At 62.8% G+C, this 57,671-nt stretch carries 48 protein-coding genes and 2 tRNA genes (2 of these 50 running past the window's edge); 15 read left to right on the top strand and 35 right to left on the bottom strand.

Annotation, left to right across the window (positions count from 1 at the left end; translation table 11 throughout):
- Both amaA and amaB read right to left on the bottom strand, forming a co-directional pair.
- Positions 1-727 carry the 5' portion of an L-pipecolate oxidase gene (gene amaA, locus IF690_RS03925; RefSeq protein ID WP_202698914.1) on the bottom strand. 557 nt of this gene lie to the left of the window's left edge, so the window shows 727 of its 1,284 coding nt (coding positions 1-727); its start codon is at positions 725-727; the stop codon falls past the left edge of the window.
- A 222-nt stretch (positions 728-949) separates the two neighbouring features.
- Entirely contained in the window at positions 950-2,440 is a 1,491-nt protein-coding gene (gene amaB / locus IF690_RS03920; protein ID WP_007925211.1) for an L-piperidine-6-carboxylate dehydrogenase, read from the bottom strand.
- A 164-nt stretch (positions 2,441-2,604) separates the two neighbouring features.
- On the opposite strand from amaB, the gene IF690_RS03915 reads away from it, so the two are divergent.
- The 3 genes from IF690_RS03915 (at position 2,605) to nadE (ending at position 5,784) form a co-directional block, all read left to right on the top strand.
- Positions 2,605-3,510, top strand: coding sequence for a LysR family transcriptional regulator (locus IF690_RS03915; protein WP_202698913.1), 906 nt, complete (start codon positions 2,605-2,607; stop codon positions 3,508-3,510).
- Positions 3,511-3,726: 216 nt separating this feature from the next.
- Entirely contained in the window at positions 3,727-4,953 is a 1,227-nt protein-coding gene (gene pncB / locus IF690_RS03910; RefSeq protein ID WP_202698912.1) for a nicotinate phosphoribosyltransferase, read from the top strand.
- Between the two features lie 3 nt (positions 4,954-4,956).
- On the top strand, positions 4,957-5,784 hold the full coding sequence (gene nadE, locus IF690_RS03905; RefSeq protein ID WP_202698911.1) for an NAD(+) synthase: 828 nt from the start codon (positions 4,957-4,959) through the stop codon (positions 5,782-5,784).
- Positions 5,785-5,952: 168 nt separating this feature from the next.
- Here nadE and IF690_RS03900 read toward each other — a convergent pair whose 3' ends face one another.
- Together IF690_RS03900 and azu are read right to left on the bottom strand one after the other, a co-directional pair.
- Entirely contained in the window at positions 5,953-7,284 is a 1,332-nt protein-coding gene (locus tag IF690_RS03900; protein ID WP_202696895.1) for an IS4 family transposase, read from the bottom strand.
- A 123-nt stretch (positions 7,285-7,407) separates the two neighbouring features.
- Positions 7,408-7,854: an azurin gene (gene azu / locus IF690_RS03895; protein ID WP_202698910.1), complete on the bottom strand. Its 447-nt coding sequence runs from the start codon at positions 7,852-7,854 to the stop codon at positions 7,408-7,410.
- A gap of 349 nt (positions 7,855-8,203) precedes the next feature.
- Here azu and IF690_RS03890 point away from each other — a divergent pair, with 349 nt between their 5' ends.
- Complete coding sequence (locus tag IF690_RS03890; protein WP_202698909.1) at positions 8,204-8,791, top strand: cytokinin riboside 5'-monophosphate phosphoribohydrolase; 588 nt, start codon at positions 8,204-8,206, stop codon at positions 8,789-8,791.
- A gap of 68 nt (positions 8,792-8,859) precedes the next feature.
- Positions 8,860-9,045, top strand: a complete 186-nt coding sequence (locus tag IF690_RS03885; protein ID WP_202698908.1) for a hypothetical protein — start codon at positions 8,860-8,862, stop codon at positions 9,043-9,045.
- Between the two features lie 359 nt (positions 9,046-9,404).
- Here the strand turns inward: IF690_RS03885 and IF690_RS03880 are convergent, their stop codons facing one another.
- From IF690_RS03880 to rnr, 12 genes are all read right to left on the bottom strand, one after another.
- Positions 9,405-10,310, bottom strand: coding sequence for a transglutaminase family protein (locus tag IF690_RS03880; RefSeq protein WP_202698907.1), 906 nt, complete (start codon positions 10,308-10,310; stop codon positions 9,405-9,407).
- The gene (locus IF690_RS03875) at positions 10,310-12,796 is read right to left on the bottom strand and encodes a circularly permuted type 2 ATP-grasp protein (protein ID WP_202698906.1); all 2,487 of its coding nucleotides are present in this window, start codon (positions 12,794-12,796) and stop codon (positions 10,310-10,312) included. Before IF690_RS03875 ends, IF690_RS03880 begins: the two co-directional genes overlap by 1 nt.
- Before the next feature lie 87 nt (positions 12,797-12,883).
- On the bottom strand, positions 12,884-16,159 hold the full coding sequence (locus tag IF690_RS03870) for a transglutaminase family protein (protein ID WP_202698905.1): 3,276 nt from the start codon (positions 16,157-16,159) through the stop codon (positions 12,884-12,886).
- Positions 16,160-16,332: 173 nt separating this feature from the next.
- Positions 16,333-16,851: a hypothetical protein gene (locus tag IF690_RS03865; protein WP_202698904.1), complete on the bottom strand. Its 519-nt coding sequence runs from the start codon at positions 16,849-16,851 to the stop codon at positions 16,333-16,335.
- A gap of 110 nt (positions 16,852-16,961) precedes the next feature.
- Entirely contained in the window at positions 16,962-19,262 is a 2,301-nt protein-coding gene (locus IF690_RS03860; protein ID WP_202698903.1) for a YgiQ family radical SAM protein, read from the bottom strand.
- A 193-nt stretch (positions 19,263-19,455) separates the two neighbouring features.
- Positions 19,456-20,853 carry a replicative DNA helicase gene (gene dnaB, locus IF690_RS03855; RefSeq protein ID WP_023970228.1) on the bottom strand — a complete coding sequence of 466 codons (1,398 nt, stop codon included), beginning with the start codon at positions 20,851-20,853 and terminating at the stop codon, positions 19,456-19,458.
- 133 nt (positions 20,854-20,986) lie between these two features.
- Positions 20,987-21,433: a 50S ribosomal protein L9 gene (gene rplI / locus IF690_RS03850; RefSeq protein ID WP_007921484.1), complete on the bottom strand. Its 447-nt coding sequence runs from the start codon at positions 21,431-21,433 to the stop codon at positions 20,987-20,989.
- Between the two features lie 21 nt (positions 21,434-21,454).
- Entirely contained in the window at positions 21,455-22,354 is a 900-nt protein-coding gene (locus IF690_RS03845) for a hypothetical protein (RefSeq protein WP_202698902.1), read from the bottom strand.
- 36 nt (positions 22,355-22,390) lie between these two features.
- The gene (gene rpsR / locus IF690_RS03840; protein WP_002551829.1) at positions 22,391-22,621 is read right to left on the bottom strand and encodes a 30S ribosomal protein S18; all 231 of its coding nucleotides are present in this window, start codon (positions 22,619-22,621) and stop codon (positions 22,391-22,393) included.
- A gap of 28 nt (positions 22,622-22,649) precedes the next feature.
- Positions 22,650-23,075 (bottom strand): 30S ribosomal protein S6, encoded by a 426-nt coding sequence (gene rpsF, locus IF690_RS03835; RefSeq protein ID WP_007921481.1) that lies wholly within the window; start codon positions 23,073-23,075, stop codon positions 22,650-22,652.
- 280 nt (positions 23,076-23,355) lie between these two features.
- Positions 23,356-24,123, bottom strand: a complete 768-nt coding sequence (gene rlmB, locus IF690_RS03830) for a 23S rRNA (guanosine(2251)-2'-O)-methyltransferase RlmB (protein WP_023970226.1) — start codon at positions 24,121-24,123, stop codon at positions 23,356-23,358.
- Positions 24,120-26,726 carry a ribonuclease R gene (gene rnr, locus IF690_RS03825; RefSeq protein ID WP_202698901.1) on the bottom strand — a complete coding sequence of 869 codons (2,607 nt, stop codon included), beginning with the start codon at positions 26,724-26,726 and terminating at the stop codon, positions 24,120-24,122. The genes rlmB and rnr overlap by 4 nt, the downstream gene beginning before the upstream one ends.
- Positions 26,727-26,950: 224 nt before the next feature.
- Between rnr and IF690_RS03820 the strand changes: the two genes are divergently transcribed.
- From IF690_RS03820 to IF690_RS03805, 4 genes are all read left to right on the top strand, one after another.
- Positions 26,951-27,037: transfer RNA gene (locus tag IF690_RS03820), tRNA-Leu, on the top strand.
- Between the two features lie 170 nt (positions 27,038-27,207).
- Positions 27,208-27,294, top strand: a tRNA-Leu gene (locus IF690_RS03815).
- Positions 27,295-27,496: 202 nt separating this feature from the next.
- Positions 27,497-28,522, top strand: a complete 1,026-nt coding sequence (locus tag IF690_RS03810) for an extracellular solute-binding protein (protein ID WP_202698900.1) — start codon at positions 27,497-27,499, stop codon at positions 28,520-28,522.
- On the top strand, positions 28,522-30,087 hold the full coding sequence (locus IF690_RS03805) for an ABC transporter permease (protein ID WP_202698899.1): 1,566 nt from the start codon (positions 28,522-28,524) through the stop codon (positions 30,085-30,087). The genes IF690_RS03810 and IF690_RS03805 overlap by 1 nt, the downstream gene beginning before the upstream one ends.
- Positions 30,088-30,151: 64 nt before the next feature.
- Here IF690_RS03805 and IF690_RS03800 read toward each other — a convergent pair whose 3' ends face one another.
- From IF690_RS03800 to IF690_RS03745, 12 genes are all read right to left on the bottom strand, one after another.
- Positions 30,152-32,086: a methyl-accepting chemotaxis protein gene (locus tag IF690_RS03800; protein WP_202698898.1), complete on the bottom strand. Its 1,935-nt coding sequence runs from the start codon at positions 32,084-32,086 to the stop codon at positions 30,152-30,154.
- A 138-nt stretch (positions 32,087-32,224) separates the two neighbouring features.
- On the bottom strand, positions 32,225-33,517 hold the full coding sequence (locus tag IF690_RS03795) for an adenylosuccinate synthase (protein ID WP_023970221.1): 1,293 nt from the start codon (positions 33,515-33,517) through the stop codon (positions 32,225-32,227).
- 54 nt (positions 33,518-33,571) lie between these two features.
- Positions 33,572-34,759 (bottom strand): ATP phosphoribosyltransferase regulatory subunit, encoded by a 1,188-nt coding sequence (locus IF690_RS03790; RefSeq protein WP_009046692.1) that lies wholly within the window; start codon positions 34,757-34,759, stop codon positions 33,572-33,574.
- A gap of 315 nt (positions 34,760-35,074) precedes the next feature.
- The gene (hflC, locus tag IF690_RS03785) at positions 35,075-35,944 is read right to left on the bottom strand and encodes a protease modulator HflC (RefSeq protein WP_009046691.1); all 870 of its coding nucleotides are present in this window, start codon (positions 35,942-35,944) and stop codon (positions 35,075-35,077) included.
- A complete protein-coding gene (hflK, locus tag IF690_RS03780; RefSeq protein WP_009046690.1) occupies positions 35,944-37,113 on the bottom strand; it encodes an FtsH protease activity modulator HflK in 1,170 nt (389 codons plus the stop codon). Before hflK ends, hflC begins: the two co-directional genes overlap by 1 nt.
- 96 nt (positions 37,114-37,209) lie before the next feature.
- Entirely contained in the window at positions 37,210-38,511 is a 1,302-nt protein-coding gene (hflX, locus tag IF690_RS03775; protein ID WP_007921372.1) for a ribosome rescue GTPase HflX, read from the bottom strand.
- A 12-nt stretch (positions 38,512-38,523) separates the two neighbouring features.
- Positions 38,524-38,784, bottom strand: a complete 261-nt coding sequence (gene hfq, locus IF690_RS03770; RefSeq protein WP_007921378.1) for an RNA chaperone Hfq — start codon at positions 38,782-38,784, stop codon at positions 38,524-38,526.
- Between the two features lie 93 nt (positions 38,785-38,877).
- Positions 38,878-39,849, bottom strand: a complete 972-nt coding sequence (miaA, locus tag IF690_RS03765; protein WP_202698897.1) for a tRNA (adenosine(37)-N6)-dimethylallyltransferase MiaA — start codon at positions 39,847-39,849, stop codon at positions 38,878-38,880.
- Positions 39,849-41,759: a DNA mismatch repair endonuclease MutL gene (mutL, locus tag IF690_RS03760; protein ID WP_202698896.1), complete on the bottom strand. Its 1,911-nt coding sequence runs from the start codon at positions 41,757-41,759 to the stop codon at positions 39,849-39,851. The genes miaA and mutL overlap by 1 nt, the downstream gene beginning before the upstream one ends.
- Positions 41,756-43,183, bottom strand: a complete 1,428-nt coding sequence (locus IF690_RS03755) for an N-acetylmuramoyl-L-alanine amidase (RefSeq protein WP_196762704.1) — start codon at positions 43,181-43,183, stop codon at positions 41,756-41,758. The genes mutL and IF690_RS03755 overlap by 4 nt, the downstream gene beginning before the upstream one ends.
- A 3-nt stretch (positions 43,184-43,186) precedes the next feature.
- Entirely contained in the window at positions 43,187-43,657 is a 471-nt protein-coding gene (gene tsaE / locus IF690_RS03750; protein WP_009041903.1) for a tRNA (adenosine(37)-N6)-threonylcarbamoyltransferase complex ATPase subunit type 1 TsaE, read from the bottom strand.
- On the bottom strand, positions 43,645-44,505 hold the full coding sequence (locus tag IF690_RS03745) for an NAD(P)H-hydrate dehydratase (RefSeq protein ID WP_202698895.1): 861 nt from the start codon (positions 44,503-44,505) through the stop codon (positions 43,645-43,647). Before IF690_RS03745 ends, tsaE begins: the two co-directional genes overlap by 13 nt.
- Positions 44,506-44,568: 63 nt before the next feature.
- Between IF690_RS03745 and queG the strand changes: the two genes are divergently transcribed.
- Positions 44,569-45,648 (top strand): tRNA epoxyqueuosine(34) reductase QueG, encoded by a 1,080-nt coding sequence (gene queG, locus IF690_RS03740; protein ID WP_038582580.1) that lies wholly within the window; start codon positions 44,569-44,571, stop codon positions 45,646-45,648.
- Here the strand turns inward: queG and IF690_RS03735 are convergent.
- Both IF690_RS03735 and orn read right to left on the bottom strand, forming a co-directional pair.
- On the bottom strand, positions 45,630-46,244 hold the full coding sequence (locus IF690_RS03735; protein ID WP_169915460.1) for a trimeric intracellular cation channel family protein: 615 nt from the start codon (positions 46,242-46,244) through the stop codon (positions 45,630-45,632). The genes queG and IF690_RS03735 overlap by 19 nt on opposite strands.
- Positions 46,245-46,410: 166 nt before the next feature.
- The gene (orn, locus tag IF690_RS03730) at positions 46,411-46,953 is read right to left on the bottom strand and encodes an oligoribonuclease (RefSeq protein WP_068576449.1); all 543 of its coding nucleotides are present in this window, start codon (positions 46,951-46,953) and stop codon (positions 46,411-46,413) included.
- 107 nt (positions 46,954-47,060) lie between these two features.
- Here orn and rsgA point away from each other — a divergent pair, with 107 nt between their 5' ends.
- Entirely contained in the window at positions 47,061-48,092 is a 1,032-nt protein-coding gene (gene rsgA / locus IF690_RS03725) for a small ribosomal subunit biogenesis GTPase RsgA (RefSeq protein WP_009046685.1), read from the top strand.
- An 85-nt stretch (positions 48,093-48,177) separates the two neighbouring features.
- Here rsgA and motB read toward each other — a convergent pair whose 3' ends face one another.
- Complete coding sequence (gene motB, locus IF690_RS03720) at positions 48,178-49,218, bottom strand: flagellar motor protein MotB (protein ID WP_202698894.1); 1,041 nt, start codon at positions 49,216-49,218, stop codon at positions 48,178-48,180.
- Positions 49,219-49,221: 3 nt separating this feature from the next.
- A complete protein-coding gene (gene motA / locus IF690_RS03715; protein WP_023970209.1) occupies positions 49,222-50,073 on the bottom strand; it encodes a flagellar motor stator protein MotA in 852 nt (283 codons plus the stop codon).
- Between the two features lie 166 nt (positions 50,074-50,239).
- On the opposite strand from motA, the gene IF690_RS03710 reads away from it, so the two are divergent.
- From IF690_RS03710 to asd, 3 genes are read left to right on the top strand one after another with little or no spacing between them, the layout of a single operon-like run.
- Complete coding sequence (locus IF690_RS03710) at positions 50,240-51,778, top strand: HDOD domain-containing protein (RefSeq protein ID WP_202698893.1); 1,539 nt, start codon at positions 50,240-50,242, stop codon at positions 51,776-51,778.
- Between the two features lie 43 nt (positions 51,779-51,821).
- Positions 51,822-52,637, top strand: coding sequence for a thiosulfate sulfurtransferase (gene rhdA, locus IF690_RS03705; RefSeq protein WP_202698892.1), 816 nt, complete (start codon positions 51,822-51,824; stop codon positions 52,635-52,637).
- 17 nt (positions 52,638-52,654) lie between these two features.
- Entirely contained in the window at positions 52,655-53,515 is an 861-nt protein-coding gene (gene asd / locus IF690_RS03700) for an archaetidylserine decarboxylase (RefSeq protein WP_202698891.1), read from the top strand.
- 71 nt (positions 53,516-53,586) lie between these two features.
- Here the strand turns inward: asd and serB are convergent, their stop codons facing one another.
- A complete protein-coding gene (gene serB / locus IF690_RS03695; RefSeq protein ID WP_202698890.1) occupies positions 53,587-54,801 on the bottom strand; it encodes a phosphoserine phosphatase SerB in 1,215 nt (404 codons plus the stop codon).
- Between the two features lie 134 nt (positions 54,802-54,935).
- Here serB and IF690_RS03690 point away from each other — a divergent pair, with 134 nt between their 5' ends.
- Complete coding sequence (locus IF690_RS03690) at positions 54,936-56,474, top strand: AhpA/YtjB family protein (RefSeq protein ID WP_202698889.1); 1,539 nt, start codon at positions 54,936-54,938, stop codon at positions 56,472-56,474.
- A gap of 223 nt (positions 56,475-56,697) precedes the next feature.
- Here IF690_RS03690 and IF690_RS03685 read toward each other — a convergent pair whose 3' ends face one another.
- Together IF690_RS03685 and parC are read right to left on the bottom strand one after the other, a co-directional pair.
- Positions 56,698-57,411, bottom strand: coding sequence for a PqiC family protein (locus IF690_RS03685; protein ID WP_202698888.1), 714 nt, complete (start codon positions 57,409-57,411; stop codon positions 56,698-56,700).
- A gap of 179 nt (positions 57,412-57,590) precedes the next feature.
- A protein-coding gene (gene parC, locus IF690_RS03680) for a DNA topoisomerase IV subunit A (RefSeq protein WP_009041892.1) crosses the window boundary here: on the bottom strand, positions 57,591-57,671 show its end. The gene runs 2,178 nt beyond the window's last position; only the last 81 of its 2,259 coding nucleotides appear in the window; the start codon falls outside the window, past its right edge; it ends in the stop codon at positions 57,591-57,593.

Genomic DNA, 57,671 nt, shown 5'->3' with positions numbered 1-57,671 from the left:
AGTCGCCTTCGGTGTAGGCGTTGGAGGCAATCACCACCTGCTCGGCCAGCACCGAGCCCTGCGCGGTCTGTACCGACCAGCGCTGGCCCTGGCGTTCGAGACGGGTCACCGGCGAATGGTCGAACAGCTGGCCCCCCAGGTCGACCGCGGCCTTGGCCAGGCCACAGACATAGGCCATCGGATTGACCGTGCCGGCCCGGCGATCGAGCAAGGCGGCGGCGATCTTCCTGGTGCCGGTGGCGGTTTCACAGGCCGCCCCGGTCAACAGCTCGACCGGAGCACCCCGGCGTTTCCACTGGGCTTCCCGGCTACGCAGGTCGGCCTCGCCCCGGGCGTTGTGCGCCATGTGCAAGGTACCTTCGCGGCGCAACTGGCAATCGATGCGGTATTTGTCGATCAGGCTGAACACCAGGGCCGGCGCCGCCCCCAGCATGCGGTTGAGCTGGCTGCCGACCGCCTCGCCGAAACCGACTTCGATCTCGTCCGGCGGGATCCACATCCCGGCGTTCACCAGACCCACGTTGCGCCCCGAACCACCGTGACCGGTGCGATGGGCTTCCAGTACACAGACCCTCTTGCCCTGCTCCAGCAGGTGCACGGCGGCCGACAGGCCGGTAAAGCCCGCGCCGATCACGCAGACATCCACCGTGACCTCGCCCTGGAGCGGGGCATTGTCGGGCCTTTGCGGCGTCAGTTTTTCCCACAGGCATTCTTCGCGTAACGGCATTGCCAGACTCCGAAATCAACGAACCACAGACCATGAACCACAGACCATGAACCAGCACCTCCCTGTAGCCGCTGCCGCAGGCTGCGATCGACCGGCACGGTCGCGGCGAACTGAAGGCCGCCGCAGGCTCGACAGGAGATTGGGAACCAAGCTCCTTCGGAGCTTGTCGCAGCCTTCGGCAGCGGCTACAGCGCCCGGCAAGCGGGCGCGATCAATGCCGACTCAATCGAAGGTAATACCCTGCGCCAACGGCAACTCCAGCGAGTAGTTCACGGTGTTGGTCTGCCGACGCATATAGGCGCGCCAGGCATCCGAGCCGGACTCGCGGCCGCCGCCGGTTTCTTTCTCGCCACCGAAGGCGCCGCCGATTTCCGCGCCGCTCGGGCCGATGTTGACGTTGGCGATGCCGCAGTCGCTGCCCACCGCCGACATGAACTGCTCGGCCTCGCGCACATCGGTGGTGAAGATGCAGGACGACAAGCCTTGCGGCACGGCGTTATTCAGGCGCAGCGCTTCGGCGAAATCGCTGTAGCCCACCACGTAGAGAATCGGCGCGAAGGTCTCGCTGCACACCACGTCGCTCTGCTCCGGCATCTCGACGATCGCCGGCGACACGTAATAAGCGTTGGGGAACTGGTCTTCCAGCTGGCGCTTGCCGCCGAACACCCGGCCGCCCTCGCTCAGGGCCTGCTCCAGCGCATCCTGCATATTGTCGAAGCTGTGCTTGTCGATCAGCGGGCCGACCAGGTTGCCTTGCAGCGGATGGCCGATGCGCACCTTGGAATAGGCGGCCTTGAGCCGGGTGACGATTTCGTCCTTCACCGATTCATGGGCAATCAGCCGGCGTAACGTCGTGCAGCGCTGGCCGGCGGTGCCGACGGCGCTGAACAGGATGGCGCGCACCGCCATGTCCAGGTCGGCGCTCGGCCCCAGGATCATCGCGTTGTTGCCGCCCAGTTCGAGGATGCTGCGGGCGAAACGCGCGGCGACTTTCGGCGCCACTTCGCGGCCCATGCGGGTGCTGCCGGTTGCGCTGATCAACGCCACGCGCGGGTCGTCCACCAGCGCTTCGCCGGCGTCGCGCCCACCGATGATTACCTGGCTCAGGTATTCGGGGGCATCGCTGAAGTTCTTCAGTACACGTTCGAACAGCGCCTGGCAGGCCAGGGCGGTCAGCGGGGTCTTTTCCGAAGGCTTCCAGATCACCGGGTTGCCGCAGACCAGCGCCAGGGTGGTGTTCCAGGCCCAGACCGCGACCGGGAAGTTGAACGCACTGATCACCCCGACGATGCCCAGCGGGTGCCAGGTTTCGCGCATGTGGTGGCCGGGGCGCTCGGAAGCGATGGTCAGGCCGTACAGCTGGCGCGACAGGCCGACCGCGAAGTCGCAGATGTCGATCATTTCCTGCACTTCGCCCAGGCCTTCCTGGGTGATCTTGCCGGCTTCCCAGGACACCAGCTCGCCGAGGTCGGCCTTGTATTCGCGCAGCACTTCGCCGAACTGGCGCACCAGTTCGCCACGACGCGGCGCCGGCACCTTGCGCCACAGCTCGAATGCATGCTCCGCGCGACTGACCTGTTGCTCCACCTCGGCCGCGCCCTGCCAGTTCACGGAGGCGATGCGGCTGCCGTCGATGGGTGAATGCACGGGCTGCTTGCCCGATTGATACAGGGCCGGGTTCACACCAAGACGATCAAGCAATGCGGCAACCATGGGTCACTCCTTACAGATGGAAAGCAAAAAAATCGTAGCCGCTGACACGGCTATTCAGATCTGTAGTTGTAGCCGGCCCGAGACTTGCCAACAAACGACGATTAGGCGAGATATCATTCCGTTTATTCATGCTGCGCAGTCGAGACAAGAACAAGGAACCCTCGATGCTGAACAAACGCTACCTGCCCTCGATCACCGCCCTGCAGTGTTTCGAGGCCGTCACCCGGCACCTGAGCTTCACCCGCGCCGCCGAGGAACTGAACCTGACCCAGAGCGCAGTCAGCAAGCAGGTCGCCCAGCTGGAAGAACTCCTGCAGCACCTGCTGTTTCGCCGGGTACGCCGGCGCCTGCAACTGACCCCGGCCGGCGACCTGTACCTGGTGGAGGTGCGCAAGATCCTCTCGCAGATCGAGATGTCGACCCATTACCTGCGTTCCTACGGCGGCGAAACCGAAGTCCTGCGAGTGTCCACTCCATCGACCTTCGGTGCGCGCTGGCTGGTGCCGCGCCTCAAGGGCTGGCGCCTGCGCCACCCGCAGATCCACCTGGACCTGTGCAACGAGCAGGAAGCCGACGACTTGCTGCAGGGCCGCAGCGACATGGCGTTCTACTTCGGCCAGGGCTCGCGGCCCGGTACCGAATGCCTGAAGCTATTCGGCGAAGAGCTGGTGGCGGTCTGCGCCCCCGGCAGCCTGCCGGACAAGCCGTTCACCGACCCGACGCAACTGGCCGGACTGGTGCTGCTGCAGCTGGCCTCGCGGCCGCAGGCCTGGCATGACTGGTTCGACAGCCAGGGTTACCACACCGAGCACAGCTATCATGGCCCGCGCTTCGAAACCTTCTATATGTGCATCCGGGCCGCCCAGGTCGGCTGCGGCGTGGCCCTGCTGCCGCGGTTCCTGGTGGAGGAAGAGCTGGCCGAGGGCAAGCTGGTGCTGGCCTGGGACTACGCGATGCCCAGCCACGATGCCTATTACCTGGCCTACCCTGAACATGCGGCAGAAGTGCCCAAGGTGCGGGAATTCGTACGCTGGATGCTGGAACAGATCGACAGCCCGACGCCGGCCTGATCCGGCAGGGGAGCCAGATGGACGCCATCGCGAGCAAGCTCGCTCCTGCAAGAGCAGCGCAGCACCTGTAGGAGCGGGCTTGCTCGCGATAAGGCCGGCAGCCTCCCTATGCAAAAAACGCTGGCAAAACCCACAGTGGATATGCGCCACTACTGCCTTCATTGAACAAGCTGGAAAGCCGCGCCCTTCATCGCGGCCAGCATGGAGATTCCCGTTATGAGCGAGAGTGTGTTTGCCGATCGCATCGTGCAGAACCTGCTCGACACCGACTTCTACAAACTGACCATGATGCAGGCGGTGCTGCACAACTACCCCAATGTGGAAGTCGAATGGGAATTCCGCTGCCGCAACAGCGAGGACCTGCGCCCCTACCTGGCGGAAATCCGCTATCAGTTCGAGCGCCTGGCCGACCTGAGCCTGAGCGCCGACCAGTTGAGTTTTCTGGAGCGCATCAGCTTCCTGAAACCGGACTTCCTGCGCTTTCTCGGGCTGTTCCGCTTCAACCTGCGTTATGTGCATACCGGTATCGAGAACGGCGAGCTGTTCATCCGCCTGCGCGGGCCCTGGCTGCATGTAATCCTGTTCGAAGTGCCGATGCTGGCGATCGTCAGCGAGGTGCGTAACCGCTATCGCTACCGCGAAGTTGTCCTGGAACAGGCCCGCGAACAGCTGTATCGCAAGTTCGACTGGCTGAGCGCCAACGCCAGCGCCGATGAATTGTCGCACCTGCAGGTGGCCGACTTCGGCACCCGCCGACGCTTCTCGTACCGGGTCCAGGAAGAAGTGGTGAACGTGCTCAAACACGACTTCCCCGGGCGTTTCGTCGGTACCAGCAACGTGCACCTGTCCCGCGAGCTGGACATGAAACCCCTGGGCACCATGGCCCATGAGTGGATCATGGCCCACCAGCAACTGGGGCCACGGCTGATCGACAGCCAGATCGCCGCCCTCGACTGCTGGGTCCGCGAGTACCGCGGCCTGCTGGGGATCGCCCTGACCGACTGCATCACCACCGACGCCTTCCTCAACGATTTCGATCTGTACTTCGCCAAGCTGTTCGACGGTTTGCGCCATGATTCGGGCGATCCGATCGTCTGGGCGGAAAAAGCCATCGCCCATTACCTGAAACTGGGCATCGAGCCGATGAGCAAGACCCTGGTGTTCTCCGACAGTCTGACGCTGCCCAAGTCCCTGGAGATTTTTCGGGCGTTGCGTGGTCGGATCAATGTCAGCTTCGGTATCGGCACCAACCTGACGTGCGATATTCCCGGTGTCGAGCCGATGAGCATCGTGCTTAAAATGACCGCCTGCAATGGCCAGCCCGTCGCCAAGATCTCCGACGAAGCGGGCAAGACCCATTGCAAGGATCCCAACTTCGTCGCTTACCTGCGCCACGTTTTCCAAGTACCTGCCGCCCTTTCTGGCACATCAAGCAAGGAGTGAATCATGCAAGCCGTACAGCGTGAGATTGCTGAACAGCTCAAGGTCCAACCCCCCTTCAAGGACCAGGCCGATCTCGAGGCAGAAGTCGCCCGGCGGGTCGCGTTCATCCAGCAATGCCTGCTCAATTCCGGGCTCAAGACCCTGGTGCTGGGCATCAGCGGTGGCGTCGACTCCCTGACCGCGGGCCTGCTGGCCCAGCGGGCGATACGCGAACTGCGCGCCAGCAGTGGCGACCAGGGTTATCGTTTCATCGCCGTGCGCCTGCCGTACGACGTGCAGTTCGACGAACACGAGGCCCAGGCCTCAATGGACTTCATCGAGCCCGACGAGCGCCACACCGTGAACATCGGGCCAGCGGTCAAGTCCCTGGCCAATGAAGTGGCGGCCTTCGAAGGCCATCAGGCGGTAACCCGGGACTTCGTGCTCGGCAACACCAAGGCGCGGATGCGCATGGTCGCGCAGTACACCATCGCCGGCGCCGCCCACGGCCTGGTGATCGGCACCGACCATGCCGCCGAAGCGGTGATGGGCTTCTTCACCAAGTTCGGCGACGGCGCCTGCGACCTGGCCCCGCTGAGCGGGCTGGTGAAGAACCAGGTGCGCGCCATTGCCCGGTATTTCGGCGCGCCGGAGTCGCTGGTGGAGAAGATCCCTACCGCCGACCTCGAAGACCTGTCTCCCGGCAAGCCGGACGAGGCGTCCCACGGCGTGACCTACGCCGAGATCGATGCCTTCCTCCATGGCCAGCCGGTGCGCGAGGAGGCGTTCAAGATCATCTGCAACACCTACAACAAGACCCATCACAAGCGCGTGATGCCGTTCGCGCCTTGAGGTGATGAGATGACGCAAAAACCCGCCGCGGGAAATCCTCGGCGGGCTTTTTGTTGTGCATTGGCCGGGCTGGCGCTATCGCGAGCAAGCTTCGCTACAAAAACTGTGGGAACGAGGCTTGCCCGCAACCGCCCGCCCACAAAAAAGCGCCCCGAAGGGTAATGCCAGTCAGTTAAGCTGACTGGCATTTTTATTTTTGATCGGATACTTCGGCGATTTGAGCCGGATGGCCCGTGGATAAGCACGCTCTTCCCGGCGATGTGGCAAGACATAGTGCGGGGTCGAGGCATGCAATTCGGCGAGATATTTGGGGATGTTCCCTGAGCGATCCGCAGAAACCCCGTTGATAAACCCCAGGATCGCCCAGGTGCAGGCGGTGAAGCTCAGTTCGCACGGATGGATGCCCGGACAATGGCGGCTCATTTCCACCATCTGATAACGCAACAGGTTGTAGCCCAGCAACACACCCCACAACTCTTGTTCGATCATCTCGGGCGTCTTGCTACGCAGCGTGTAGCTGCTGTTGAGCAGTGTCTGTTTCATCTCCCTGAACCCTAATTCGATCTCCCAGCGATGGCTGTACAGGTCGACGATTTCATCGGATGGGAAGCGCAGCGGGTCGGCCATTGACGTCAAAATCTGACAGACCTTGCCCTTGACGGTTTTGCTCAGGAGCCTTGCAGTCAGGCGCTCCGGCAATCCCGGCCATTGCTTGCGGGCCTGCGGCGAAGTGTTTAACGAGACCACCGCATCCTGACGGCCCAACCGCTGAATCACTTCGTACTGCGCCCCTTTGCGTAACGGCATCAGCCAATGCCGCTCGGTGCCGGCCTGTTGCCACTGATGCAGCAACCCCAGGGAGTAAAAACCGCGATCGAACAGCGTCAGCGAGTGATCCGGCGTGGTGTCGATCAGTTGCTCTGCCAGCTTCATTTCGTTGCTGCGATAGCCGTCAAAGGCACTGCCGATCAACAAATGACTGGTCAGCTCCATTTGGCAAACCATGCGTACCTGAGGAAAACCGGTATCGCCATGTTGATTGCTGGCGGAGTCGTAACGCGCACGGTTTTCGGGTGTATCGGGCGTTCGCCAGACGACGCCATCGACCCCCAGCAAACGCAACCCGGCCCAGGTCGGATGGCCGGCCGCTTCATGCCAGCTTTTCTGTGTCAGATCGAAGACTTGTCGTACGGCCTCGCTGCCCAATCGCCGACGGGCCTGGACTACGGCGCTGGGCGCGACCAGCGGACGTTGCCCAGGCAGCATGATGTTCATGCGACTGACCACATCCCACGCCGACATGCGCCGAAAAAACGCCATGGAGATGACGCACCAAAGCATCATCTCCAAGGGCAAACGGCGCTTGCGCAGAGTGGCCACACCAGCCTGTTCCAGGGCCTGCTCGACCAGAGAGGGGTCAAGCAACGAGTCCAATCCCTCAAGCGAATTGGGGGTTGAGACGATGTTGTGGGTCAGTTCCAGTGCCCGAGCCAGACGCATAAAAAAATCCGATGCCTATTCAGGCATCGGATTTTGATTTCTTGCGGCCAAAGGTCAAGCAGAAGGGCTTAACTGATCGGCATTACCCCGAAGGGCGCTTTTTCATCACGTGGGATCAACCGATCACTTCAGCACCACGGCGCCTTTCATCATCGAGTTGTGGCCCGGGAACGAGCAGAAGAACTCGTAGCTTTCGCCCGCGGCCAGCTTCGACACGTCGAAGGTCACCGAGTCTTTTTCACCAGCACCGATGATCTTGGTGTGGGCGATGACACGGCTGTCGTCTGGTTTCAGGTAGTCCTTGTCGATGCCGGCAGCCATGCCGTCGGTCGCGATGCCGGCCATGTCCGCACTTTTGCTCAGTACCCAGTTATGGCCCATGACGTTCTTCGGCAGGCTGCCGGAATGGGTCAGGTTCACGGTGAAGGTCTTGCAGCTCTTGTCGATGGTGATTTCCTTCGTGTTGAAGGACATCTGGTCGGTGGAGTCGACATCGACCTTGCATTCGGCGGCCATCAGCTGGCTGCTGGCCAGTGTCAACAGGGATACCGCAACGAGTTTGGCAAACATGGTGAATCTCCAAGGCAGGGTTAACAAAATCCATCTGAATCCATGAGGGTGAAGACTGCCTGAATTTTTCACAAGTTCCTATGATTCAAATCAAGAAATTGTATACAACTTTGCGCTATCGGCCTGATCGAGAGAATCAAACAGCCAGCCGACTGCCGCGGACCTATGCTCGGCGCACATCACCATCGGAGTGTCTGCCATGCACCTCAACAGCCTGTTCCGCAGCCTGCTCGCCGCTTACGCCTGTGGCGCCAGCGGCACCTATGAAAGCCCCCGCCGCGAGGATTGACCCTTGGAGCGCGGCCGGCCAGCCATTACTCTGTGGCCCTCACCGACCATGGAGTAAAGCATGTCTTTAGCGTCTGTATGCGTGTTCTGCGGTGCCAGCACCGGCACCCACCCGGCCTACCGCGAGGCCGCCGAAGCCCTCGGGCGCCATCTGGCCGAACGCAAGCTGACCCTGGTCTATGGCGGTGGCGCCGTCGGCCTGATGGGCCTAGTCGCCGACGCGGCCCTGGCGGCCGGCGGCGAAGTCATCGGCATCATTCCCCAGAGCCTCAAGGACAAGGAAATCGGCCATCCGGGCCTGACGCGCCTGGAGGTGGTCGACGGCATGCACGCCCGCAAGGCACGCATGGCCGAGCTGAGCGACGCCTTTATCGCGCTGCCGGGTGGCCTGGGCACCCTGGAAGAATTGTTCGAGGTCTGGACCTGGGGCCAACTGGGCTATCACGCCAAGCCCCTGGGGCTGCTGGAGGTGAATGGCTTCTACGAGAAACTCACGGGTTTTCTCGATCATATCGTCGGCGAAGGCTTCGTTCGCGCCCCGCACCGTGACATGCTGCAAGCGAGCGATTCGCCGCGCAAACTGCTGGATGCGCTGGAGGCCTGGCAACCCACGGTAGCCCCCAAATGGGCCGAGCAAAAACCCGATTAACCGCCAGCCCCCGATACAAGGCAGAATACGCGCCGCTCAACCTCACCTTCGACCCCAGAGGATCGCCCATGGCTAAACCCAATTACTCCTTCGCCAAACGTCAGCGAGACCTGGCAAAGGAGCAGAAGAAAGAGGAAAAGCTGCAACGCAAGAAAGCGGCCGCTGAAGAAGCCGGCGCACCGAGCCCGGAGACAGAAGACGAAGTGGCCGTCGATGACGCCAATGCCGTAGACGATCAGGCCCCCAAGGCCTGAGACCCGCCAGGCCCGATACTCCCATCAGGCCCTCGGGATCTGGGGTCGGCCATCCGCTGCCGACCCTCGGATACCCAATGCTTTGACAATCGAATCGCGATAACCCTGTGGCAGGTTGGCCGGTAGCTGGTCCGCTGCGAACAGGCCGACTTCCTTGTGCTCGTGGCTGACGGTCGGCACAAAACCGCCCAGGAGCCGGCAGCGATAGGTCGAGATAAAGACATGCTTGCCGGGGATGACCTCGAACAGGTACCTGTAAAACCTGTAGCCGCTGCCGAAGACTGCGATAAGGTTCGAAGAGCCTCCCTGTGGCTGCAGAGCACGGCCGCCACGCACCCGAGCGCAGCCTGCGGCAGCGGCTACAGAGAGATCCGTTCATTCAGCGGCATCACCGTCACCCGCACTTCCGGGTCGTGGCTGCCGCCGCCGAGAATCACCCCGCGCAACGGCGAGACATCGGAAAAGTCCCGGCCCCAGGCCAGGGTGATGTGCTCCAGCGCCGGCTGCACATTGTTGGTCGGGTCGAAATCGACCCAGCCGAGTACCGGGCAGAACACCGAAACCCAGGCATGGGAAGCATCCGCGCCGATCAAGCGTGGCTGCCCCGGTGGGGGCTGGGTCAGCAGATAGCCGCTGACATAACGCGCCGCCAGGCCGCGGGAACGCAAACACGCCAGCATCAGGTGGGCGAAGTCCTGGCAGACCCCGCGCCGCCGCTCCAGCACCTCCACCAGCGGCGTCGCCACCTGAGTGGCTTCGGCATCGAAGGTGAACTCGCTGAAGATCTTCTCCATCAACGCCTGTACCCCGAGCAACAACGGACGCCCGGCGGGGAAACAGCTTTCGGAAAAATCGACGAAGCTCTTCTTCAGGTGCACATAGGGCGACTCGAAGCGGTAACGACATGCCTCCATCAAGGCCGCGGACAACGGCCGGCTGCTGTAGGTCAGCGCACTGCGGGTGGCGTCCCAGGGCAATGAGCGGGTGAAATCCAGCGCAGGCCGGGCCAGCACCTCCACCGTCAGTTGCGCATTGACCAGCAGCTCGTCATGGGGGCGCTCGAACGCCAGCCGGGTCAGCGGGTTGCCGAACACATCCAGCTCGTCGCGGCGGGTGGTGGGCTCGGGGCTGATCAACAGTTCCTGCTGGCTGCAATGCTGCCAGGCGCAGGCCCGCGGCCACAGGTGCGCCAGCTGCTGGGCCAGGGACACCGGGCTGTCGTAGTGGTAATGGGTATCGTGGAAGATCTGGTAATGAGCGCTCATCAGACGGACACCGTTTGTTGGCTGACATCGTCGACATGGGCGAAATGCCGCAGCGCCAGGCGGTCGGAGACCTGCCCGCTGGCATCGGCGATTTCTTGCAACAGATCGGCCAGGCCTTCGAGCGCCGCGCGCACGCTGGCTTCGCCGAACAGCGGGTTTTCCAGGCAACCCAGGTCGAAGCGCGACAGGCGCCCCACCAGCTTGGGCAAACCGGCCTCGCGCGGCACGCCGAACTCGTCGTTCAAGCGATTGAGGGTCCGGGTCACCAGCTTCAGCTGGAACAGCACCGCGTGGGGGTTCTGCTCGTCGAGCAGCAACAGGTCGAGCACCGGGATCAACTGCGCCACCGCCAGGTAGCGGGAACGGTAGGTGATGCTGCTGTTGCCCAGTTCCAACAGCCACTCCAAGCCGGCCTGATCGAACGCGGTGGCGCTGTGCAGGAAGGCCGAAAGGCTGCTGCTGAGGAACTGCAGGCGCTCGATGCGCCGGCCGATCATCAAAAAGCGCCAACCTTCGTCGCGGGTCATGTCGTCCAGGGCGAAGCCCGACAGCGCCGCCAGGGACATCACCAGGCGGTTGAGGAAGTCCAGCAACTCGCCGAAGTCCGGCTCGCCGGCTTCCAGCGCCAGGGCTTCACGCTGCAACTCCACCAGCGCCTGCCAGTTTTCCCGCGAGAGCTTGCCGCGCACCTGGGACGCTGCCCACTGCAGGCGTTGCAGGTTGGAGCGCAGGCTGAAGGACCAGTCGTCCCCCTGCAAGGCCGCCAACAGGCGCTCGGGCAGTTCCCCCTCGTCCGGCAGCAACATCAGGCTTTCGCCCAGGTCGACCGCCGCCTGCAAGGCCTGCGGGTCATCGCCGTCGACATAACGCGCCAGCATGATCCGCAACAGCCGCGCGCTGCCATCGCAACGCTCGCAGTAACGACCGAACCAGAACAGGTTTTCCACCACCCGCGACGGCAGGTACGGATCGCGCCGCACCAGCTCATGCACGCCGATGGTCCGCTGGCCCTTCCACTGTTCGCCGCTGGGCGCTCGCTCGCCGAGCACCCAGGTGTCCTTGCTGGCGCCGCCGCGCTGCATCGATACCACTTCGGCATCGGCCTCGGCGGCCACCCGGGTCAAGCCGCCCGGCAGTACCCGGTAACCATCGCGGCTGGCCACGGCATACACCCGCATGCCGATGGCCCGCGGTTGCAGCTGGCCGTCCTCGGCCTGCCAGACGGGCGCCTGGGACAGCTGCGCCAGTTCCTGGGCGACATAGGCATAAGGCCGCGCCCGCATGCGTTCAGCCAGGGCCTGGCGTTCTTTCTCGCACAGGTCGCGGCCGAACAGCGGGGCAAAGCTCTGGGATGGAAACGCCGGCTTGATCAGCAGCTCCGGAAGTTTCTCCAGGGCCTGGGCCAGCACCGGCGCCTCGCCGCACCACCAGGTGGCGACGGACGGCAAAATCAGCGCTTCGCCAAACAGGTGCTCACTGATCTTCGGCAGGAAACCCAGCAGGCCTGGCGACTCCAGCACGCCGCTGCCCAGGGCATTGGCCACCAGCACCCGGCCCCGCCGCACCGCCTCCAGCAGCCCCGGCACCCCGAGGGCCGAATCGGTGCGAAGTTCCAGCGGGTCACAGAAGTCGTCGTCAAGCCGGCGCATGATTGCGTGGACCCGCCGCAGGCCGCTCAGGGTCTTGAGGTAGACCGTGGCGTCGCGCACCGTCAGGTCGCCGCCCTCCACCAGCGGATAACCAAGCTGGCGCGCCAGGTACAGGTGCTCGAAATAGCTTTCGTTGAAACGTCCCGGGGTCAGCAGCACGATCAGTGGTGCTTCGTCGTCCCGGGGCGCCTGGCGGGCCAGGGTTTCCTGCAGGGTGCGGAAGAAGCCGGCCAGGTGCTGCACCTGCAGGTCGCGGTACAGGTCCGGAAAGGCCCGGGACACGATCATGCGGTTTTCCAGGGCGTAGCCGGCACCGGACGGTGCCTGGGTACGGTCGGCGGTGACCCACCAGCGCCCGTCCGGGGTGCGCGCCAGGTCGACCGCGTACAGGTGCAGGAAGGCGCCATCCGGTGGCTGGATGCCCTGGCACGGCCAGAGAAAGTTGTTATGGCCGAAGACCAGCTCGGCCGGCAGCAGGCCTTCGCTGATCAGCCGCTGGGGGCCGTACAGGTCGGCCAGGACCGCATTGAGCAAACGCGCCCGCTGGGCGATCCCGGCGGACAGCTGCTGCCACTCATCGGCGGCGATCACATGGGGCAACAGGTCCAGCTCCCACGGCCGGTCGGCACCCTTGGGGTCGGCGTAAACGTTGTAGGTGACGCCGTTTTCCTGGATCTGTCGGGTCAGCAGGGCCTGGCGCTGCATCAACTGCGCCGGCGTGCTGCGCTGCAACTGGTCATACAGCCGGCGCCAGTGCGGACGCACCGCGCCGCTGGCGTCGAGCAGTTCGTGGTAAGTACCCGTCGTCAGCGGGTAGTGGTCAAGCAGGTCAGGCATGGAGAGCTCGGCAGACGGCAAGGTCAGTCAGATTAACGCAGACACGTGACACCCGGATATGCGAAACATCCGGGCGTCGCGTCTGCTTTAGAAACGTCGCAAATCGAGTGTCATCGGCAACTCGTCGTTGATCGTCAGGCTCGGCACCGACAAGGTGCCAGGGCTGTGCCCCAGGCGGAAGAAGCGCGCCATGCGCCGGCTTTCGGCCTCGTTGGCATTCACCGGCAGGCTGTCGTAGTTGCGCCCGCCTGGGTGGGCCACATGGTACTGGCAACCGCCCAGGGAACGCTGCATCCAGGTGTCGAGCAGGTCGAATACCAGGGGCGCATGCACCGGGATAGTCGGTTGCAGGCAGTTGAAGGGCTGCCAGGCCCGATAGCGCACCCCGGCGACGAACTCCCCGACCCGCCCGGTAGGCTGCAGCGGCACCGCGACGCCGTTGCAAGTCAGCAGGTAGCGCTGCGGCGCCAGACCGGTGAGCTTGACCTGCAGGCGCTCCAGCGACGAATCGACATAACGCACCGTGCCGCCACCGGCGCCCTCCTCCCCCAACACATGCCAAGGCTCCAGGGCCTGGCGCAGTTCCAGCTCGATACCAGCGACCGCGTAATCGCCGACCTTGGGGAAACGGAACTCCAGGTGCGCGGCGAACCACTCGGCACGCAGCGGATAGCCGGCGGCGTTAAGCTCGACTATGACGTCGGCGAAGTCCTGCTCGATGAAGTGCGGCAACAGGAAACGGTCGTGCAACTCGGTGCCCCAACGCGCCAGCTTGGCCGGTGCGTAGGGCTCGCGCCAGAAGCGCGCGACCAGGGCCCGCAGCAACAGTTGCTGGGCCAGGCTCATGCGTGCATGGGGCGGCATTTCAAAGGCACGCAGTTCCAGCAGGCCCAGGCGCCCGGTCGCACCGTCCGGCGAGTACAGCTTGTCGATGCAGAACTCGGCGCGGTGGGTGTTGCCGGTGACGTCGATCAACAGGTTGCGCAGCAGCCGATCGACCAGCCACGGCGGGCACTCCTCGCCCGGTTCGGGCATCTGCGCGAAGGCGATTTCCAGCTCGTACAACGCATCGTTGCGCGCCTCGTCGACCCGCGGAGCCTGGGAAGTCGGGCCAATGAACAGACCGGAGAACAGATAGGACAGCGATGGATGGTTGTGCCAGTAACTGATCAGGCTGCGCAACAGGTCCGGCCGGCGCAGGAAGGGTGAGTCCGCCGGCGTCGCGCCGCCCAGCACGAAGTGGTTGCCGCCGCCGGTGCCGGTGTGGCGCCCGTCGATCATGAATTTCTCGGTGGTCAGGCGGGTCTGCCGGGCTTCCTCGTAGAGGAATTCGGTGCGCTCCACCAGCTCGTCCCAACTGGCGGACGGCTGCACGTTGACCTCGATCACGCCCGGGTCCGGGGTGACGCGGAAGTTGCTCAGCCGTGGATCGCTCGGCGGCTCGTAGCCCTCCAGCAGTACCGGGCAATGCAGCTCTTCGGCGGTGGCCTCGATGGCACTGACCAACTCCAGGTAATCCTCCAGGCGCTCCAGGGGCGGCATGAACAGGTACAACCGCCCGCCCCGTGCCTCGGCACAGAACGCGGTGCGGGTCAGCCAGTCGGCGGACTGGTCGATCTGCGGCACCCGCTCATCGGCTACGGCCGCTGCGCCGTGTTCACGCAGTTGGGCGCTGTCCGGCAGCTCGGGCAGCTCCTGGTTCGGATCAGTGGGGTGCACATAAGGGTATTGCGCAACCGTTACCCAAGGCTGGGACGCCAGTGGCAGGCGATAACCCAGGGGCGAATCCCCCGGCACCAGCCGGCAATGGGTATCGCGCAGGTACCAGCGGCCGCTCTGCCACTGGTCGCCCCTGGCGGTACGGGCCAGCGGCAGGACCTGGCCGATGACCTTGTCCAGGCCCTGGCTGAATACCTTGCGCAGGCGCACGCGCTCCAGTTCGTCCGCCAGCCGCGAATCCTCGGCGGTGACGTTCTGCGGCAAAGTGCCCTCGCGCCACAGGTAGTAGAAGTTGTCTTCATAGGCCGGGAACACGAAGCGCGGCGGCAGTTTCAGGCGTTCGGCGACGCTGGCCAGGAAACGCCCGGCCAGCTCGCTGTCGGCGCCGTAGTCTTCGTGCTCGTCGGCGACCAGCGTGGCGTTGTGCCAGATCGGCACACCATCGCGGCGCCAGTAGCAGTTCAGCGACCAGCGCGGCAATTGCTCGCCCGGGTACCACTTGCCCTGGCCGAAATGCACCAGGCCCTTGGGGGCGTAGTGGTTGCGCATGCGCTGGAACAGCTCGGCGGACAGCCGGCGCTTGTTCGGCCCGAGGGCCGCGGTGTTCCATTCGGCGCCATCCGGGTCGTCGATCGAGACGAAGGTCGGCTCGCCGCCCATGGTCAGGCGCACGTCACCCGCCAGCAGGTCGGCATCGATCTGTCGGCCCAGGGCCTGGATCGCCAGCCATTGCTCCTCGGTGTAGGGCTTGGTGACCCGCGGCGCTTCCCAGACCCGCTCCACCGACATCTCATGGCTGAACTCGCATTCGCAAGGCTCCACCAGGCCGCTGATCGGCGCCGCCGAGGACGGATCGGGGCTGCAAGCCAATGGGATATGCCCTTCCCCGGCAAACAGCCCGGAGGTGGCGTCCAGGCCGATCCAGCCGGCGCCGGGCAGGTACACCTCGCACCAGGCATGCAGGTCGGTGAAATCCACCTCGGTGCCGGACGGGCCATCGAGGGATTTGACGTCGGCGGTCAGCTGGATCAGGTAGCCGGAAACAAACCGCGCGGCCAGCCCCAGGTTGCGCAGCAACTGCACCAGCAGCCAGGCGGAGTCGCGGCAGGAGCCGGAAGCCTTGTCCAGGGTCTGCTCGGGCGTCTGCACGCCCGGCTCCATGCGGATCAGGTAGCCGATGTCTTCGCTCAGGCGCTGGTTCAGGCCCACCAGGAAATCCACCGCCGGCATCGGCGTGCGGTCGATACCCTCGAGGTAAGCCTTGAACTTCGGCGTCAGCGGCAGGGTTTCCAGGTAAGGCGCCAGCTCGCGCTGCTCGTCGGCGGCATAGGCGAAGGGGATTTTCTCCGCATAGGGCTCGAGGAAGAAATCGAACGGATTGAACACCGCCATCTCCGCCAGCAGATCGACTTCAATGCGCAGCTCGTCGGTCTTTTCCGGGAAGACCAGGCGCGCCAGGTAGTTGCCCTGGGGGTCCTGCTGCCAGTTGATGAAGTGCTGTTCGGGCTGGACCTTCAGCGCATAGGAGAGAATCCGCGTGCGGCTATGGGCTGCCGGACGCAGGCGAACGATCTGTGGGCCGAGTTCGACCGCGCGGTCGTAGCGGTAATGCGTGACATGGTGCAATGCGACATGGATCGACACGGCGTGCCTCCTGCGGACCTGGACGTACACGAGAGCGCGCAAGACTTATGCCAGGGCACCCGTTCCGGCGCTTCCGCCAACGACTGTGGGCAGTACAGCACCAAAAGCGAGCGGCGTGTGCTTTGGCGTGCGCAGGGTTGCACATAAATGTGGCGACAGGATGTAACCGGCGGTCAGCGCACCCGCTTCAGACCGGCGTCCAGTTGCTGCAAACGCCGGCGTTTGCGCGCGGCCACTTGCAGCACCTTGAGCCCGCGCTGGTAGCGCCGGGTGCTCATCAGGTGCAGGCCGGTCAGGGGGATGCACAGGACCAAGGCCGGAAAGAGGTGCTGGCGGGAATCCAGCAGGACCAACAGCGCGCACGCCAGGCAGAACACCAGCGCGCCGAACAAGGCCCAGGCCCCGCGCGGGTAGCCGCGGATCACCAACAGGAAACACAGGCTCATCAGCAGGCCAACGCCCAGCATCGCCATCGCGGCGTAGTTGGCGACCTGGAAGTCACGGGGGAAATACAGGTGGGGCACCTGCGCGGCGGTCAGCGAAATGCTGAAGACCGTTGTCATCATCACCGCGATATGAATCACCCCGAAGCGTCGTACATAAGGCTGCCAGGCGAACCATTCGGCGGTCTTGAGAAGCAGCAGCTTGTCTTCGATCTGCTGTTGTTGCGGGGTTTTCCTGCGACGTAACACGCTGCTCTTCCTTGAATCGGTGCCAATCCTGGGCGCACCTTAACAAACCCGAACGGCGAAATGCACAACGCCAACCCTGGGGTTGGCGTTGTGCCTGTACCGCAGTTGCCTTAGCGGGGCACGACCGGTTTGCGGGTCGGTTTCTTGCCTTTGCCCTTGGCCGCATCCGTGCGCTCCTTGGCGGCCTGCTTGTTGCGGGCCATCGCGGCGGCCTTGGCCTGTTCGCGCTTGTCCCACGGGTTGCCGCCGTCGCTGCCACGCGGCGGCAGGCCGGTGTGCTGGGTGAGGATCCGGGTGGTTTCCTTGGCCACTTTGTGGCTGCCAGCCGGCGTCGAGTTCTTGCGACGGGCACTCTGGTAGCTGTCGGTAGCCGGCTGGTGCAACGGAATCAGCTGGTGCTTGCCCGGCCCGATCAGGTCGGCGCGGCCCATGCGGGTCAGTGCTTCACGCAGCATCGGCCAGCCTTTCGGGTCGTGGTAACGCAGGAACGCCTTGTGCAGGCGCCGCTGCTCCTCGCTCTTGACGATGGTCACCCCGTCACTCTTGTAGGTGACCTTGCGCAGCGGATTCTTGCCCGAGTGGTACATGGCGGTGGCGGTGGCCATCGGCGACGGGTAGAAGGCCTGCACCTGGTCGGCGCGGAAGCCGTTGCCCTTGAGCCACAGGGCCAGGTTCATCATGTCTTCGTCGGTGGTACCCGGGTGCGCGGCGATGAAGTAAGGAATCAGGTACTGCTCCTTGCCTGCCTCCTTGGAGTACTTCTCGAACATCCGCTTGAACCGGTCGTAGCTGCCGATGCCCGGTTTCATCATCTGGTTGAGAGGACCTTCCTCGGTGTGCTCCGGGGCGATCTTCAAGTAACCACCGACGTGGTGGGTCACCAGTTCCTTGACGTACTCCGGCGACTCGACCGCGAGGTCGTAGCGCAGGCCGGAAGCAATCAGGATCTTCTTCACCCCCGGCAAGGCGCGGGCACTGCGATACAGCTGGATCAGCGACGAGTGGTCGGTGTTCAGGTTCGGGCAGATGCCAGGGAACACGCAGGACGGCTTGCGGCATGCGGATTCGATTTCCGGGCTCTTGCAGGCGATGCGGTACATGTTCGCGGTCGGGCCGCCGAGGTCGGAGATGACGCCGGTAAAACCTGGAACCTTGTCGCGAATCTCTTCGATCTCGCGAATGATCGACTCTTCGGAACGGTTCTGGATGATCCGCCCTTCGTGCTCGGTGATCGAGCAGAAGGTGCAGCCGCCAAAACAGCCCCGCATGATGTTCACCGAGAACCGGATCATCTCGTAGGCCGGGATTTTCTCCTTGCCATACGCCGGGTGCGGGATGCGCTGATACGGCATGCCGAACACGTAGTCCATCTCTTCGGTGGTCATCGGGATGGGTGGCGGGTTGAACCAGACATCGATCTCGCCATGCTTCTGCACCAGCGCACGGGCGTTGCCCGGGTTGGTTTCCAGGTGCAGCACGCGGTTGGCGTGGGCGTAGAGCACCGGATCGTTACGCACCTTCTCCATCGACGGCAGGCGGATCACGGTCTTGTCCCGGGTCATCTTCGGGCTGGCCAGGATCTGCACGACCTTGGCCTCCTGGGGATCCTCGACCGGCCCCTTCTCTTGCTCGATGGCGCAGGCAGCGGTGTCCTGGGTGTTGACGTAGGGGTTGATGATCTTGTCGATCTTGCCCGGGCGATCGATACGCGTGGAGTCCACTTCGTACCAGCCCTGCGGCGTGTCGCGGCGAATGAACGCGGTGCCGCGCACGTCGGTGATGTCTTCGATCTTGTGCCCGTAGGACAAGCGCTGGGCGACTTCGACAATCGCCCGCTCGGCGTTGCCGTAGAGCAGGATGTCGGCGCAGGCGTCGATCAGGATCGAGTTGCGCACCCGGTCCTGCCAGTAGTCGTAGTGGGCGATGCGGCGCAGGGAGGCTTCGATGCCGCCCAGGACGATCGGCACGTGCTTGTAGGCTTCCTTGCAGCGCTGGCTGTAGACCAGGCTGGCGCGGTCCGGACGCTTGCCCGCCAGGCCACCGGGGGTGTAGGCGTCGTCGGAGCGGATTTTCTTGTCCGCGGTGTAGCGGTTGATCATCGAGTCCATGTTGCCGGCCGCGACACCGAAGAACAGGTTCGGCTCGCCGAGCTTCATGAAGTCGTCTTTGGACTGCCAGTTCGGCTGGGCAATGATCCCGACGCGGAAGCCCTGGGATTCCAGCAGCCGGCCGATGATCGCCATGCCGAACGACGGGTGATCGACGTAGGCATCACCGGTAACGATGATGATGTCGCAGGAATCCCAGCCGAGCTGATCCATCTCCGCCCTGCTCATCGGCAGGAACGGTGCTGGACCGAAACATTCGGCCCAGTACTTGGGATAGTCAAATAACGGCTTGGCTGCTTGCATGTCGATGACCGGTATAGGTGTAGATAAGGGCGCGTTTATTTACAGAGAAATTCGCGGGCGCGGAATATAGCACAAAAAATGACCAATTCCGACGACCATGGTCGGAAATCGGTGAGACGCCTATCGCGGGCAAGCCTCGCGCCTACAGGGACACGATGGCCTTGGAGGCGCGCCGCGATCGGGAGGTCGGGCCTTACTCGTCGTCGTCGAAGTTGTAACTGCCCGGCGCGAGGTTCTCGAAGCGGGTGTACTTGCCGATGAACGCCAGGCGGATAAAGCCGATCGGGCCGTTCCGCTGCTTGCCGATGATGATCTCGGCAATGCCCTTGTGCTCGGTCTCGGGGTGATACACCTCGTCCCGGTACACGAACATGATGACGTCGGCGTCCTGCTCGATCGCTCCGGATTCCCGCAAGTCGGAGTTCACCGGGCGCTTGTTCGGGCGCTGTTCGAGGGAGCGGTTGAGCTGGGACAGGGCCACCACCGGGCAGTTGAATTCCTTGGCCAGGGCCTTGAGGGAACGGGAGATCTCGGAAATCTCGTTGGTCCGGTTGTCACCGCTGGAACCCGGGATCTGCATCAGCTGCAGGTAGTCGATCATGATCAGGGCGATGTCGCCGTGCTCACGCACCAGGCGGCGGGTCCGCGCGCGCATTTCCGAGGGGCTGATACCGGCGGTGTCGTCGATGAACAGCTTGCGGTCGTTGAGCAGGTTGACCGCCGAGGTCAGGCGCGGCCAGTCGTCGTCTTCCAGTTGGCCGGAACGCACCTTGGTCTGGTCGATACGGCCGAGGGACGACAGCATACGCATGATCAGCGATTCGCCTGGCATCTCGAGGGAGTACACCAGCACCGCCTTGTCGCTGCGCAGCACGGCGTTTTCCACCAGGTTCATGGCAAAGGTGGTCTTACCCATGGACGGACGGCCGGCGACGATGATCAGGTCGGCTGGCTGCAGGCCGCTGGTCTTCTCGTCGAGGTCGGTGTAGCCGGTGGACAGGCCGGTGATGGAGTTGTCGGTGTTGAACAGGGTGTCGATGCGATCGATGGCCTTGGTCAGCAACTCGTTGACGCCCACCGGGCCGCCGGTCTTCGGACGCGCTTCGGCGATCTGGAAGATCTGCCGTTCGGCTTCGTCGAGGATCTCTTCGGCGGTGCGACCTTCGGGGTTGAAGGCGCTGTCGGCGATCTCGGTGCTGATGCCGATCAGCTGGCGCAGGGTGGCGCGCTGGCGAACGATCTGCGCATAAGCCTTGATGTTGGCCACCGACGGCGTGTTCTTCGCCAGTTCGCCCAGGTAACCCAGGCCGCCGACCTGGGACGTCTGGCCCTCCTTGTCCAGTTGCTCGGACAGGGTCACGACGTCGATCGGCATGTTCTGATCGGCCAGCTTGGCGATCGCGCGGAAGATCAAACGGTGGTCATGCCGATAGAAGTCGCCGTCGGAGACTTGATCGAGCACCCGCTCCCAGGCGTTGTTGTCCAGCATCAGACCACCGAGCACGGCCTGTTCGGCCTCGATGGAATGTGGCGGCACCTTCAGGGCAGCGGTTTGCAGATCGTATTGCTCGGGAGCGGAGATATCGTTCATGGCCACTTGGTTTTTTAGGAAAAGCAGGGGTTGAAAAACTCAGGGTACAGAAAGACAAAGGGCACGACCTGTAAACAGGATCGTGCCCGATGTTACCGGCTAGCTCCCGAGGGTGCCAGCCGACAAGTACTGCTTAAGCTGCTACCACGACAACGCGTACGGTGGCTTCAACTTCGGCGTGCAGGTGCACGGCTACGTCGAATTCACCTACGTTGCGGATGGTGCCGTTCGGCAGACGAACTTCGCTTTTTGCCACTTCAACGCCGGAGGCGGTCAGGGCATCAGCGATGTCGTGGGTGCCGATCGAACCGAACAGCTTGCCTTCGTCACCAGCGGTGGCAGTGATAGTCACTTCCAGCTCAGCCAGTTGGGCAGCGCGAGTTTCGGCAGAAGCCTTTTTCTCTGCAGCCAGTTTTTCCAGCTCGGCACGACGCGCTTCGAACGCAGCCAGGTTGGCAGCGGTAGCAGCGGTGGCTTTGCCGAAAGGCAGCAGGTAGTTACGGCCGTAACCAGCCTTAACGTTTACCTTATCGCCCAGGTTGCCCAGGTTGGCGATTTTTTCCAGCAGGATCAGTTCCATTTGGTAATAACCTCTTAACTTTTAACCTTCACCGTTCGCAGAGCCGTTATCAGCGTCTTTCGGCGCCGAACGACCGCGAAAATCAATCAGGCTGTCGACTATGGCCAACACCACGAGCAACGGATAGATCAGCTGCATAAACAGCAACAGCGTTACGTACAACCCCACCAGCCAGAACCTGGCCAGTCGCCCTTGCGCCACCAGCCCGTGAATCAGGGCCAGCCCGGCGAACACCAGCGGTACGCTGCACAACGGCGTCAGCATCGCCATCTGTGGACCGAGATTCGGTCCCAGCAGCATGCCGGCCAGCAGCAACATCGCCAGTCCCAGCGGGAGCTTGATAGCGCGAAACTCGCGACCAAAACCACCCGGGTTGTACAACAACGCCTGCCAGTAGCGCCCGACAATCAGGCTCAGCACACTGACGACCTGCAACAAAGCCGCTATCAGGCCGGTCAGGACCGGTGCAATCAGTGAGGCAAGACGAGCCTGCTCTTCAACCGACAACTGCTGGTAGAGATCACCGAGGGCCAACGGCAGGATTTTTACCAACTCCTGCGAGAGCATCTCGATCTGGGGGCGGTAAGCCACACCCAGCACTCCAGCAAACACCAGGCCCAGCGCTATGCTGACCAGCAGCACACGGTTCCAGGATTCGCTTGCGCGCAAAACCAACGCAAGGCCCGAAGACCCGAGCAGCACCATGAGTGCGCGTGGATCGTCGGAATACAGCCACCAGAACAGTGCCGGCAGCAATCCCAGGGCGAGGACACCAAGGGCGTCGCTCAAACCGCGCCGCAGGAGCACTAGGCTTCCCGCAGCAGCACCCAACCAATACAACAACGGCAATGCCGCACATCCGGCCACTACCAGAGTGGCCTGCATACGGCCGCGCATGATGAACTCAGCTAAGGCGCGCATGCATTCAATCCCTTACTACTTGTCGACTGCCCGGTCTCAGCGGCCGTGGCTGTCGGTGTAGGCCAGCAGGGCCAGGAAGCGGGCGCGCTTGATAGCGGTGGCCAGCTGACGCTGATAACGAGCTTTGGTACCGGTGATACGGCTTGGAACAATTTTGCCGGTCTCGGATACGTAGGCTTTCAGAGTGTTGAGATCTTTGTAATCGATCTCTTTCACGTCTTCAGCGGTGAAGCGGCAGAATTTACGACGACGGAAGAAACGTGCCATGTAATTGGCTCCTCAAAAGGTCCGTGGATTACTCGTCAGCGTTATCGCTGGCGTCGCTGTTATCGCTGTCATCGCCATCGGCGCTGTCAGAATGCTCAGGACGGTCACGACGCTCACGGCGCTCACTGCGGTTCTCTTCAGCCTTGAGCATCTCGGATTGGCCAGTGATGGCTTCTTCGCGACGGATGACCAGGTTACGGATCACAGCATCGTTGTAACGGAAGTTGTCTTCCAGCTCAGCCAGGGCTTTACCGGTGCACTCAACGTTCAGCATCACGTAGTGAGCCTTGTGAACATTGTTGATTGCGTAGGCCAGTTGACGACGGCCCCAGTCTTCCAGGCGGTGGATTTTGCCGCCGTCTTCTTCGATCAGCTTGGTGTAACGCTCAACCATGCCGCCGACTTGCTCGCTCTGGTCAGGGTGGACCAGAAAGATGATTTCGTAATGACGCATGAATGCTCCTTACGGGTTGTAGCCTGCCACTCAAAAGCGGTCAGACAAGGAGTGAATGACACTTGTGTGTCTTGCCAGAGATAGGCACATATGCGCCTGCCGCAACGGCAAGGGGCGCAATTGTAGAGAAGGGGCAACAGCGGCGCAAGGCAATTGGTGATTATTTGAACAATTGAGCGCCAGGGCACGCCAAACCTGCCGGACGGGCCTGCTCACGATTGCGGCACCTCAGTCGGGCCACCATCGCGAACAAGCTCGCACCTGCATAGCGGGAGGAAACTCAGGCCTTCTTGGCTGCGCTCTTGGCCTTGGCCGCACGCTGGCGCGTGGCTTCGAACAGGCATACGCCAGTAGCCACGGAGACATTGAGACTGCTGACGCTACCGGCCATCGGCAAGCGCACCAGGAAGTCGCAATGCTCACGGGTGAGGCGACGCATCCCCTTGCCTTCGGCGCCCATGATCAGGATGGTCGGCCCGGTCAGGTCCTGGTCATACAGTTCCTGCTCGGCTTCGCCAGCGGTACCGACAACCCACAGACCGCGCTGCTGGAGCTTTTCCAGGGTGCGCGCCAGGTTGGTCACGGCCACCAAGGGGATCACTTCCGCAGCGCCGCACGCCACTTTACGTACGGTCGGGGTCAGGGTCGCCGATTTGTCTTTCGGTACTAGCACCGCCAGCGCACCGGCCGCATCGGCGGTACGCAGGCAGGCGCCGAGGTTATGCGGGTCGGTCACACCGTCCAGCACGAGAAGCAGCGGCGCGCCCTCGGTACGGTCGAGCAACTCATCGAGCATCGCCTCGCCCCAGACCTGGCTTGGACTCACTTCAGCCACGACACCCTGGTGAACGCCTTCGACCCAGGCGTCCATTTCGCGACGTTCGGCCTGACCGACCGCCACGCGATTCTGACCGGCCAGGTCCACCAGCACCTGCACGCGCGGATCGCTGCGGCCTTCGGCCAGCCAGATCTGCTTGACACGCTTGGGGTGGTGACGCAGCAATGCTTCTACAGCGTGCACGCCGTAGATCTTTTCCAACTGACTCATGACTTGGCCTTGGGTTTACGTGCCCCACCGCTTTTCGCCGCAGGACCTGAGCCCGCTTTCGGCGGACCTTTACGATGTTTGCTCGGCTTGCCGGCCCCCGGCTTTCCGGACTTTTCCCCAGACGCCGCTTTACCGCCGCTTTTGGCTTCGGCCAGCAACGCCCGCTTCATTTCACGACTCTTGCGTACCTCGGCGTTTTTCGCCGCGGCATCGCTGGAGCGGTAGGCCTCGACCGGCTTTTCCTTGGCCGGACCACGACGCCCGGCCTTGGCCGGGGCAGGCTCGGCAGCAGTCTTGGCCGGAGGCACATCGACAGCGCCACGTTTTTTGCGACCGATCGGCGCACTGATGGTTTTTTCCGCCATCTCGAAATCGATCTTGCGCTCGTCCAGATCGACGCGCATGACCCGCACTTCTACGCTGTCACCCAAGCGGAAGCTGCGACCGGTACGCTCGCCCGCCAGGCGGTGATGCACAGGATCGAAGTGGTAGTAGTCACCCGGCAATGCCGTGACATGCACCAGACCTTCGACATAGATATCGGTCAGCTCGACGAACAGGCCAAAACCGGTCACCGCGGTGATCACACCCGGGAACGACTCGCCCACGCGGTCTTTCATGTATTCGCACTTGAGCCAGTTCACCACGTCGCGGGTCGCTTCGTCGGCACGCCGCTCGCTCATCGAGCACTGCTCGCCAAGTTGCTCGAGAACCGCCTCGTCGTATGGATAGATGCGCGCCTTCGGAATGGTCATCGCACCGGCACGACGCACATGAAGCGTGTTCTGCTTGGAGTGGATGACACTGCGAATCGCCCGGTGCGTCAGCAGGTCCGGGTAACGGCGAATCGGCGAGGTGAAGTGGGTATAGGCTTCGTAGTTCAGGCCGAAGTGGCCCTGATTGTCAGCGCTGTACACCGCCTGGCTCAACGAACGCAGCATCACGGTCTGGATCAGATGGAAATCCGGACGATCCTTGATGCTTTCCAGCAATGCCTGGTAGTCCTTCGGCGTCGGGCCGTCCTTGCCTTTATGCAGGGACAGGCCAAGCTCGCCGAGGAAGGCGCGCAGTTTTTCCAGGCGCTCTGGCGGCGGGCCGTCGTGAACGCGATAGAGCGCAGGAATTTCGTGCTTCTTGAGGAATTCGGCGGTGGCCACGTTGGCCGCCAGCATGCACTCCTCGATCAGCTTGTGTGCATCGTTACGAGTTGTCGGGCGAATTTCGGCGATCTTGCGCTCGGAACCGAAGATGATCCGGGTTTCCTGGGTCTCGAAATCGATGGCGCCACGGGTATGACGGGCCCCGAGCAGCACCTTGTACAGCGCATAAAGCTGCTTGAGGTGCGGCACGACATCGGCGTACTCGCCACGCAGTTGCTTGGCCTCGCTGGTCTTCGGCTGCTCGAGGATAGTGCTGACCTTGTTGTAGGTCAGGCGCGCCTTGGAGTGGATCACCGCCTCGTAGAACTGGTAGTCAGTCATCTCGCCAGACTTGGAGATGGTCATCTCGCACACCATGGCCAGACGATCGACTTTCGGGTTCAGCGAGCACAGGCCGTTGGACAGTTGCTCCGGCAGCATCGGCACTACGCGCTCGGGGAAGTACACCGAGTTGCCGCGCACCTGAGCCTCGGCATCCAGCGCCGAACCGATCTTCACGTAACTGGAAACGTCGGCAATCGCCACGTACAGCTTCCAGCCACCGCCGAACAGGCGCAGCTTGCCAGGCTTGGCTTCGCAATAGACCGCATCGTCGAAGTCGCGAGCATCTTCGCCGTCGATGGTGACGAACGGCAGGTCGCGCAGGTCGATGCGCTTCTCTTTGTCCTTCTCTTCGACTTCCGGCTTGAGCTTGCCGGCTTCCTTCAGCACTGCCTCAGGCCAGACGTGAGGAATATCGTAGGTGCGCAAGGCAACATCGATTTCCATGCCCGGGGCCATGTAGTTGCCCACGACCTCGATCACGTCGCCTTGCGGCTGGAAACGCGGGGTCGGCCAGTGAGTGATCTTCACCTCGACGAACTGACCGATCTTGGCGCCGGCATTGCGGCCCGGGGTCACCAGCACTTCCTGCTGGATCTTCGGGTTGTCCGCCACCACAAAACCAATGCCGCCTTCTTCGAAGTAACGGCCGACGATGCTCTCGTGAGCACGGGACACCACTTCGACGATCATGCCTTCGCGGCGACCACGGCGATCCAGGCCGGAAACCCGGGCCAGCGCACGGTCGCCATCGAACACCAGACGCATCTGCGCCGGACTCATGAACAGGTCGTCGCTACCGTCATCGGGAACCAGGAAGCCGAAGCCGTCACGGTGACCGCTGATGCGGCCGAGAATCAGGTCGAGCTTGTCCACCGGTGCATAAGTGCCGCGACGGGTGTAGATCAGTTGAGCATCGCGCTCCATGGCGCGCAGGCGACGACGCAGGGCTTCGATCTGGTCTTCTGTGGTCAGACCAAACTCTTCGACCAACTGTTCGCGGTTAGCAGGCGAACCCCGATCAGCAAGATGCTGAAGGATCAGTTCGCGGCTAGGGATAGGGTTTTCATATTTTTCCGCTTCACGAGCGGCCTCGGGATCGAGGGACTGCCAATCGGCCATTAGATAAATTTCACCTTGTCTATATGCGGGTTAGTTTGGCATACGCGTATTGAAACGGGAAATTTCAGGCTAAGACAGGCTCCGAAAAGTCCTTTAGAGGCCTCAGAACCATCCTGTAAAAGCCGTCGGCGAATTTTTTTCAATATTTTCAAGATCAGGGGTTTACAGCTCAAAAGGTGGTCCGTATAGTGCGCGCCATCGACGACGGAGACGTTGCCGATACTGCCCAGATGGTGAAATTGGTAGACACGCCAGCTTCAGGTGCTGGTGGCCGCAAGGCCGTGGAAGTTCGAGTCTTCTTCTGGGCACCACTTCAGAGCTGCAGATTGCTTGAATCTCCAGACTCCTCCAAAAACCCGCGAAAGCGGGTTTTTGCATTCTAAGTGTTTGATTTATTGAATCTAAGTCAAAACAGGGCTTTACAGATCCAAAGGCGCTCCGTATAGTTCGCCCCATCAACAGCGACGACGCTGCTGATACTGCCCAGATGGTGAAATTGGTAGACACGCCAGCTTCAGGTGCTGGTGGCCGCAAGGCCGTGGAAGTTCGAGTCTTCTTCTGGGCACCACATTCAAGCTTCACAGCATAGCTGTGAAGTCTCACAAAAACCCGCGAAAGCGGGTTTTTGCGTTTCTGCCCTATAACAATCATTTCCCCCGCCAAAGCCCCCCCTCCTTCAGGGCTATCCAGCCCGTCAAGCCGCACATGAGAAACAATATCGTTTATGATTGTTACAAGTTTTTGCGGCACCACAGTGAGGAACCCTGCGAATGATGTTTAGAAACACCTCCCTTCCAACATCCCTTCTGCGTGGCTTGACCATCACTTTGCTGGGCCTGGCCCTGGCATCTCCACTCACTCAAGCAGCCGATCCAGTTTCCCTGACTCTCTACAACGGCCAGCACAAGGAAGTCGGCGACGCCATTGCCAAGGCCTTCGAGACCAAGACCGGCATTCACGTCAATGTGCGCAAAGGCAGCAGCAACCAGCTTGCCAGCCAGATCGTGGAAGAAGGTGAGCGTTCCCCTGCCGATGTGATCTACACCGAAGAATCGCCGCCCCTGAACAAACTCGGCGAGCAAGGGTTGCTGGCCAAGACCGATGCCGCGACCCTTGAAGTCCTGCCCAAGGATTACGTCGCCGGCAACGGCACCTGGATCGGCATCACCGCCCGCGTCCGCGTGGTGGCGTTCAACCCGAAGTTGATCGACGAAAAAGACCTGCCTGCATCGGTAATGGCGTTCTCCCAGCCACAATGGCAAGGCAAGGTAGGTTTCGTTCCTGGCAGCGGCGCGTTCCAGGAACAGGCTGTGGCGATCATCAAGCTGCACGGGATGGACGCCGCCGAGGAATGGCTGACTGGCCTGCGCGCCTTCGGCAAGACCTACAGCAATAACATGGTGGCATTGAAAGCCGTGGAAAACGGCGAAGTCGCCACCGTGCTGGTGAACAACTATTACTGGTTCGCCCTGCAACGCGAAAAAGGCCAGCTGGACTCGAAGCTGCACTATTTCACCGGTGGCGATGCCGGCGGACTGATCACCGTATCCAGCGCCGCGGTACTCAAGTCCAGCAAACACCCCAAGGAAGCCCAGCAATTCCTCGCCTATATGGCCAGCGAAGAAGGCCAGCGCGTGATCACCCAGACCACCGCCGAATATCCATTGCGCAAAGGCCTGGAGTCGGATCGCGGCCTCAAGCCGTTCAGCGAGCTGCAAGCGCCGAAAGTCACCCCGGCCGACCTTGGAAACGCCGAAGAAGCCCTGGAGCTGGAACGCGAAGTCGGCCTGAACTGATGAGCGCATCGCTGCCCGCCCCCGCCTCGCGCACAACCTACATACCGAGGCGCAAGGGACCATCGATCTGGCTGCTGCTGCCGGTCCTGCTGCTGGTCGGGCTCAGCCTGCTGCCATTGCTCTATGTCGGACTCAAGGCCTGGCAGGCCGGCTGGGCCGAAGCCCTGCATCTGTTGTGGCGCCCCTATGTATTCGGCCTGCTGCGCAACACCCTGCTACTGCTCATCGGCGTGACAGTCACCTGCGCCATCGTCGGCCTGTCCCTGGCCTGGTTGCTGGAGCGTAGCGACTTGCCGGGGCGGCGCCTCTGGGGCGTGATCCTGTGCCTGCCCTTTGCCGTACCGGCCTTTGTCAGCAGCTTCACCTGGGTCTCCCTCAGCGCCAGCTTCGAAGGCCTGGGCGGAGCCATCCTAGTCATGAGCCTGTCCAAGTACCCGCTGGTGTTCCTGCCTGTCGCGGCGACCCTGCGCAACCTCGACCCCTCCCTGGAGGAGTCGGCCCGCACCCTCGGGCAGCATCGCTGGGGCGTGTTCTTCCGGATCACCCTGCCCCTGCTCTGGCCGTCGCTGCTGGCCGGCTCGCTACTGATCGCCCTGCACATGCTGGTGGAGTTCGGCGCACTGTCGATCATCGGCCTGCAAACCTTCACCACCGCGATCTATCAGCAGTTCGAGCTGGAGTTCAGCAACGCCAATGCGGCGATGCTTTCCGCCGTGTTGCTGGCGCTGTGCCTGGCCCTGCTGTGGCTGGAGTTGCGGGTTCGCGGCAAAGGGCGTCATGTACGGACCGGCCAGGGCGCGGCGCGACATGCCGAGCAGGTACGCCTGGGCCAATGGGCGATTGGCGGACAACTGTACTGCGCGCTGCTGACCCTGATCGGCAGCGGCATTCCGCTGGGCATGCTGGCGTACTGGCTGAGCGTCGGCTCATCGGCCGCCTTCCCGGTAGCCGCCATCGGCGAAGCCTTGCTCTCCTCCCTGGCGCTCTCGCTGGGTGGCGCGGCACTGTGCCTGGCGCTGGCGGTACCAGTCGGGCTGTTGGTGGTGCGCCACAAGGGTCGCCTGGCCCTCTGGGCCGAACGCCTGCCTTACCTGCTGCACGCCCTGCCAGGCCTGGTGATCGCCCTGGCACTGGTGTTCTTTGCCCTGCACTACATGCCGGCGCTGTATCAGACCTCGGCCCTGCTGATGATTGCCTATGCACTGCTGTTCCTGCCCCTGGCACAGGCGCCGATCCGCACGGCCCTGAACAAGGCGGCGCCGCAACTCGAGGAAGCCGCCCGCACTCTCGGCGCCTCCTCATTCACGGCATTCTGTCGTGTGACCCTGCCAATCATTTTCCCCGCGCTGGGAGCCGCCTTCGCCCTGGTATTCCTGGATGCCATGAAGGAACTGACGGCCACCCTGCTGCTCAGCCCGACCGGGTTGAATACGCTGGCGACGGAAGTCTGGGCGCACACGGCGAATATGGAGTTTGCAGCCGCAGCGCCTTATGCGGCGCTGTTGGTTCTGGTGTCGGGATTACCGGTCTACCTACTGACGACACGGATGTATCTGAGCCGCTGAGCTTGCTCCTACAGAAGCCTTCTGTAGAAGCCCCGCCCCAAGCATTCAAGCCTCGCGAAAAAACTCAAGCCCGGAACTGCCCCAGGCTGGCCTTCAATTGTGCCGCCAGGCCATCCAGCACCTTGCCGCTGGCCGTGGTCTCCACCACTGCCTGAGCCGCACGCTCGGCCTGGGCATGGATGGTTTCGACCCGCCCACGCACTGCTTGCGCACCCTGAGCCTGATGGGCGGCCGCCTGGGTCGCCAGGCCAATCGCCGCGTGCACCTGCTCCACCGACGACTGCACCGACTGCTGCAACCGCGCACTGTCGCGCAACACCAGCAAACCTTCACTGGCCTGCCTTCCGGCCTGGCCGATCGCCGCCACCGCCTCGCGCGCGCCCTGCTGCAGAGCTCCGATGTGCGCCTGGATGTCCCCGGTAGAGCTTTGCGTCTTGCTCGCCAGCGCCCTGACCTCGTCGGCCACCACCGCAAAGCCGCGCCCGGTTTCCCCGGCCCGCGCCGCCTCGATGGCCGCATTCAAGGCCAACAGGTTGGTCTGCTCGGCGATGCCATGGATCACCGTCAACACCACCTCGATCTGCTCGCTCTGCTGCGCCAGGCGCTCGATGACCTTGGCCCCCGTGTCGACCTGCCCTGCCAGCGCCTCGATCAGGCTGCCCACCTGGGCCGAGGTCCGGGTGTTTTCGTCGGTTGCCTGGCGGATCTCCACCACCTGCTGCAAGGCTGCCTGCATCGCCTGGCTTTCCGCCTGGGCTTCGTCAGCCATCTGCGACAGCGCCCGCAAGCTCTCTGCCACCTCGTCGCGCTGAGCCTCGGCCGCGGCATCGGCCCCGGCATTACGCAGGCTCATCGCGCCGATTTCAACGCCCGTGCGCTGCGCCACATCGCCCGCCTCGCGCACAATCGGCTGCAACTTATCGACAAAGCGGTTGACCGCCGACGCCATGTCGCCGATCTCGTCATTGCTGTTGAGCTGGACCCGCTTGGTCAAATCGCCCTCGCCGGCCGCCAGATCGTTCAGCGCGGCGATCAGCAGATGCAGCTTGCTGACCACCCGCCGCCCCAGCACCACCGCCAGCAACAGCAAGACCCCGCAACCCACCAGCGCCAGGCCCATGCCGATGCGCCAACGCAGGGTGGCCGCCGCATCCTGCACAGTACCGGCGGTATTGGCCTGCATGTCCGAAGCCGTGGTCTGCGCCGACTGCAGGCGTGCGCGCATGGCCGCCGAACTGTCCGCCGAAGCGCCCTTGAGGCTATCGCCGACCAGCTGGTCGCTGCTGGCAATCAAGGCTGCGAAACGCTTGTCCAGCGCCGCCACGTCCGCCTCGACCGATGCCGTGGAGACCCCCATCAGCACCTTGCCGATTTCCACCCCGTTAGGGCTGATGGAGGCCTCCAGGTAATAGACCGATGGATCGTTCTTGGCCGCGTCCAGGACCTTGTCCAGGGCTCGATCGCCCTTGCCCTTTTCCAGCAGCGCCTTGTTGATCGGGTTTTCCCGGTTCAGGTAACGGGTCAGGTGCTCGCCATTGGCGTCGTCGTACACCACGAACAGCACGTTGGGATTACGCTGGGCGCGCCGAGCGAACTCGGAAAGGGTCGGGACGTCGCTGTCCCACATGGCCCGCGGCGCCACCGAAGCGAGCAACTGGGCCATATTGTTGGCCGAATCCTTGAGATCCTTCTCCAGCGTGGCCCGCAATTGCGCCTGTTCTTCCTCCAGGCGTGAGGACAGCCCGGCGGTCAATCGCTGCCGAGTACTGCTGGAAAGGCTTTCCAGGCTCGAGGTGACTTCGCGAGCCGCCTGCTCCAGTTCACCGGAGAGTTTCTGGCTATCGACGCCCAGACGCGTGGCCAGGTCGGCCTCCAGCGCCGTCACCGTGCTCCGGGTCAGGGCAACGGCAACCAGCACCTGCACCAAAAGGGCGATACCAAGAGTAACGAACACAGGCCGCAGCAAACGGCTTTGTAACAGTGAGAGAACGGCCGACACAGGAAATCCCTCTACTTCAACGCCATCAAATTGATGGCACTCTGGAAGGGGAAATCACAGCAAGGGTCGTGCCGCCTGGCAGGTAGAAACGACAAAGGCCCCTGGAGAGGGGCCTTTGTTTTTTACATCAACGACTTATCAAGCAAACGGGTGACGCAGAACGATGGTCTCGTTGCGGTCCGGGCCTGTCGAAATAATGTCGATCGGCGCGCCGACCAGCTCTTCGATACGCTTGATGTAGGCACGGGCAGCGACCGGAAGCTCTTCCAGGGTCTTGGCCCCCAGGGTCGACTCGCTCCAGCCTGGCATCTGCTCGTACACCGGCTCCAGGCCGATGTAGCTGTCGGCGTCGGTTGGCGCGTCGATGACTGCACCGTCCTGGTTCTTGTAGCCCACGCAGATGTTGATGGTTTCCAGGCCGTCCAGCACGTCCAGCTTGGTCAGGCACAGGCCCGAGATGCTGTTGACGTCGATGGCGCGACGCAGGATGACGGCGTCGAACCAGCCGCAACGGCGGGCACGACCGGTGGTTGCGCCGAACTCATGACCACGCTTGGCCAGGAAAGCGCCGACGTCGTCGAACAGTTCGGTCGGGAACGGACCCGAACCCACGCGAGTGGTGTAAGCCTTGGTGATACCGAGGATGTAGTCCAGGTACATCGGGCCGACACCCGAACCGGTGGCGATACCGCCAGCGGTGGTGTTGGAGCTGGTGACGTACGGATAGGTGCCGTGGTCGATGTCCAGCAGGGAGCCCTGGGCACCTTCGAACATGATGTCCTTGCCCGCGCGACGCAGCTGGTGCAGCTCGGCAGTCACGTCCAGCATCATCGGCTTGAGCAGTTCGGCGTATTCCATGCACTCATCGAGCGTCTTCTGGAAGTCGATGGCCGGCTCTTTGTAGTAATTGACCAGTACGAAGTTGTGGTAGTCCAGCAACTCGCCCAGCTTCGCGGCGAAACGCTCGCGGTGGAACAGGTCGCCGATACGCAGGCCGCGACGAGCGACCTTGTCTTCGTAAGCCGGGCCGATGCCGCGACCGGTGGTACCGATCTTCTGCTCGCCGCGGGCTTTTTCACGCGCCTGGTCCAGCGCTACGTGGTAGGACAGGATCAGCGGGCAGGATGGGCTGATACGCAGGCGCTCACGCACCGGTACGCCTTTCTCTTCCAGCTTGACGATCTCACGCAGCAAGGCGTCCGGTGCAACCACCACGCCGTTGCCGATCAGGCACTGAACGCCTTCGCGCAGCACGCCCGAAGGGATCAGGTGCAAGACGGTTTTTTCGCCATCGATCACCAGGGTGTGGCCAGCGTTGTGGCCACCTTGGTAGCGCACTACGGCGGCAGCATGTTCGGTCAGCAGATCGACGATCTTGCCTTTGCCCTCATCACCCCACTGGGTGCCCAGGACTACGACATTCTTACCCATAACACTTGTCCTCATTCGCGCAAACTTGGTGCCGGCAACGGCCGGCGGGAAAACTCAAGAAGCCAGCGGCAATACTTGCCAAAGCCCGTTCTGCTGAATCAATTGCCGGTCGCAGTCCGCTTCACGGGCGGCGGCCAATGGTTGTCCAGGCAAGGCCTGAACCACGCGCTGACCCTCGCTGCGCAACTGGCAAACCTGTTGCCAGAGGGCTGCATCCGTACTGTCCGGCATCCAGATACCGCCAGACGGCAGCTCGATCTCAGCACGCCCCAGGGTCACCAGGGTTTTCAAATCGGTAGAGAAACCGGTTGCCGGACGGGCGCGACCGAAGTCGGCGCCGATGTCGTCGTAACGACCGCCCTGGGCAATGGACTGGCCAACGCCCGGCACGAATACCGCGAACACCACACCGGTGTGGTAGTGGTAGCCACGCAGTTCGCCCAGGTCGAAGTACAGCGGCAATTCAGGGAACCGCACGGAAAGACGCTCGGCAATCGCCAGCAGGTCGTCCAGGGCCGCCAGTACCGGCGCAGGCGCATTGGCCAGGCGCTCACGGGCCGCAGCCAGCACTTCACGACCACCACACAGGTCGACCAGCGCCCGCAGCATGCCGGACAGATCGGCCGGCAGGCCTTCGGTCAAGGTAATGACCTCGTCGATGGCCTTGCGTTGCAAGGCATCGAACAGTTGCTGTTCCACTTCGCCGGAGAGACCAGCCGCGCGGGCCAGGCCACGGTAGATGCCGACATGCCCCAGGTCCATGTGCACATCCGGCACGTCGGCCAGCTGCAGCATCGCCAGCATCAGGCTGATGACTTCAACGTCGCTGCTCGGGCTCGCATCGCCGTACAACTCGGCGCCCAATTGAATCGGGCTGCGCGAGGACGACAAGGCACGCGGCTGCGCATGCAGCACACTACCGGCATAGCACAGGCGGCTCGGGCCTTCGCGACGCAGGGTATGCGCATCGATACGGGCCACCTGCGGCGTAATGTCGGCGCGGAAACCCATCTGCCGACCCGATTGCGGATCGATGACCTTGAAGGTACGCAGATCGAGGTCCTGGCCCGCGCCGGTCAGCAAGGATTCCAGGTACTCGATATGAGGGGTCACGACGAACTCGTAACCCCAGCTCTGGAACAGATCCAACACCTGACGACGCGCAACTTCAATGCGCGCCGCCTCAGGTGGCAGTACTTCTTCGATGCCATCTGGCAGCAGCCAGCGGTCTACCGTTGCCATTACGCCATTCCCCTGTGATCCAGGCGGCCAGCCTATGGGCGGGCCTTGAGTGAAGCAGAAAATGATCGGCTCATGTGCAAACCACGCGCATGGGCGACGGGGCGAAAAGCCTGAAACCGGCTTCGCCACTCACTTTCCTCGAAAAAACCTGTCGAGTCGTTCAACTCGCCGTCTTGCACCAACAACCACAATCGAACGTGCAGACGCAAAAAAGCCGGGAATTTCCCGGCTGCCGCATCATACACTCGTTTTCCCAAAGGATCACCCCGCCAGACACTTTAGCCGCCGGGCGGGGCGATTCAGGTCAACGTCGCATCAAGGCTTGGCCTTTTCCAGGTAACGGAAAAAGTCACTGCTTGGGTCCAGGACCATGACGTCGGATTTGTTCGCGAAGCTTTCACGATAGGCACGCAGGCTACGATAGAAACCGTAGAACTCCTGGTCCTGACCGTAGGCCTTGGAGTAGATGGCTGCGGCCTTGGCGTCGCCGTCACCGCGAATCTCTTCCGACTCACGATAGGCTTCGGCCAGCAGCACGCGGCGCTGACGATCGGCGTCGGCACGAATACCTTCCGCCAGCTCGTTACCCTTGGCGCGGTGTTCACGCGCTTCACGTTCACGCTCGGTGCTCATACGCTCGAAGACGCTGCGGTTCACTTCCTTCGGCAAGTCGATGGTCTTGACCCGGACATCGACCACTTCGATGCCCAGCTCTTTCTCGGCCATCTTGTTGAGCGACGCCGTGATGTCCGCCATCAGCGCATCACGCTCACCGGACACCACTTCGTGCAGGGTGCGCTTACCGAACTGGTCACGCAGGCCCGACTCCAGACGACGGGAAAGACGCTCGTCGGCGATCTGCTTGAGGCCGGAAGTCGCGGTGTAGAAACGCTCCGCGTCCTTCACGCGCCATTTGGCATAGGCATCGACCATCACCGCTTTCTTTTCCAGCGTCAGGAAACGCTGGGTCGGTGCATCCAGGGTCATCAGGCGAGCGTCGAACTTACGCACCTGGTTCACATAGGGCACTTTCACATGCAGGCCCGGCTGAACGTCAGCCTGGACCACACGACCGAACTGCAGCAACACCGCGCGCTCGGTCTGAGCGACGATGTAGAAACAGTTCCAGGCAGCGATCGCCACGACGACGCCAACGATAAGGGCGATCAGCGATTTATTGCTCATCAGCGACTCTCCCTGGTACGCGCTTGCTGTTGCTGCAGATCAGCTGCCGCACGTGCATTCGCTTCGTTGCTGCTGGCTGCTGCGCCAGTCACCGGAGCACTGGTGCTACGGCCACTCTCGACCATTTTGTCCAGCGGCAGGTACAGCAGATTGCTCTGGCCGTTCTTATTGCCGGTCACGAGAACCTTGCTGGTATTGCTGAAGACTTCCTGCATGGTGTCCAGGTACAGACGCTCACGGGTAACTTCAGGTGCCTTGCGGTACTCGGCCACCAGCTTGGTGAAGCGGTCGGCCTCACCCTTGGCGCGGGAAACCACTTCATCGCGATAACCGTTGGCATCCTCGATGATGCGCTGGGCCTGGCCACGGGCTTCCGGTACGACACCGTTGGCATAGGTTTCAGCCTGGTTGCGCGAACGCTGTTCATCTTCACGAGCACGGATCACGTCATCGAAGGCTTCCTGCACTTCACGCGGTGCCGCTGCGCTCTGTACGTTCACCTGGGTAACGGTGATACCGGTGCGATAGGTGTCGAGGAAACGTTGCAGACGCTCCTTGATCTCGCTGGCCATCAATTCACGGCCTTCGGTCAGCACCTGGTCCATCGCGGTAGAACCCACTACGTGGCGCAGCGCACTGTCGGTAGCGTGCTGCAGACTGATTTCCGGCTGATCGACGTTCAGCACGAAATCCTGCAGGTTGCTGATCTTGTACTGCACGGTCAGCGGCACTTCGACGATGTTCTCGTCCTCAGTCAACATTTGACCCTGCTTGGTATAGGCACGCTCACGCGTGACGTTTTCCATGTACTTGCGATCGATCGGCGGGAAATAGATGTTCAGGCCCGGACCGACGGTCTCGTAGTACTTGCCGAAGCGCAGCACCACCGCCTGCTCCTGCTCGTCCACGACATACACCGCGCTGTACAGCCACACGGCCGCCAGCACGACCAGACCGATACCGAGCAGGCCAAGACCGCCGCCCTTACCGGAACTGCCACCATCGTCACCACGTTTCTTACCACCACCGAACAACCCATTCAGGCTTTCCTGCAGCTTGCGGAAGGCCTCGTCAAGATCCGGTGGCCCCTTGCGGTCGCCATTATTGCGGCGCTTACCACCCCAAGGATCCTGATTATTCGAGTTGCCACCCGGCTCATTCCAAGCCATAGCGCTCTCCATCTGATAAAGCAAAGACGCACCCACGGCGCGCCGACCAATGCTACAGAATGCCTGCTACAGCGGCACAACCGCTTTCTCAGGCTTTTATTGCAAAGTGTGTTGCTCGATGAACTCTAGCGGTTGCATGCCTTCGCGGCTTACCAGTCGATTCAGCTCGACTCGCGGCAAGCGGACAGCCAGCAGGCTGACACCTTCCTCGTCGTGATCTTCTTTCTGCACTGCGCCCAACTCGAAGAACTGCGCTCGCAGTCGAGCAAAACGCTGCGGCAAGCGCAAGGTGCCTACGAACAAATCCTCGCCGAGCAACTCGGCAATGGCCTGCTTGAGCAGGTCCAGCCCTTGCCCCTCACGGGCCGACAGCCAGACGCGCTGCGGCTTGCCATCGGCATCGCGCTGGATCTGCGGGTCTACCCCCTCGAGCAAATCGAGTTTGTTATAGACCTCCAGTATCGGCAAGTCCTGGGCTCCGATCTCGCCGAGCACCACCATGACCTGTTCGATCTGGGCCATGCGCTCCGGCTCATGGGCATCGATCACATGCAACAGCAGGTCGGAGTTGCTCGACTCTTCGAGCGTAGCCCGAAACGCCTCGACCAGTTTGTGCGGCAGATGACGAATGAACCCCACGGTGTCGGCCAACACGACCGGACCAAGATCGTCCAGTTCGAGCCGGCGCAAGGTCGGATCGAGGGTGGCGAACAGCTGGTTGGCCGCGAATACATCGGACTCGGTCACGGAGTTGAACAAGGTGGATTTGCCGGCGTTGGTGTAGCCCACCAACGATACCGAAGGAATATCGGCACGCTTGCGCCCGCGACGGGCCTGCTCGCGCTGACTGCGGACCTTCTCCAGCCGGGCCTTGATCTGCCGCAGGCGAACCCGCAGAAGGCGCCGGTCAGTCTCGAGCTGGGTTTCACCCGGGCCGCGCAGGCCGATACCGCCTTTCTGCCGCTCAAGGTGAGTCCAGCCACGGACCAGACGCGTACTCATATACTCAAGCTGGGCCAGTTCTACCTGGAGCTTGCCTTCGTGAGTGCGGGCGCGTTGGGCGAAAATATCGAGAATCAGACCCGTGCGGTCAATCACGCGACACTCGAAAGCACGTTCGAGGTTACGTTCCTGACTGGGTGTGAGGATGTGATTGAAAATCACCAGGTCGACCTGCTCGGCTTTGACCAGGTCGCGTAATTCTTCGACCTTGCCGCTGCCAACCAGGTATTTGGCGGTTGGCCGATGACGCGGCACGTTAACAAACGCGACGGTCTCGGCGCCGGCCGATATTGCCAACTCCTGAAACTCCTGCGGATCTTCGCGCGCCTCAGGGTCCTGACCATCCAAGTGAACGAGAATTGCACGTTCACCACCACCGTGGCGCTCAAAGAACAAAGGAGACTCCTATCAGGCGTTACCTGGCTCAGCGTCACCCTGTTCGGATTCGGATGCGCTAGGCAGGCGAATTGGACGAACCGGTACCACTGTCGAGATAGCGTGCTTGTAAACCATTTGGCTGACGGTGTTCTTCAGCAGGATGACGAACTGGTCGAAAGACTCGATCGTACCTTGCAGCTTGATCCCATTGACCAGATAGATGGAAACCCCAACTTTCTCTTTACGTAAAGTATTCAAGTAAGGGTCTTGTAGCGAATGCCCTTTTGACATGTGCCGCACTCCTTTAAGGATCAATAATAAAAAATCGGAAAACAGATGGCTAAAACCGCCCCACCCCCAAGGATAGACGGCAATTGCAAGGACTCAGCTCAATATGGAGACCGTTCCCAGGTATTTCAAGGCGCGTGGCAGATTGTCGCAATCCAGGCTGTCCAGCCAGTGTAAATCAGCCCAGCTGCGTAACCAGGTGAACTGGCGCTTCGCCAATTGGCGCGTAGCAATGATGCCGCGCTCCTGCATCTCGGCGAATGTCAGCTTGCCATCCAGATAATCCCAGACCTGTCGGTAGCCTACAGCACGTATAGACGGCAACCCGGCATGCAGGTCACTTCTAGAACGCAGAGCTACGACCTCGTCGACGAATCCCTGTTCCAACATAATTGTGAATCTTTGTGCAATACGCTCATGCAGTACCTGACGGTTTGCCGGGGCAATGGCCAAGTTCGCGACAGTATAGGGCAATTGTCCCCGTCCCGAAGCGGCTGCTTCAGTACTTTGCGCAGATTGTCGCAGTCTGTGGGCGGTCATGCTCAGGCCACTAACCCGATAGACTTCCAGCGCCCGGGTCAGGCGCTGCGGATCATTGGGATGAATCCGCGCCGCCGACTCGGGGTCGATGACCGCCAATTGGTCGTGCAGGGCCTGCCAGCCAAGGCGTGCCGCTTCTTCTTCCAGCTCGGCACGGACCTGTGGATCGGCCGGCGGCATGTCCGCCAGGCCTTCGAGCAAAGCCTTGTAATAAAGCATCGTGCCGCCCACCAGCAGCGGAATCTTGCCGCGCGCGGTGATATCGGCCATGGCCGCCAGTGCATCGGTACGGAAATCCGCTGCCGAATAGCTCTCGGCCGGGTCGAGGATATCGATCAGGCGGTGCGGGAACTCAGCCAGGACTTCCTTGGAAGGCTTGGCCGTGCCTATGTCCATGCCGCGGTAGACCAGCGCCGAATCGACGCTGATCAGCTCGCAAGGCAGAACCTTGGTGAGTTCGATGGCCAGGTCGGTCTTGCCGGCGGCAGTCGGGCCCATCAGGAAGATCGCTGGAGGAAGCTGGCTCATCAACGACCGCGCAAGAAGAGTTTGTCCAGATCGTCCAGCCCCAACTGGGTCCAGGTCGGTCGGCCATGGTTGCATTGACCGCTGCGCTCGGTGTTTTCCATGTCGCGCAACAAGCCGTTCATTTCCGGCAGGGCCAGGCGGCGATTGGCCCGGATCGCACCGTGGCAGGCCATGGTGCCCAGCAACTCGTTGAGGTGCGCCTGGATACGGTCGCTGGTGCCGTACTCCATCAGGTCGGCCAGGACGTCATGCACCAGGCGGTTGGCTTCCGCTTGCTTGAGCAAGGCCGGAATCTGCCGGATCGCCAGCGACTCAGGGCCCAGGCGCTGCAACTCGAACCCCAGGCGCTGGAACCAGCTGACGTGTTCCTCGGCACAGTCGGCTTCGCGCTGGCTGACCGCGATCGATTCCGGCACTAGCAGCGGCTGGCCACTCAGGCCTTCGCTGGCCATCGCCACCTTCAGGCGCTCGTACATGATCCGCTCGTGGGCCGCATGCATGTCCACCAGCACCAGGCCCTGGGCGTTTTCCGCGAGGATATAGATGCCTTTGAGCTGTGCCAGCGCATAGCCCAGCGGTGGGATATCACCCTGGGCGTCCGGCAAGGACGTTGCCCCGGACTCAGGCAAGGGCGCGAAGAATTCACGGTAGGCGCTTTGCGCCTCGGCCGCGGGCAACACTGGCTGCGGACGTGGCGTGTACTGGTACTGATAACCCGCCCCCGAACCGCCTCCCGGCGGATTGAAAGCCGGTTGGGCCTGCGGCTGTTCCAGCGTCATGTTCGCCGCCAGGCGCATTTCGCCCTGGGGGCCGAACTCGCCGGCCTCGATCCCGCTCGGCCGTACGATGCCGGCAACCGCGGCCGGCGCCGCCAGATGGTCTTCCGGCCGGACATCGCCCAGGGCGCGGTGCAGGGTGCCATACAGGAAGTCATGAACCATGCGCCCATCACGGAAGCGCACTTCGTGTTTGGTCGGGTGCACGTTGACGTCGACCACCGCCGGGTCGACTTCGAAGAACAGCACGAAGGTCGGATGCCGACCGTTGAACAGCACGTCGCGGTAGGCCTGGCGCACCGCGTGGGCCACCAGCTTGTCGCGCACCGCGCGGCCGTTGACGTAGAAATACTGCAGGTCCGCCTGACTGCGGGAAAAGGTCGGCAAGCCTACCCAGCCCCACAGATGCAGGCCATTACGCTCGACCTCGATCGGCAGCGCCTGCTCGAGAAAGCCCGAACCGCACACCGCCGCCACCCGCCGCGCACGCGCCACATCATCGTTGGCTTCATGCAGGCTGAGGACGCTTTTACCGTTGTGGCGCAGGTGAAAGGCCACATCGAAACGCGCCAGGGCCAGGCGCTTGATCACTTCCTGCAGGTGATCGAACTCGGTTTTCTCGGCCTTGAGAAACTTGCGTCGAGCCGGGGTGTTGAAAAACAGGTCGCGGACCTCCACCGAGGTCCCGACCGGATGGGCCGCCGGCTGCACGCGCGGCGCCATGTCGCGGCCTTCGGTTTCCACCTGCCAGGCCTGATCGGCCTCGCGGGTGCGGGAAGTCAGGGTCAAGCGGGCGACCGAACTGATGGATGCCAGCGCCTCACCCCGAAAGCCCAGGCTCATGACCTGCTCCAGGTCTTCGAGGTTGCGGATCTTGCTGGTGGCGTGGCGCGCCAGGGCCAGCGGCAGATCGTCCGCGGAAATCCCGCTGCCGTCGTCGCGCACCCGCAGCAGTTTGACGCCCGCCTGCTCGACGTCCACATCGATGCGCTTGGCGCCGGAGTCCAGGCTGTTCTCCAGCAACTCCTTGATCACCGAGGCCGGACGCTCGACCACCTCACCGGCGGCAATCTGGTTCGCCAGGCGCGGGCTGAGCAGCTCGATGCGGGCGCTGCTGATGACTGCGTCATTCATTCCTTGGCCGCCAGTTCTGTACCCGGGATGGTCAGGGTCTGACCGATTTTCAGCTCATCGCTGCTCAGGTTGTTGGCACTGCGCAGGGTGGCGGCGGAAACCTGATAACGCACGGCAATCATCGCCAGGGTTTCCCCCGGGCTCACACGGTGGTCGCGAGGCCCCTGGGCAATCTTCCCGGAATCACGCAGCCAGGCGATGTAGGTGCCCGGCGGCGGGTTCTGCTGGAAGAACTGCCGCACGCCGCTGCTGATGGAGCGCGCCAATGCCTGCTGGTGGCTGACGGTGGCCAGCTTGGAGGCTTCGTTGGCATTGGAGATAAAGCCGGTTTCCACCAGGATCGACGGAATGTCCGGAGACTTGAGCACCATGAACCCGGCCTGCTCGACGCGCTGCTTGTGCAGCGGGGTGACCCGGCCGATGTTGCTGAGCACTTTCTGGCCGACGTTCAAACTGGAAGTCAGCGAGGCCGTCATGGACAGGTCCAGCAGTACGCCGGCGAGCATCCGGTCCTTGTCATCGAGGCTGACGTTGCCGGCCCCGCCGATCAGGTCGGAGCGGTTTTCACTGTCCGCCAGCCAGCGGGCCGTCTCGGACGTGGCGCCGCGGTCGGAGAGCGCGAACACCGAGGCCCCGAAGGCCGCGCGGGACGGTGCCGCGTCGGCATGGATCGAGACGAACAGGTCGGCGCCTTTCTTGCGGGCGATCTCGGTACGACCGCGCAATGGGATGAAGTAGTCGCCGGTACGGGTCAGCTCGGCACGGAAGCCCTTGAGGCCGTTGATCTGGCGCTGCAGCTCGCGGGCGATGGCCAGTACCACGTCCTTCTCATGCTGGCCGCGAGAGCCGGAGGCACCCGGGTCCTCGCCACCGTGTCCGGCATCGATGACCACGACGATATCGCGCTTGCCGGCCGGGGCCGGAGGCAGCTTGATCTCAGGCTTGGTCGGCGTTACCGGGACCGCCGGAACGGTCGCGACATTCGGCGCGGGCGGCGGCGTTGGCGCGGCGTCCGCCGGGTTATCGAACAGGTCGACTACCAGGCGATTGCCGTATTGGGCATTGGGCGTCAGGGTAAAACTCTTGGGAGTGACGGCCTTTTTCAGGTCGACGACCACCCGCAGGTCGGTGGGCGTGCGCTGGGCCGAACGCATGGCGGTAATCGGCGTATTCGCCGTGGAGACATTCAGCGGCCCGCCGAGGGTCGCACCGTTGATATCGATCACCAGACGATCAGGGGCCGTCAGGGTGAAGACGCTGTGCTGGACCGGACCGGACAGGTCAAATACCAGTCGAGTGTTATCCGGTGCCCGCCACAGGCGAACGCTGCGGACCTGTGTAGCGGCCAGAGCGTCGACGGCCAATGCCGTAAGCAACAGTCCTACGACAGCAACCAACGCGCGAATGCGCATACCTAACCCCATCAATTATTTGAATTCCAACGCCAAAGCGGCACACCAGGCCTCGCCACGCGAGCCTTGCGACAACAAATGCAGGGAACGCCCGCTGTTATGCGGGCTAATGGTAATGGTCAGGTCCGGCTTTGGCAAAAAGCCCGCACCACGCTGGGGCCACTCGATCAGACACAGTGCATCCCCCTCCAGGTAATCGCGAATGCCGAGAAACTCCAGCTCCTCGGGATCGACCAGGCGATAAAGATCGAAGTGAAAGGCCCGCACATCGCCGATCTCATAGGGCTCGACCAGGGTAAAGGTCGGGCTTTTCACCGCGCCGGCATGTCCCAGGCCACGGATGAGGCCCCGGGACAGCGTGGTTTTCCCCGCCCCCAGATCGCCTTCCAGGAAGATCACGCCCACCCCTTGAGTGACCTGTGCCAGGCGCGCGCCAAAGGCGATCATGGCGTCTTCGTCTGCCAGATACAGGGTTATTTCAGACACGGTGATTGCTCCTCCAGCAACTGACGAATGACCGGGATCAAATCGCTGGCCGCCAGCCCCCGGCCCAATTTACCTTGATGCTCGCCCGCGACGGCATGCAGCCAGACCGCCAGGCAAGCACTATCGAACGCCGTCATCCCCTGGGCCAGCAGCGCCCCGACCAGACCGGCCAGCACATCCCCGAGCCCCGCCGTGGCCATGGCCGGATGCCCTCGATCGCAGCGGGCCAAGCGGCCATCAGGGCTGGCAACCAGGCTCCCGGCCCCCTTAAGGATGGCGACAGCTGTATATTTTTTGCTCAACGCCCGAACGGCGGCCGGGCGATCCGCCTGCACCTGCGCGGTGGAAATCCCCAGCAGCCGTGCGGCTTCCCCCGGGTGCGGGGTGATCACGCTGCCCGGCGGCAGGGCCAAACCGCCCTTGGCCAACAGATTGAGCGCGTCGGCATCCCACACCTGGGGCCGCGGCGCATTGGCGGCGGCAGATAAAAGGCTGTGCCCCCAGGCCACCTGGCCCAGCCCGGGGCCCGCCACGATGATCGAAGCCCGCTCCAGCAAGCCCATCAACTGGTTGGCCGAATCCGTGCCCAGGGTCATGACCTCCGGGATCCGGGCCAGAGCAGCTGGCACATGTTCGCTACGCGTCGCCAGCGAAACCATCCCAGCCCCACTGCGCAGGGCACTCTCGGAGCAGAGCAGCGCCGCGCCGCCAAAACCGCGATCGCCACCGATCAGCAACAGGTGTCCGAACTGGCCTTTATGGGCGCTTGGTGAACGGGCAGCCAGCCGCGGCAATGTGCCGGGCGTCAGCAGCTGAATGTCGGGTAAAGGGTGTTTTGTCTGCGGCATGCGTCTTCGGGCTCCGATGTCTGGCAGAATTATACGCACCTCAGCCCCGGTTTCTCTCGCCTCATGCCCGCCATTACCACCGATCTGCCCGCCCTCGCCCAATCGATCAAGGATTGGGGCCGCGAACTGGGCTTTCAGCAAGTCGGCATCAGCGGCCTGGACCTGGCCGAGCATGAACAGCACCTGGAGCGCTGGCTCGAGGCGGGCTACCACGGCGAAATGGACTACATGGGCGCCCACGGCAGCAAGCGCTCCCACCCGGACGAACTGGTGCCCGGCACCCTGCGCGTGGTGTCCCTGCGCATGGATTACCTGCCCGGCGACACCCAGATGGCGCAACGCCTGGCCCAACCGGAAAAAGCCTATGTCTCGCGCTACGCCCTGGGCCGCGATTATCACAAGCTGATCCGCAAGCGCGTGCAGCAACTGGCCGAGCGCATCCAGAAGGAAATCGGCCCGTTCGGCTATCGCGCCTTCGTCGACAGCGCCCCGGTGCTGGAAAAAGCCATCGCCGAACAGGCCGGGCTCGGCTGGATCGGCAAGAACACCCTGGTACTCAACCGCAAGGCCGGCAGCTATTTCTTCCTCAGCGAACTGTTCGTCGACCTGCCATTGCCGGTGGACGAGCCCCACGCCAGCGAGCACTGCGGCCGCTGCACGGCGTGCCTGGACATCTGCCCGACCAAGGCCTTCGTCGGTCCTTACGTACTGGACGCCCGGCGCTGCATTTCGTACCTGACCATCGAACTGAAAAATGCCATTCCCGAAGACCTGCGCCCGTTGATCGGTAATCGGGTGTTCGGCTGCGACGACTGCCAGATCGTCTGCCCGTGGAACCGCTTCGCCCGCCCTTCCGGCGAAGGCGATTTCAAGCCACGGCACAACCTCGACAATGCCGAGCTGGCCGAACTGTTCATGTGGGACGAGGACAAGTTTCTCAGCAGCACCGAAGGCTCGCCGCTGCGCCGCGCCGGCTACGAGCGTTGGCTGCGCAACCTGGCGGTGGGGCTGGGTAACGCGCCGTCGAGCATTCCGGTGCTGGAAGCCCTGAAGGCCCGGCGGGATTACCCGTCAGAGCTGGTGCGCGAACACGTGGAATGGGCGCTGAAGCAGCACGCCAGCCGTCACTGCTCGTCGTTGTAGACGAACTTGGGCATTTCCCAGTGAAAACGGATCGCCAGCAAGCGCAGTAGGAAACCGCCGAACAGGGTGATGAGGATCGACTGCTCGCCGGGCAATTGCAGATAGATGCAAAGCATGTAGCACCAGGCCGCGGCGAACGAGACGCTGGCATACAGCTCGCGACGGAAAATCAGCGGAATATCGTTGCAGAAGATGTCCCGCAGGATGCCGCCAAACACCCCGGTGATCACCCCGCTGACCGATGCCACCACCATGCCGTGGCCCATCTCCAGGGCGGTCATGCAACCGATCAGGGTGAACGCCACCAACCCCACGGCGTCGAGCACCAGAAACAGCGAGCGCAGGTGGCGCATCAAGGGCGCGATAAAGATGGTCACCAGGGCCGCGACCGAGGTCAGCACCAGGTATTCCGGATGCTTGACCCAGGTCAGCGGGTAATGCCCCAGCAGCACGTCACGCACCGAACCGCCGCCCAGGGCCGTGACGCAAGCGATCAACACCACCCCGAACCAGTCCATGCCGCGACGACCGGCAGATAACGCGCCAGTCATGGCTTCGGCGGTAATGGCAATCAGGTAAAGCATCAGCAGCATGATGGCGGTCCTTACAGGAAGGCGCGCAGTCTACTCAGTTGCTGCTGGCACCAAAAGGGGGCGCTGGCTGGAATTGCTGGGAATCCCGGCGCGAGCTATCGCGAGCAAGCCTTATGCGAACCTGTAGAAGCTTGCCCGCGATGACATCAGGACAGACGCCACCGAACCATCAGAGCTTGATGAAGTGCTTGCGGTAATGCTGCAGCTCGGCGATCGACTCGCGGATGTCGTCCAGCGCCAGGTGGGTGCTGCCTTTCTTGAAGCTGTCGCGCACCTCCGGTGCCCAACGGGCCGCCAGTTCCTTGAGGGTGGAAACGTCAAGGTTGCGGTAGTGGAAGTAGCTTTCCAGCGCCTTCATATGGCGATACAGGAAACGGCGATCCTGGCAAATGCTGTTGCCACAGATCGGCGACTTGCCCTTGGGCACCCACTGCTCCAGGAAGGCAATAGTCTGTGCTTCCGCCTCAGCCATGCTGATACGGCTTTCACGCACGCGCTGGGTCAGCCCCGAGCCGCCGTGCTGGCGGGTGTTCCACTCGTCCATGCCGGCGAGAATTTCATCGCTCTGATGGATGGCGATGACCGGACCTTCAGCCAAGGTATTGAGATTGCTATCGGTGACGATGGTCGCCATCTCGATGATGACGTCGGTATCAGGGTTCAGACCGGTCATTTCCAGGTCGATCCAGATCAGATTCTGCGGGTTTTGCATGTGTGGGCTCCTCGGCGTAGTTGCGCAGTTTAGCCTAGAGGGACCTGCTGGCGTGCTAAACTCGCGGCCGTTTTACCTAACCGCCGCATTCTCGACACGGAACACCAATGGCCAAACGCCAGCTCAATCGTCGCCAAAACTGGCGCATCGAAAAGATTCAAGGCGAACGCGCCGCCCGCGCCGCCAAACGTGAATCCTCTGCCGTGGAAGCCCTGGAAGGCGGCGACCTCGGCCCCGAACAAACCGGCCTGGTGATCGCCCACTTCGGCGTGCAGGTCGAGGTCGAGGCGCGCGAGGGCGAACTGGCCGGCCAGGTGTTCCGCTGCCACTTGCGCGCCAACCTGCCAGCGCTGGTGACCGGCGATCAGGTGGTCTGGCGCCCGGGCAACCAGGGCATCGGGGTGATCGTCGCGCAACTGCCGCGCCACACCGAACTCTGCCGTCCGGACAGCCGTGGCCAGCTCAAGCCGGTCGCCGCCAACGTCGACATGATCGTGATCGTCTTCGCCCCATTGCCCGAGCCCCATGCCAACCTGATCGACCGTTACCTGGTCGCAGCCGAACATGCCGGCATCCGCCCCCTGCTGCTGCTCAACAAGTTCGACCTGATCGACGAGCAGAATGCTCCTGCCCTGAACGCCCTGCTGGCGGTCTATCGGCAACTGGGCTATCCGGTGCTGGAAGTCTCGGCCCACCACGGCAATGGCATGGAACAGCTGCAAGCGCAACTGGACGGGCGGATCAGCGTGTTCGTCGGCCAGTCTGGCGTGGGCAAGTCGTCGCTGGTGAACAGCCTGCTGCCGGACGTCGAGACCCGCGTCGGGCCGTTGTCGGAGCTGTCCGGCCAAGGTACCCACACCACCACCACCGCGCGTCTGTTCCACTTCCCGGGCGGCGGCGAACTGATCGACTCCCCGGGGATTCGCGAATTCGGCCTGGGCCATGTCAGCCGCGCCGATGTCGAAGCGGGTTTCATCGAGTTCAACGACCTGCTGGGCACCTGCCGCTTCCGCGACTGCAAACATGACCGCGAACCGGGCTGCGCCCTGCTCAAGGCCCTGGAAGACGGTCGGATCCAGCAGCAACGGATGAACAGCTATCGCTCGATCATCGCCAGCCTGCCGGACAGCAGCTATTAATAAGCAGCCCCATGCAAAAACAAAAAAGGCCGCGATGATCGCGGCCTTTTTTTGAGCACTCGTTAACAGAGCCTGCTTTTACCGATCACCGCGCGGCTGGAGGCGTAGCGGCGGGGGCCGCCGCGCCTTCGGTCTTCGGCGCAGCATCGTCGAAGATATTCAGGCGCTCGCGCAGCTCATGGGCCGGCAACGGCTCCTGCTCCGGCGGCAAGGCGTTCGGGTCGACCGGTACTTCGCCCTGGGCACCCTGGCCCTGGGTCGGTGCCGGAGTCTCGGGAGCGACTTCACCTTCGATCGCGCGCTGGGCCTTCTTGGTCAGCACCACAATGTCGATACGCCGGTTGATCGGGTTGAACGGGTCCTTGCGATCGAACAGCGACGACGAGGCATAACCCACCACGCGAGCCACCTGACCGTCCGGGTAGCTGCCCGCCACCAGCGCCCGACGCGCGGCGTTGGCACGGTTGGCCGAAAGCTCCCAGTTGCCGAAATCGCCGGTGCCCGAGTAAGGCTTGGCATCGGTGTGACCGCTGATGCTGATCTTGTTCGGCACCGCCTTGATGGTGTCGGCCATGGCCAGCAGGATGTCCTCGAAGTACGGCTTCAGACGCGCACTGCCGGAGTCGAACATCGGCCGGTTTTCCGAATCGATGATCTGGATACGCAGGCCGTCCGGAGTGATCTCGAACAGGATCTGGTCCTTGAACTTCTGCAATTGCGGGTTTTCTTCGACCTTGTTCTGCAACTCCTGCAGCAACAACTCCAGGCGCTCTCTTTCAACCTGCTCGGCCATGCCCTCGACCTGATCGGTATCGACCGTGACCTTGTCCGGCTGCGGCTGCGACTTGATCTCGGGGTTGAGCGTGTTGTCCGGCGCCAGCTCGGGAGAACCGCCCAGGTCAATGATGTAGGGCGTACCGCTTTCCGAGAAGCCGATCGGGTCCTTGAAGTAACCGGAGATGGCGATCTTCTGTTCCGGGGTCGCGGTGGACAACAGCCACAGCACCAGGAAGAACGCCATCATCGCCGTGGCGAAGTCGGCGAAGGCGATCTTCCACGCCCCGCCGTGATGCCCGCCGGCAAAGCGCTTGACGCGCTTGATGATAATCGGCTGATTGTTTTCCATGGCTTAGCGACCGCGAACCGCTTGTTCCAGCTCGGCGAAGCTCGGACGGTGCGCCGGGTACAGGACCTTGCGCCCGAACTCCACGGCCAGCGATGGCGGCATGCCGGAAGCCGAGGCCACCAGGGAAGCCTTGATGGCTTCGTAGACGTTCAGCTCTTCCTTGGCGTCGTGGGCCAGGGAGTGGGCCAGCGGGCCGAAGAAGCCGTAGGCCGCGAGAATACCGAAGAAGGTACCGACCAGCGCCGCGCCTACGTGCAGGCCGATGGACTTCTGGTCGCCATCGCCCAGGGACGCCATGGTCACCACGATGCCCAGTACCGCCGCGACGATACCGAAACCCGGCATGCCGTCGGCGATGCCATTGACCGCATGGGACGGATGCTCGAGGTCTTCCTTGAGGCTGAACAGCTCCATGTCGAACAGGCCTTCCAGCTCGTGGGGAGCCATGTTGCCGGAGGACATGATGCGCAGGTAATCACAGATGAACGCGGTCATGCGTTCGTCTTTGAGCACGGATGGGTACTTGGCGAAAATCGGGCTGGCGGCGGCGTCTTCGATATCGCCCTCGATCGCCATCATGCCTTCGCGGCGGCTCTTGTTGAGGATCTCGTAGATCAGCCCCAGCACTTCCAGGTAGAAGGTCTGGGAAAAGCGCGAACCGAACATCCCCAAGGACTTCTTGAGCACGTGCATGGTCATGTAGCCGGGGTTCGCCTGCAGGAACGCCCCCAGCGCGGCGCCGCCGATAATCATGACCTCGAAAGGCTGGATCAGGGCGGCAATCTTGCCGTGAGAAAGCACGTATCCGCCGAGCACGCTCGCGAACACGACGATGATGCCGATAATTTTAGCCATAGGTAGGAAGGTACTTACTGAGTCGGGTTCAAGGTCATATTCGGAAGTTCTTAAAACTCTTCTTCTACTTATCGGCAAAACTGCGCCAGACTATAGGCCGTTAAGGCGAAAAGCCAGTTTGGCCCGCTCTGGGCGTGTTTACAGCAGACGATGATTGCGCCCAGCCATGTCTAATGAAACGACAGTCCCAACTACCACCCCCCACTCCCTCGAATCCTGGATAAAGCTGCTTGACGCGGTCCGCTTGCCGGTGCCGCAAGCCAGCCACGATCGGGTCTGCAAAGCCATCAGGGACAGCCGCAGCTCGTTGCGCGACATTGCCGACCTGATGCAGGACAGCCCCGCGCTGGCCTTGAGCGTGATTCGCGAAGCCAATCGCCACACCCACGGCAGCATGGGCGAGCCGGCCGAGAACCTCGAGGTTGCCCTCAACCGCCTGGGCCTTGCGCGCACCGAAGAATTGCTCGCCCGCCTGCCTGCCCAGCCCGAGCAGGAGATCCCGGTCGGGCTGCGCCAGTTGCAACTGATCAGCCAGCATGCGACCCAACAGGCCAACGGCTTTTTCGCCGGGCGCCTGGCCAGGCTCTGGCAGGACATTCACTGGGGCAGCCTGCTGTTTCTCTCGCCGCTGTGGCCCTTGGCGCTGACCTATCCAAAACTGCTCGAAGAGTGGGAGCTGCGGGTCGTCCACAAGGCCGAACCGGCCCAGGAGGTCGAGCAGCAACTGTTCGGCGTCGGCCTGCTTCAACTGGGCCAGGCCCTGGTGGAGGCCTGGCACCTGCCGATCTGGGTACAGCAAGGCTACCGCCTGCTGATCGACGAGCAGGACCAGTTGGCCAAGGCCTTGCATATTGCCCGGGATAACGCCCACCCGCTGCACCAGCAACAGTGCCTGGATGCCGACCCGGCCCTACAGCGCTGGCTGAACCAGCCGGCCAACAGTGTGTTGCTGGCCAACGCCCTGGCCCTCTCGGCGCAAGAGTCCTGGACCGGCCCGCACTGCATGCGCTGGCAATACCTGACCAGCCTGTACCTGCAAATGTCGATGGATGAGCTGCAACAACAGCTGCACCAGCAAGCCGCGCAGAGTGCCCGGCATCATCACATGCCCGACCTGTGGCACCCGGCCGAGGCGCTGCTCTGGCCCTGGGAGGCCCGGCGCGTGCATCGCGGCGAGCTCCCGGTCGCCGCGCCAACCGCCGAAGACCTGGCCAAATGGCGCAAGCAGTGCAGCGAATTGCTGGTGGAACCCAGCCGTTTCAGCAATGCCATGCACCTCACCACCTTTGCCCGCGACGCCCTGGTGGCGTGCGGCATGCGCCGGGTGATGCTGCTGATGGTCGATCGCACGCGGACCCAGTTGCGGGTGCATCAGATCGCCGGACTGCCCGCGCAAGCCTCGAGCCTGATGCTGACGATCAGCCAGAGCAGCGTATTGCAGCGGCTGCTGGAGGCCCCGGCGCAAGTGCGCCTGACACCGACCAACAACGCCCAGTTCTCCGCCCGCCTGCCCACCAGCCTGCGCACGCTGTTTCGCGGCGAGCATCTGCTGATGCGCTCGGTGCCCAGCAATGGCCGGGTGATCATGCTGATCGTCGCCGACCAGGGTGGCCAGCCCCTCTCGGAAATCTCCGTACAGGCGTTCGGCAAGACCGCCCAATGCATCGAAAAGGCCCTGCACAGCTTTACCAACCGCAGCCGCTGACGCTTGCGCTACAATCCTCCCCTTTGTGCCCTGGAGACCTCACATGCCTGACTTCTCTGGCTTGCCGCTGGTGATCGAGCCGAGCGACCTGCTCCCTCGCCTGGATGCCCGCGAACTGATTCTGGTGGACCTGACCAGCGCCGCCCGCTATGCCGCGGGCCACATCCCCGGCGCGCGTTTCGTCGACCCTAAACGCACCCAGCTCGGTCAGGCGCCGGCGCCCGGGCTGATGCCACCACAGGCGGCCCTGGAAGCCCTGTTCGGCGAACTGGGGCATAACCCTGATGCGGTCTACGTGGTCTACGACGACGAAGGCGGCGGCTGGGCCGGGCGGTTCATCTGGTTGCTGGATGTCATCGGCCACTCCCGCTACCACTACCTGGATGGCGGGCTGCTGGCCTGGCTGGCGGACGGCCTGCCGGTCTCGAGCGAAGTCCCGGCTGCCGTTGCCGGCCCTGTCGCCCTGACCCTGCACGACGAGCCGACCGCCACCCGCGAATACCTGCAAAGCCGGCTTGGCGCGGCCGACCTGGCGATCTGGGATGCCCGCGGCCCGCTGGAGTACTCGGGAGAGAAAGTCCTCGCCGCCAAGGGTGGACACATTCCTGGCGCGATCAACTTCGAGTGGACGGCGGGCATGGACCAGGCGCGCAACCTGCGGATCCGCGCCGACATGCCGCAGATCCTCGAACAACTCGGCATCAGCAAAGACAAAGAAGTGATTACCCACTGCCAGACTCACCACCGCTCTGGCTTCACCTACCTGGTGGCCAAGGCGCTCGGTTATCCGCGAGTCAAAGGCTATGCCGGTTCCTGGGGCGAATGGGGCAACCACCCTGACACGCCCGTAGAGATTTAAGGTTTTAAGGACAGTTAATGAAAAAGCGTTTGTTTATCCTCAGCCAGTACCTGCTGCCTCATCACCTGCTGTCGCGCCTGGCCGGCTGCATTGCCGAGTGCCGCGTGCGCTGGTTCAAGAATGCCTTCACCGCCTGGTTCGCCAAGCGTTATCAGGTGGACATGTCGCAAGCGCTGGTGGAAGACCTAACCGCCTACGAGCACTTCAACGCCTTCTTCACCCGCGCCCTGAAAGACGGCGCCCGCCCGCTGGACCAGACTCCGGGCGCGATCCTCAGCCCGGCCGACGGCGCGGTCAGCCAGCTCGGCCCGATCGAACACGGCCGGGTATTCCAGGCCAAGGGCCACAGCTTCAGCGTGCTGGAGCTGCTGGGTGGTGACTCGGCCCTGGCAGCCCCCTTCATGGGCGGCGACTTCGCCACCATCTACCTGTCGCCGAAGGACTACCACCGCGTGCACATGCCGCTGGCCGGCACCCTGCGGGAAATGGTCTACGTGCCAGGGCGGATCTTCTCGGTCAACCAGACCACCGCGGAAAACGTGCCGGAGCTGTTCGCCCGCAACGAGCGCGTGGTGTGCGTTTTCGATACCGAGCGCGGCCCGATGGCCGTGGTGCTGGTGGGCGCGATGATCGTGGCTTCGATCGAAACCGTCTGGGCCGGCCTGGTGACTCCGCCGAAGCGCGAACTGAAGACCGTGCGCTACGACGAAGCCGCCCGCGCACCGATCCATCTGGAAAAGGGCGCCGAATTGGGCCGTTTCAAGCTGGGCTCCACCGCGATCGTGCTGTTCGGGCCGGAGCAAGTGCAGTGGGCCGAAGAACTGATGGCCGGCTCGCCGGTGCAGATGGGCCAGGGCATGGGTCTACCCAAGGCCTGAGCTTTGGGCATAAAAAGCCGGAGATAAAAAAACGCCGCGGATCGCGGCGTTTTTTTTGCCTTGGACTCGGCTCAGAGCTGGCCGTCGCGATCGCGGAAACCCAGCAGATAAAGCACGCCATCCAGGCCCAGGGTGGAAATCGCCTGCTTGGCCGACTGTTTGACCAGCGGCTTGGCGCGGAAGGCCACGCCCAGGCCGGCGATCGCCAGCATCGGCAGGTCGTTGGCGCCGTCGCCGACCGCGATGGTCTGCTCCAGGCGCAAACCTTCCTTGGCAGCCAGCTCGCGCAACAGATCGGCCTTGCGCTGGGCGTCGACAATCGGCTCGACCGCGACACCGGTCACCTTGCCGTCGACCACTTCCAGCTCATTGGCGAATACGTAGTCGATCCCCAGCTTGGCCTGCAATTGCTTGGCGAAGTAGGTGAAGCCACCCGAGAGGATCGCGGTCTTGTAGCCCAGGCGCTTGAGTTCGGCGAACAGGGTCTCGGCGCCTTCGGTCAGGCGCAGCGATGCGCCGATGGAGTCCAGCACCTTGATGTCCAGGCCCTGGAGCAAGGCCAGGCGTTCCTTGAAGCTGGCCCGGAAATCCAGCTCGCCGGCCATGGCCCGCTCGGTGATTTCCGCCACGCGGTCACCCACGCCGGCCGCCTTGGCCAGCTCGTCGATGACTTCCGCCTCGATCAGCGTCGAGTCCATGTCGAACACCGCCAGGCGGCGGTTACGACGGAACAGCGAGTCTTCCTGGAAGGCGATATCGACGTTCAGCTCCTGGGCGACGCTCAGGAACTCGGCACGCAACGCCTGCGGATCGGCCGCTTCGCCACGCACGGAGAACTCGATGCAACCCTTGCCCTTGTCGGCCGGGGTATCCAGCGGCATGCGCCCGGAGAGGCGATCGATATGGTCGATGTTCAGGCCGTACTTGGCGGTGATCGAACTGACGCGCTGCAACTGCTCGGCGGTGACCTTGCGGGTCAGCAACGTCACGATATGGCGCTTCTTGCCCTGGCCACCGACCCACTGCTGGTAATCCTCTTCGGAAACCGGCGTGAAACGGACCTGCTGGTTCAGTTCATAGGCGGTGAACAGAATGTCCTTGAGCACCGACGAACTCTGCTCGTTCTCCGGAATTTCAACCAGGATGCCGAACGACAGAGTGTCGTGGATCACCGCCTGACCGATGTCGAGAATGTTCACACCACCCTGGGCCAGAACGCCGGTAATGGCTGCAGTGAGACCCGGACGGTCTTCACCGGTGATGTTTATCAGGACGATTTCGCGCAAGGCGCACCCCCGCAGGTGGAAAAAAACCGCATTCTACCCACTTTCAGTGACCATCGGGCACAGCCAGCGCTTTGCCGGTCTAGGGCCTGTCGCTATACTGCGCCTCAACTTCACGGACAAAAGAGCCGAGCTCAGTGAACCGGCCCACGCCAGTTAAAACCGATAACTTCTTCCTGCTGATCTTCCGTGCACTGCGTCATCGCCGTGTACCGATTGCATTGCGCATTGCCAGCCATAACGTGATCCTGGTCGCCCTGGCCCTGGTGATCTATGCCTGCGTGATGGGGCTGCAGTTCAAGCAGGCCATGCACGAACAAGCCGACGCCCTGGGTCAGAGCCTGACCACCCAGACCGCGACCTCGGCCACCGAGCTGTTGGTGTCCAACGACATCCTCAGCCTCAACGTGCTGCTGAACAACCTGACCAAGAACCCGCTGGTGGCCCACGCGGCGATCTACAGCGTGGACAACCGCATCCTCGCCGAAGCCGGTCAACGCCCGAAAAGCAGCCTGCTGGGTGAAACCGAAGGCGTCTACCAGACCAAGATCACCTTCCAGGACGTGACCGCGGGCAACCTGCGCATCAGCCTGGACATGGAACAGTTCCAGCAGCCGATGACCATCAGCCTGCAGAGCATGGGCATTCTCAGCGCCATCCTGCTGGCTTTGGCCCTGGCCTTGAGCCTGCGCCTGGGCCGGCACATCTCCACGCCGCTGATGCAACTGCGGGTCTGGCTGCGGGATATCGATGCGCACACCCCGGCCACCCAGCGCCAGGACGAAATCGGCGACCTGGCGCGCCAGCTGCATGCCAGCTTTGCGCCGGAGAAGGTCGAGCCCGAACCGGAAACCGAGCTCGACGACACCGACTACGACGACAGCGAAGACGCGGAACCGACCTTCGAGGTACGCAACCTGCGTGACCCGAGCTTCGATGAAAGCGCTCCGATGGCCGGCCTCAAGCCCGCACCACGGCATGTGGTCAGCGCTGAAGAGGATCTGGCCGACGATGAAGACCCATTCGCCGATCTTCGCGATAGCTCGTCCACCGCGACCGCTGCCAAGCCGATCGTAAAACCCGCAGTACCGGCACAACCGCAGCACAGCGCGGTACTGGCCGTGCAACTGGGCGCCCAGGAGCAACTGCGCCGCCTGCCCCGTGCCCGCCTGACGGAATTGCTGGAGCGTTATCGCGATTGCCTCGACCAGGCTGCCTCGCTGTACCAGAGCGAACTGCACACCCTGAACGACGGCAGCACACTGATGCTGTTCCATAGCGAAGACAGTGGCGACGACTACCTGACCAACGCCATCTGTTGCGGTGAATTGCTACGCGCCCTGGGCCACGCCCTGCAGATCGAAGTGGCCGACAGCGGCATCACCCTGCAGCTGCAACTGGGCCTGACCCTGGGCGACGAGCTGTTCGGCCTGAGCCAGATCGACCTGCTGCTGACCGAAACCGCCCAGGACGCCCTGGCGCTGTCCCAGCACAGCCGCAACCTGCTGCTGGTCGAGCGCAAGGTCAACGATGACGCCCTGATTCGTCAGCGTGCGCGCATTCGTCCGATCGCCAGCCCGGAAGGCGCCTGCTGCGTCGAGCGCCTGATGGAGCCCTACCCATCGATGCTGGAGCGACAATTGGCGCGGATGCACGAGACCCGGGCCAAGCTCTAAACCAGCCACCCAACAAAAAGCCCGCAGCGATGCGAGCTTTTTGTTGGGCATTGATCGGGCTGACGCCATCGCGGGCAAGCCTCGCACCTACCTGTTTCTGTAGGAGCGAGGCTTGCCCGCGATAGCAATCTGCAGGACACCGCAGAGCACCCAAGCCACCGAACAACTCCCTAGAAACGACAAAGCCCGCTGATCAGCGGGCTTTGTCCTGGAAGCGCGACACTCAGAAGCGGAACACTTCCATATCCGTGCGGATTGGCGTGGCCATCGGAATCTTCGGCTGCTTCTCCTGCTCGGTCGGTTTTGCCGCCGGCGCTGGCGCCGCCTTGCGTGGCACCTCGGCTACAGTCGGCTGGTTGGCCAGCGGCTTGAGGGCACCAGACAGCTGCTCGGCCAGGCGTTGCAGCAGTACACCCTGGGCCTGGACCTGGGACGCGGTGGTACCCGCATGCTGCTCCTGCAGATGAACGATACGGTTGTCGCGCACCTGCCCACGGCGATCGATCAGGCGCCATTGCGCATCGAGAACCGCCGGTTGCGTCGCGCCTGAATCCAGGCGTGTGATCGACAACAATACCTGCACATCCGGAGTGAAACCGGTACTCGCCGGCGCCAGTACGACCCGCTGGCTGTCCAGTTGTCCGGCGACCTGGCGCAACAGCAACTGATCGATATCGGAAGACAGGCTGCCGGCCCAGCGACCGTCGGTCGAAGCCTGCAGGCTGCCGTCGTTCTGGCGTTGCAGCAAGGTTTCACGTTGCAGGTAGTCGGCAACCAGTACCGGCCCCAGCAATACGGCCATGCCGGCACTTTGTGCCGGTTGAGCTGGACTTCCGCTGTCCAGCTGATACAGCGACACCGGCTGGTGTACGCTGCAACCCGCCAGGCCAAGAACGCCAGCGAGCAAGAAAACAAGAGGAAGGCGCAGAGCAGTCATCATCCCATCCAGGTGGCGGCCACAAGGCTAGCCACAGTGTAAATACTCAAAATAACCCTGAATAACGCTCAGCCACGCCGGCGCTTGAAAGCGCATATCATCCGTGAATATGCGCCATGACTCCAGTGTTGTAGCGCCGTTCTACCGGTTAAATAGCAGATCGGACGCTCTAAGCCGCATCAATTGAGAGTTTCTACCAACAACGCATCCACTCGCTGGAAGCCTCGTGGCAGTTTATTACCCCGGCGACCGCGCTCGCC

Origin of the sequence: Pseudomonas sp. SK3(2021), assembly GCF_016772375.1 — a bacterium.
In the GTDB taxonomy this organism is placed as follows: Bacteria; Pseudomonadota; Gammaproteobacteria; order Pseudomonadales; family Pseudomonadaceae; genus Aquipseudomonas; species Aquipseudomonas chlororaphis_I.
Note: the sequence above shows the minus strand (reverse complement) of the source record. Positions and strands in the feature narration are given on the sequence as shown.

Excerpts from the sequence above, each read along its gene's own strand:
- IF690_RS03845 (WP_202698902.1), bottom strand. The coding sequence starts at position 22,354 with ATGCGCGCCTTAGCTGAGTTCATCATGCGCGGCCGTATGCAGGCCACT.
- IF690_RS03900 (WP_202696895.1), bottom strand. The coding sequence starts at position 7,284 with ATGCGTCTGGCTCGGGCACTGGAACTGACCCACAACATCGTCTCAACC.
- IF690_RS03860 (WP_202698903.1), bottom strand. The coding sequence starts at position 19,262 with ATGCAAGCAGCCAAGCCGTTATTTGACTATCCCAAGTACTGGGCCGAA.
- azu (WP_202698910.1), bottom strand. The coding sequence starts at position 7,854 with ATGTTTGCCAAACTCGTTGCGGTATCCCTGTTGACACTGGCCAGCAGC.
- hfq (WP_007921378.1), bottom strand. The coding sequence starts at position 38,784 with ATGTCAAAAGGGCATTCGCTACAAGACCCTTACTTGAATACTTTACGT.
- motA (WP_023970209.1), bottom strand. The coding sequence starts at position 50,073 with ATGGCTAAAATTATCGGCATCATCGTCGTGTTCGCGAGCGTGCTCGGC.
- dnaB (WP_023970228.1), bottom strand. The coding sequence starts at position 20,853 with ATGAACGATATCTCCGCTCCCGAGCAATACGATCTGCAAACCGCTGCC.
- IF690_RS03885 (WP_202698908.1), top strand. The coding sequence starts at position 8,860 with ATGGCTAAACCCAATTACTCCTTCGCCAAACGTCAGCGAGACCTGGCA.
- hflK (WP_009046690.1), bottom strand. The coding sequence starts at position 37,113 with ATGGCTTGGAATGAGCCGGGTGGCAACTCGAATAATCAGGATCCTTGG.
- rpsR (WP_002551829.1), bottom strand. The coding sequence starts at position 22,621 with ATGGCACGTTTCTTCCGTCGTCGTAAATTCTGCCGCTTCACCGCTGAA.
- amaB (WP_007925211.1), bottom strand. The coding sequence starts at position 2,440 with ATGGTTGCCGCATTGCTTGATCGTCTTGGTGTGAACCCGGCCCTGTAT.
- queG (WP_038582580.1), top strand. The coding sequence starts at position 44,569 with ATGCCCGCCATTACCACCGATCTGCCCGCCCTCGCCCAATCGATCAAG.
- IF690_RS03875 (WP_202698906.1), bottom strand. The coding sequence starts at position 12,796 with ATGCCTGACCTGCTTGACCACTACCCGCTGACGACGGGTACTTACCAC.
- IF690_RS03890 (WP_202698909.1), top strand. The coding sequence starts at position 8,204 with ATGTCTTTAGCGTCTGTATGCGTGTTCTGCGGTGCCAGCACCGGCACC.
- IF690_RS03710 (WP_202698893.1), top strand. The coding sequence starts at position 50,240 with ATGTCTAATGAAACGACAGTCCCAACTACCACCCCCCACTCCCTCGAA.
- rplI (WP_007921484.1), bottom strand. The coding sequence starts at position 21,433 with ATGGAACTGATCCTGCTGGAAAAAATCGCCAACCTGGGCAACCTGGGC.
- rhdA (WP_202698892.1), top strand. The coding sequence starts at position 51,822 with ATGCCTGACTTCTCTGGCTTGCCGCTGGTGATCGAGCCGAGCGACCTG.
- rpsF (WP_007921481.1), bottom strand. The coding sequence starts at position 23,075 with ATGCGTCATTACGAAATCATCTTTCTGGTCCACCCTGACCAGAGCGAG.
- nadE (WP_202698911.1), top strand. The coding sequence starts at position 4,957 with ATGCAAGCCGTACAGCGTGAGATTGCTGAACAGCTCAAGGTCCAACCC.
- rlmB (WP_023970226.1), bottom strand. The coding sequence starts at position 24,123 with ATGAGTCAGTTGGAAAAGATCTACGGCGTGCACGCTGTAGAAGCATTG.
- IF690_RS03755 (WP_196762704.1), bottom strand. The coding sequence starts at position 43,183 with ATGGGGTTAGGTATGCGCATTCGCGCGTTGGTTGCTGTCGTAGGACTG.
- orn (WP_068576449.1), bottom strand. The coding sequence starts at position 46,953 with ATGCAAAACCCGCAGAATCTGATCTGGATCGACCTGGAAATGACCGGT.
- motB (WP_202698894.1), bottom strand. The coding sequence starts at position 49,218 with ATGGAAAACAATCAGCCGATTATCATCAAGCGCGTCAAGCGCTTTGCC.
- rsgA (WP_009046685.1), top strand. The coding sequence starts at position 47,061 with ATGGCCAAACGCCAGCTCAATCGTCGCCAAAACTGGCGCATCGAAAAG.
- mutL (WP_202698896.1), bottom strand. The coding sequence starts at position 41,759 with ATGAATGACGCAGTCATCAGCAGCGCCCGCATCGAGCTGCTCAGCCCG.
- IF690_RS03915 (WP_202698913.1), top strand. The coding sequence starts at position 2,605 with ATGCTGAACAAACGCTACCTGCCCTCGATCACCGCCCTGCAGTGTTTC.
- IF690_RS03790 (WP_009046692.1), bottom strand. The coding sequence starts at position 34,759 with ATGGCAACGGTAGACCGCTGGCTGCTGCCAGATGGCATCGAAGAAGTA.
- rnr (WP_202698901.1), bottom strand. The coding sequence starts at position 26,726 with ATGGCCGATTGGCAGTCCCTCGATCCCGAGGCCGCTCGTGAAGCGGAA.
- pncB (WP_202698912.1), top strand. The coding sequence starts at position 3,727 with ATGAGCGAGAGTGTGTTTGCCGATCGCATCGTGCAGAACCTGCTCGAC.
- IF690_RS03880 (WP_202698907.1), bottom strand. The coding sequence starts at position 10,310 with ATGAGCGCTCATTACCAGATCTTCCACGATACCCATTACCACTACGAC.
- IF690_RS03795 (WP_023970221.1), bottom strand. The coding sequence starts at position 33,517 with ATGGGTAAGAATGTCGTAGTCCTGGGCACCCAGTGGGGTGATGAGGGC.
- IF690_RS03810 (WP_202698900.1), top strand. The coding sequence starts at position 27,497 with ATGATGTTTAGAAACACCTCCCTTCCAACATCCCTTCTGCGTGGCTTG.
- asd (WP_202698891.1), top strand. The coding sequence starts at position 52,655 with ATGAAAAAGCGTTTGTTTATCCTCAGCCAGTACCTGCTGCCTCATCAC.
- IF690_RS03685 (WP_202698888.1), bottom strand. The coding sequence starts at position 57,411 with ATGACTGCTCTGCGCCTTCCTCTTGTTTTCTTGCTCGCTGGCGTTCTT.
- IF690_RS03805 (WP_202698899.1), top strand. The coding sequence starts at position 28,522 with ATGAGCGCATCGCTGCCCGCCCCCGCCTCGCGCACAACCTACATACCG.
- IF690_RS03745 (WP_202698895.1), bottom strand. The coding sequence starts at position 44,505 with ATGCCGCAGACAAAACACCCTTTACCCGACATTCAGCTGCTGACGCCC.
- hflC (WP_009046691.1), bottom strand. The coding sequence starts at position 35,944 with ATGAGCAATAAATCGCTGATCGCCCTTATCGTTGGCGTCGTCGTGGCG.
- miaA (WP_202698897.1), bottom strand. The coding sequence starts at position 39,849 with ATGAGCCAGCTTCCTCCAGCGATCTTCCTGATGGGCCCGACTGCCGCC.